The sequence below is a fragment of the Emticicia sp. C21 genome, from assembly GCF_003418935.1.
GTDB lineage: Bacteria > Bacteroidota > Bacteroidia > Cytophagales > Spirosomataceae > Emticicia.
The window spans coordinates 173,015-230,685 of the sequence record NZ_QVMT01000010.1 but is presented as its reverse complement, the minus strand read 5'-3'; the positions used below and the strand labels follow the sequence as shown (position 1 = coordinate 230,685).

46 protein-coding genes (2 of these 46 running past the window's edge) are annotated in these 57,671 nt (G+C 36.7%); 32 read left to right on the top strand and 14 right to left on the bottom strand.

What is annotated here, in order from left to right:
• The 7 genes from carB to D0T08_RS20860 all read left to right on the top strand — a co-directional run.
• Positions 1–1,145 carry the 3' portion of a carbamoyl-phosphate synthase large subunit gene (carB, locus tag D0T08_RS20890; protein ID WP_116984621.1) on the top strand. 1,699 nt of this gene lie to the left of the window's left edge, so only the last 1,145 of its 2,844 coding nucleotides appear in the window; its start codon lies off the left edge, out of view; it ends in the stop codon at positions 1,143–1,145.
• Positions 1,146–1,183: 38 nt separating this feature from the next.
• Positions 1,184–2,308 carry an aminopeptidase gene (locus D0T08_RS20885; RefSeq protein WP_229239013.1) on the top strand — a complete coding sequence of 375 codons (1,125 nt, stop codon included), beginning with the start codon at positions 1,184–1,186 and terminating at the stop codon, positions 2,306–2,308.
• A gap of 45 nt (positions 2,309–2,353) precedes the next feature.
• Positions 2,354–3,142 carry a DUF3108 domain-containing protein gene (locus D0T08_RS20880; RefSeq protein ID WP_116984619.1) on the top strand — a complete coding sequence of 263 codons (789 nt, stop codon included), beginning with the start codon at positions 2,354–2,356 and terminating at the stop codon, positions 3,140–3,142.
• Positions 3,143–3,239: 97 nt separating this feature from the next.
• Complete coding sequence (locus D0T08_RS20875; RefSeq protein ID WP_116984618.1) at positions 3,240–5,162, top strand: acetoacetate--CoA ligase; 1,923 nt, start codon at positions 3,240–3,242, stop codon at positions 5,160–5,162.
• Between the two features lie 397 nt (positions 5,163–5,559).
• Complete coding sequence (locus D0T08_RS20870; protein WP_116984617.1) at positions 5,560–6,123, top strand: thioredoxin family protein; 564 nt, start codon at positions 5,560–5,562, stop codon at positions 6,121–6,123.
• Positions 6,124–6,135: 12 nt separating this feature from the next.
• Positions 6,136–7,287 carry a DoxX family protein gene (locus D0T08_RS20865; protein ID WP_116984616.1) on the top strand — a complete coding sequence of 384 codons (1,152 nt, stop codon included), beginning with the start codon at positions 6,136–6,138 and terminating at the stop codon, positions 7,285–7,287.
• 64 nt (positions 7,288–7,351) lie between these two features.
• The gene (locus tag D0T08_RS20860; protein ID WP_116984615.1) at positions 7,352–9,136 is read left to right on the top strand and encodes an ABC transporter ATP-binding protein; all 1,785 of its coding nucleotides are present in this window, start codon (positions 7,352–7,354) and stop codon (positions 9,134–9,136) included.
• A 55-nt stretch (positions 9,137–9,191) separates the two neighbouring features.
• On the opposite strand, the gene D0T08_RS20855 is transcribed toward D0T08_RS20860, so the two are convergent.
• From D0T08_RS20855 to D0T08_RS20840, 4 genes are all read right to left on the bottom strand, one after another.
• A complete protein-coding gene (locus D0T08_RS20855; RefSeq protein ID WP_116984614.1) occupies positions 9,192–10,559 on the bottom strand; it encodes a Gfo/Idh/MocA family protein in 1,368 nt (455 codons plus the stop codon).
• A gap of 293 nt (positions 10,560–10,852) precedes the next feature.
• A complete protein-coding gene (locus D0T08_RS20850) occupies positions 10,853–12,229 on the bottom strand; it encodes an HmuY family protein (protein ID WP_116984613.1) in 1,377 nt (458 codons plus the stop codon).
• Positions 12,230–12,264: 35 nt separating this feature from the next.
• Entirely contained in the window at positions 12,265–14,547 is a 2,283-nt protein-coding gene (locus tag D0T08_RS20845) for a TonB-dependent receptor (protein ID WP_116984612.1), read from the bottom strand.
• 285 nt (positions 14,548–14,832) lie between these two features.
• Complete coding sequence (locus D0T08_RS20840) at positions 14,833–15,225, bottom strand: hypothetical protein (protein WP_229239012.1); 393 nt, start codon at positions 15,223–15,225, stop codon at positions 14,833–14,835.
• Positions 15,226–15,656: 431 nt separating this feature from the next.
• On the opposite strand from D0T08_RS20840, the gene D0T08_RS20835 reads away from it, so the two are divergent.
• From D0T08_RS20835 to D0T08_RS20825, 3 genes are read left to right on the top strand one after another with little or no spacing between them, the layout of a single operon-like run.
• Positions 15,657–16,286, top strand: a complete 630-nt coding sequence (locus D0T08_RS20835) for an ATP-binding cassette domain-containing protein (RefSeq protein ID WP_116984610.1) — start codon at positions 15,657–15,659, stop codon at positions 16,284–16,286.
• Positions 16,283–17,383, top strand: coding sequence for a hypothetical protein (locus D0T08_RS20830; protein ID WP_116984609.1), 1,101 nt, complete (start codon positions 16,283–16,285; stop codon positions 17,381–17,383). Before D0T08_RS20835 ends, D0T08_RS20830 begins: the two co-directional genes overlap by 4 nt.
• Before the next feature lie 4 nt (positions 17,384–17,387).
• The gene (locus D0T08_RS20825) at positions 17,388–18,782 is read left to right on the top strand and encodes a TlpA disulfide reductase family protein (protein WP_116984608.1); all 1,395 of its coding nucleotides are present in this window, start codon (positions 17,388–17,390) and stop codon (positions 18,780–18,782) included.
• A 2-nt stretch (positions 18,783–18,784) separates the two neighbouring features.
• Here the strand turns inward: D0T08_RS20825 and D0T08_RS20820 are convergent, their stop codons facing one another.
• Complete coding sequence (locus D0T08_RS20820; protein WP_116984607.1) at positions 18,785–19,534, bottom strand: LytTR family DNA-binding domain-containing protein; 750 nt, start codon at positions 19,532–19,534, stop codon at positions 18,785–18,787.
• A gap of 1 nt (position 19,535) precedes the next feature.
• On the bottom strand, positions 19,536–20,564 hold the full coding sequence (locus D0T08_RS20815; protein ID WP_116984606.1) for a sensor histidine kinase: 1,029 nt from the start codon (positions 20,562–20,564) through the stop codon (positions 19,536–19,538).
• Between the two features lie 239 nt (positions 20,565–20,803).
• Between D0T08_RS20815 and D0T08_RS20810 the strand changes: the two genes are divergently transcribed.
• The 6 genes from D0T08_RS20810 (at position 20,804) to D0T08_RS20785 (ending at position 26,148) form a co-directional block, all read left to right on the top strand.
• Entirely contained in the window at positions 20,804–21,904 is a 1,101-nt protein-coding gene (locus tag D0T08_RS20810; RefSeq protein WP_116984605.1) for a DUF5694 domain-containing protein, read from the top strand.
• A gap of 92 nt (positions 21,905–21,996) precedes the next feature.
• A complete protein-coding gene (locus tag D0T08_RS20805) occupies positions 21,997–22,866 on the top strand; it encodes a hypothetical protein (RefSeq protein ID WP_147322823.1) in 870 nt (289 codons plus the stop codon).
• Positions 22,867–22,877: 11 nt separating this feature from the next.
• The gene (locus D0T08_RS20800) at positions 22,878–23,273 is read left to right on the top strand and encodes a S41 family peptidase (protein WP_116984603.1); all 396 of its coding nucleotides are present in this window, start codon (positions 22,878–22,880) and stop codon (positions 23,271–23,273) included.
• A gap of 114 nt (positions 23,274–23,387) precedes the next feature.
• Positions 23,388–24,272 carry a YicC/YloC family endoribonuclease gene (locus D0T08_RS20795; RefSeq protein WP_116984602.1) on the top strand — a complete coding sequence of 295 codons (885 nt, stop codon included), beginning with the start codon at positions 23,388–23,390 and terminating at the stop codon, positions 24,270–24,272.
• A 99-nt stretch (positions 24,273–24,371) separates the two neighbouring features.
• On the top strand, positions 24,372–25,649 hold the full coding sequence (gene eno, locus D0T08_RS20790) for a phosphopyruvate hydratase (protein WP_116984601.1): 1,278 nt from the start codon (positions 24,372–24,374) through the stop codon (positions 25,647–25,649).
• A gap of 172 nt (positions 25,650–25,821) precedes the next feature.
• Positions 25,822–26,148, top strand: coding sequence for a septum formation initiator family protein (locus D0T08_RS20785; RefSeq protein ID WP_116984648.1), 327 nt, complete (start codon positions 25,822–25,824; stop codon positions 26,146–26,148).
• Positions 26,149–26,188: 40 nt separating this feature from the next.
• Here the strand turns inward: D0T08_RS20785 and D0T08_RS20780 are convergent, their stop codons facing one another.
• From D0T08_RS20780 to D0T08_RS20765, 4 genes are all read right to left on the bottom strand, one after another.
• Positions 26,189–27,292 (bottom strand): Mrp/NBP35 family ATP-binding protein, encoded by a 1,104-nt coding sequence (locus tag D0T08_RS20780; protein ID WP_116984600.1) that lies wholly within the window; start codon positions 27,290–27,292, stop codon positions 26,189–26,191.
• Positions 27,293–27,352: 60 nt separating this feature from the next.
• A complete protein-coding gene (locus tag D0T08_RS20775) occupies positions 27,353–28,087 on the bottom strand; it encodes a YqjF family protein (RefSeq protein ID WP_199538198.1) in 735 nt (244 codons plus the stop codon).
• 93 nt (positions 28,088–28,180) lie between these two features.
• Positions 28,181–29,161: a GSCFA domain-containing protein gene (locus D0T08_RS20770; RefSeq protein WP_116984599.1), complete on the bottom strand. Its 981-nt coding sequence runs from the start codon at positions 29,159–29,161 to the stop codon at positions 28,181–28,183.
• Between the two features lie 410 nt (positions 29,162–29,571).
• Positions 29,572–30,228, bottom strand: coding sequence for a DUF2490 domain-containing protein (locus tag D0T08_RS20765; RefSeq protein ID WP_116984598.1), 657 nt, complete (start codon positions 30,226–30,228; stop codon positions 29,572–29,574).
• A gap of 272 nt (positions 30,229–30,500) precedes the next feature.
• Between D0T08_RS20765 and D0T08_RS20760 the strand changes: the two genes are divergently transcribed.
• From D0T08_RS20760 to D0T08_RS20715, 10 genes are all read left to right on the top strand, one after another.
• Positions 30,501–31,670 carry a sensor histidine kinase gene (locus D0T08_RS20760; RefSeq protein ID WP_116984597.1) on the top strand — a complete coding sequence of 390 codons (1,170 nt, stop codon included), beginning with the start codon at positions 30,501–30,503 and terminating at the stop codon, positions 31,668–31,670.
• Entirely contained in the window at positions 31,651–32,385 is a 735-nt protein-coding gene (locus tag D0T08_RS20755; RefSeq protein WP_116984596.1) for a LytTR family DNA-binding domain-containing protein, read from the top strand. Before D0T08_RS20760 ends, D0T08_RS20755 begins: the two co-directional genes overlap by 20 nt.
• Positions 32,386–32,499: 114 nt before the next feature.
• Entirely contained in the window at positions 32,500–35,262 is a 2,763-nt protein-coding gene (locus D0T08_RS20750) for a TonB-dependent receptor domain-containing protein (protein ID WP_116984595.1), read from the top strand.
• Between the two features lie 13 nt (positions 35,263–35,275).
• Positions 35,276–36,127 (top strand): DUF4249 family protein, encoded by an 852-nt coding sequence (locus D0T08_RS20745; protein WP_116984594.1) that lies wholly within the window; start codon positions 35,276–35,278, stop codon positions 36,125–36,127.
• 217 nt (positions 36,128–36,344) lie between these two features.
• On the top strand, positions 36,345–37,187 hold the full coding sequence (locus tag D0T08_RS20740; protein ID WP_116984593.1) for an endonuclease/exonuclease/phosphatase family protein: 843 nt from the start codon (positions 36,345–36,347) through the stop codon (positions 37,185–37,187).
• 214 nt (positions 37,188–37,401) lie between these two features.
• A complete protein-coding gene (locus tag D0T08_RS20735) occupies positions 37,402–39,396 on the top strand; it encodes a DUF3857 domain-containing protein (RefSeq protein WP_116984592.1) in 1,995 nt (664 codons plus the stop codon).
• An 87-nt stretch (positions 39,397–39,483) separates the two neighbouring features.
• Complete coding sequence (locus D0T08_RS20730) at positions 39,484–41,457, top strand: transglutaminase family protein (protein ID WP_116984591.1); 1,974 nt, start codon at positions 39,484–39,486, stop codon at positions 41,455–41,457.
• Between the two features lie 7 nt (positions 41,458–41,464).
• Positions 41,465–43,360, top strand: coding sequence for a DUF3857 domain-containing protein (locus D0T08_RS20725; protein ID WP_116984590.1), 1,896 nt, complete (start codon positions 41,465–41,467; stop codon positions 43,358–43,360).
• Between the two features lie 50 nt (positions 43,361–43,410).
• The gene (locus tag D0T08_RS20720) at positions 43,411–44,703 is read left to right on the top strand and encodes a sorbosone dehydrogenase family protein (RefSeq protein ID WP_116984589.1); all 1,293 of its coding nucleotides are present in this window, start codon (positions 43,411–43,413) and stop codon (positions 44,701–44,703) included.
• A 64-nt stretch (positions 44,704–44,767) separates the two neighbouring features.
• A complete protein-coding gene (locus tag D0T08_RS20715) occupies positions 44,768–45,160 on the top strand; it encodes a cytochrome c (RefSeq protein ID WP_116984588.1) in 393 nt (130 codons plus the stop codon).
• A 39-nt stretch (positions 45,161–45,199) separates the two neighbouring features.
• Here D0T08_RS20715 and hpt read toward each other — a convergent pair whose 3' ends face one another.
• Positions 45,200–45,736 (bottom strand): hypoxanthine phosphoribosyltransferase, encoded by a 537-nt coding sequence (gene hpt, locus D0T08_RS20710; RefSeq protein ID WP_116984587.1) that lies wholly within the window; start codon positions 45,734–45,736, stop codon positions 45,200–45,202.
• Between the two features lie 141 nt (positions 45,737–45,877).
• Between hpt and D0T08_RS20705 the strand changes: the two genes are divergently transcribed.
• Both D0T08_RS20705 and D0T08_RS20700 read left to right on the top strand, forming a co-directional pair.
• The gene (locus tag D0T08_RS20705) at positions 45,878–47,092 is read left to right on the top strand and encodes a lipopolysaccharide assembly protein LapB (protein WP_116984586.1); all 1,215 of its coding nucleotides are present in this window, start codon (positions 45,878–45,880) and stop codon (positions 47,090–47,092) included.
• Positions 47,093–47,152: 60 nt separating this feature from the next.
• Positions 47,153–49,486, top strand: coding sequence for a metallophosphoesterase (locus tag D0T08_RS20700; RefSeq protein WP_116984585.1), 2,334 nt, complete (start codon positions 47,153–47,155; stop codon positions 49,484–49,486).
• A gap of 72 nt (positions 49,487–49,558) precedes the next feature.
• Here the strand turns inward: D0T08_RS20700 and D0T08_RS20695 are convergent, their stop codons facing one another.
• Positions 49,559–50,029, bottom strand: coding sequence for an Lrp/AsnC family transcriptional regulator (locus D0T08_RS20695; RefSeq protein WP_116984584.1), 471 nt, complete (start codon positions 50,027–50,029; stop codon positions 49,559–49,561).
• Between the two features lie 228 nt (positions 50,030–50,257).
• Between D0T08_RS20695 and D0T08_RS20685 the strand changes: the two genes are divergently transcribed.
• Positions 50,258–50,938: an NAD-dependent epimerase/dehydratase family protein gene (locus D0T08_RS20685; RefSeq protein ID WP_116984582.1), complete on the top strand. Its 681-nt coding sequence runs from the start codon at positions 50,258–50,260 to the stop codon at positions 50,936–50,938.
• A gap of 75 nt (positions 50,939–51,013) precedes the next feature.
• Here D0T08_RS20685 and D0T08_RS20680 read toward each other — a convergent pair whose 3' ends face one another.
• The gene (locus D0T08_RS20680; protein ID WP_116984581.1) at positions 51,014–51,631 is read right to left on the bottom strand and encodes a porin family protein; all 618 of its coding nucleotides are present in this window, start codon (positions 51,629–51,631) and stop codon (positions 51,014–51,016) included.
• Positions 51,632–51,877: 246 nt separating this feature from the next.
• Between D0T08_RS20680 and radA the strand changes: the two genes are divergently transcribed.
• Together radA and D0T08_RS20670 are read left to right on the top strand one after the other, a co-directional pair.
• Positions 51,878–53,257, top strand: a complete 1,380-nt coding sequence (gene radA / locus D0T08_RS20675) for a DNA repair protein RadA (RefSeq protein WP_116984580.1) — start codon at positions 51,878–51,880, stop codon at positions 53,255–53,257.
• Between the two features lie 63 nt (positions 53,258–53,320).
• Positions 53,321–54,448 (top strand): hypothetical protein, encoded by a 1,128-nt coding sequence (locus tag D0T08_RS20670; RefSeq protein WP_116984579.1) that lies wholly within the window; start codon positions 53,321–53,323, stop codon positions 54,446–54,448.
• Here D0T08_RS20670 and D0T08_RS20665 read toward each other — a convergent pair.
• Positions 54,434–55,465 carry a YafY family protein gene (locus tag D0T08_RS20665; protein ID WP_116984578.1) on the bottom strand — a complete coding sequence of 344 codons (1,032 nt, stop codon included), beginning with the start codon at positions 55,463–55,465 and terminating at the stop codon, positions 54,434–54,436. The genes D0T08_RS20670 and D0T08_RS20665 overlap by 15 nt on opposite strands.
• A gap of 272 nt (positions 55,466–55,737) precedes the next feature.
• Between D0T08_RS20665 and D0T08_RS20660 the strand changes: the two genes are divergently transcribed.
• Positions 55,738–57,671 carry the 5' portion of a hypothetical protein gene (locus D0T08_RS20660; protein ID WP_116984646.1) on the top strand. It continues 307 nt past the right edge of the window, so only the first 1,934 of its 2,241 coding nucleotides appear in the window; the start codon lies at positions 55,738–55,740; the stop codon falls past the right edge of the window.

Sequence of the window (57,671 nt, the reverse complement as noted above, 5' to 3'; positions counted from 1 at the left end):
AAGTATTGGTGTTGGGTTCTGGCCCGAATCGTATCGGACAAGGTATCGAGTTCGATTACTCTTGTGTGCATGGAGTATTAGCAGCTAAAGAATGTGGTTATGAAACCATCATGCTCAACTGTAATCCTGAGACGGTATCAACTGACCCGGATATTGCTGATAAACTATATTTCGAGCCAGTATTCTGGGAACACGTATATGATTTGATTCAACACGAAAAACCAGAGGGTGTAATTGTACAGTTAGGAGGACAAACGGCCCTGAAAATGGCAGAAAAACTTACCAAATATGGTATCAAAATCATAGGTACTTCTTATGATGCGCTTGATTTAGCAGAAGACAGAGGTAGATTCTCTGAGCGTCTGAGAGAGATGAACATCCCTTATCCTTTGTTTGATACAGTTCGCTCATCAGACCGTGCAGTAGAGGTATCCCGTGAGCTAGGCTTCCCGCTATTGGTTCGCCCAAGTTATGTACTGGGTGGACAAAGTATGAAGATTGTTATCAACGAGCAGGAATTAGAGCAGCATGTAGTAAAAATTCTGAACGATATTCCGGATAATAATATCCTGATTGATCACTTCCTGGAAAATGCCATTGAAGCCGAAGCAGATGCCATCTGCGATGGTGAAGATGTATATATCATCGGTATCATGGAGCATATTGAACCTGCGGGTATCCACTCTGGAGATTCATACGCGCTATTGCCAACATTTGATCTGAGCGAAAACGTAATTAAGCAGATAGAGGAATATACCAGAAAAATTGCGGTTGGCTTAAATACAGTGGGCTTAATCAACATACAGTTTGCTATCAAAGATGAGAAAGTATATGTGATCGAAGCCAATCCAAGAGCTTCCCGTACAGTACCATTCATCTGCAAAGCATATCGTGAGCCATATGTAAATTATGCAACCAAAGTAATGTTGGGAGAGAAAAAAGTGAAAGACTTTACTTTCAATCCTCATAAAGAAGGTTATGCCATTAAAATCCCGGTTTTCTCATTCAGCAAATTCCCGAATGTAAATAAAGAACTGGGTCCTGAAATGAAATCAACAGGAGAAGGCATCTATTTCATTGATGATTTAACAGATGATTTCTTCCTGCAGGTATATTCTGAAAGAAATCTATATCTGAGTAGATAATATTAAATACTGTTAAATACAAAGCCATTCTGAACAGAGTGGCTTTTATTTTTGTTTATTTAGCTGAGTATGGTTTTCTTTATAGGAAATTACAGATTAATATGTGGCTGGGTTTTAAAAAGTTTATTAAATACTTTTTTCTTGTATTCTTCATTCTCCTTGTAGGCTTTATAGCATTCAACTTCGATGCTGCTGTTTATGGCTTTCGTCAGGCTAAAGGACAACTGAAAGTTATTTTCAATACGCGTCCGGTTGAGGAAGTCATGGCAGATAAAACTTTCCCTGATTCATTAAAGAAACGTATTGAACTGATTCAGGAAATTAAAAAATTTGCTGTTGATTCTCTTGGCTTAAATCAATCAGAAAATTATACTACTTTTTACAACCAGCATGGCAAACCTATTTTGTGGGTAATGACGGCCTGCGAACCTTTCGAGCTTAAAGCAAAAAAATGGCATTTCCCCATTGTAGGGACATTTACTTATAAAGGGCATTTTGAAAAAGAACTGGCTGATAAAGAGATAGCTGAACTGAAAAAAGAGAGCTATGACACACAATTGAATGAAGTTTCAGCATGGAGCACTTTAGGATACCTGAAAGATCCGATCTTGAGTTCGATGCTTTATTATTCTGATGCCAGATTAGCCTCTTTGATTATTCATGAATTGACACATGGAACACTTTTTGTAAAAAATAATCTGGAATTTAATGAAAATTTGGCTGATTTTATAGGAGAGTATGGCGCTATCCGGTTTTTAGCTTATAAATATGGAAAGGATTCAGAAGAATTAAGGAAATATGAGCGCTCAAAGAAATTTAGTGATGCCTATACCAAACATTTGATAAGAGGAACAAAAAAGCTGGATAGCCTTTACCATAGTTTTAATAAAAACTTAACAATCAGCCAGAAAACTTCCCTTAAATTTGATTTAATTGGAAAAATAATAACTTCTACTGATACGTTGATGAATGGAGAAATACAATCACTTAGAAAGAGTCGCAGACGTACTTCTCAGGTAAATAATGCCTATTTTATCGGTTATCTGACCTATCAGAGCAAGCAAAATCAATTTGAAAAAGAGTTCAGAACAAAATTCAATCAGGATTTTAAAAAGTATATGGCTTACCTTAAAAAAGCTTATCCAAGTAGTATAGTTTTCTGATATTGGCATATTTTTTTGTTATACCTTTTGTTTAGCGTTGATTAGATGAAATATCTTGTAAAAATATTGACTGTTTGTTTTTTATTCATTGCCTCATCGTTTATGGTAGGTGATGCCTATCGCTTTATACCTAATACAAGCTTTAAAGCAGGAGAGTATTTTGAGTATAAAGTGAAATACGGGATACTACCAGTGGGTGAAGCGACAGTAGAGGTAAGCCCGCAAATATATTCTGTTAATAACCGGGCTTGTTTCCGGATCAATGTTTTTGGCCGTACAACAGGTTTGACAGACCTTTTCCATATCAGAAATACTTATCGCTCTTATCTGGATACTGCTGCTATTCTACCACAGAAATTCCTGATGAGTTTGCAGGAGAATAGTTATAAAAAAGACCAGGTTATTTTATTTGATCATGGAGGTAATTCAGCTTTAAGAGAGCAGAATAATGAAAAGAAATCTTTTAATCTGCCTAATAATATCCATGATGTAGTATCTGGTTATTATTTTCTTCGCACATTAGATTTTTCAAAAATGAGGGTGGGGGAAACGGTTTCATCGCCCATGTTTTTTGATGACCAGATATATAACATGAAAGTGAAGTATAATGGCAGGGGAGTAGTAAAGACAAAATTTGGTAAAATTGATGTAATTAAGCTAACGCCAATTTTGCCTCAGAACGAAATGTTTAAAGGTGAAGATGCGATCAGAATATGGGTATCTGATGATAGAAATCGTGTGCCTATCAGAATAGAGCTGGAGTTTCCGATTGGCAGTGCGAGTATGGAAATTAAGGGGTATAAGAATACCCGTTATAATTTTGAGTGGCGTTGACAATGCTAATCACAGCTAAATAGCAGATAAAATAATTGTTTTAACAACTAAAATATAAAAGTATCTTCCTAATATTGCCTTATAATCAGAAATAGGCATGAATCTACCGCTTTGGACACCCTCTTCCTCCTATATTGAGCAATCAAATTTAAAGAAATATGAATCCTGGCTAGAGATTCAGAAAAATCTGACTTTTAAAGATTATCAGGCGTTATGGCAATGGTCGGTTGATAATGTGGCAGAATTCTGGGAATCGGTCTATCAGTTTTTTCAAATCCAGAGTTCTACGCCTTATCAATCTGTGATAAGTCACACCAGCAATGAAATGATTGGTACTAAATGGTTTGAAGGAGCTACTTTAAGCTATGCCGAGCATATCTTTCGTCATAAAAATAATGAGAGACCTGCCATTTTATTTAAATCAGAAAACCAACCTTTAACCGAAGTTTCCTGGGAAACCTTAGAAAATAAAGTTGCAGCCATTCAAAAGTACCTTAAAGAAAAGGGTGTTGAGGAAGGAGATAGGGTGGTAGGTTACCTGCCAAACACACCTGACACAATTGCCATTTTCCTGGCGGTAAACTCCGCTGGAGCAATCTGGTCATGTTGCTCACCTGATTTTGGTTTGGAAAGCCTGACGGACCGCTTTCAGCAAGTAGAGCCCAAAATCCTTTTTGCTTGTGGAAACTATTATTACGGAGGAAAGGTTTTTGACAAATCAGGCATTGTAAAAGAATTAGCAGAACAATTACCTTCTTTGGTAGATACCGTTATTTTAGAAAGTCCCACCTGGGAAACAATTATATCTGCCACATCTAACCAAGAACTAACTTTTGCACCTGTTGAATTTAATGACCCTATCTGGATTCTGTATTCATCTGGCACAACCGGAAAGCCTAAAGCCATCACCCACAGTATAGGGGGAAATTTGATTGAGCATCTGAAGGCTCTTGCTTTTCATCAGGATGTACAAGTAGGAGAGCGTTATTTCTGGTATTCAACAACCGGATGGATGATGTGGAATTTTGCCCTCTCTTCAATGGCTTGTGGAGCAACATTATGTTTATATGATGGTTCACCTGCCTATCCTGATATTAATGTTTTATGGCAATTTGCCAAAGATGCTAAAGTTGACCACTTTGGAGGTGGGGCTGCTTTTTATATCAATTATATGAAGCAGGATACGCATTTTTTTAAAGAAAATCCATTAAAACTTAAAACATTGGGCTCAACAGGGTCACCTCTGCCGCCAAAGGCTTTTGACTGGATTTATGAAAATATTTCTCAAACCTTACACCTGATTTCCTTAAGTGGCGGAACAGATGTTTGTAGTGCTTTTATGGGAGGATGCCCTTATTTACCAGTTTATTCAGGTGAAATTCAATGCCGTATGTTAGGAGCAAATATTGAAGCCTGGAATGATGAGGGGAAACCTGTATATGACGAAGTAGGAGAATTAGTAATAAAAGATGTGATGCCATCAATGCCATTATATTTCTGGAAAGATGCCGACAATCAAAAATACAGAAGCAGCTATTTTGAAAAGTATGCCGATGTCTGGACGCATGGCGACTGGATAAAAATCACTAAAAATCTGGGAATTATTATCTATGGTAGGTCAGATGCTACTCTGAACCGGGATGGTGTAAGAATAGGCACAGCAGAAGTTTACAATGCAGTGGAATCCTTACCGGAAATAAAAGATAGCCTGATTATTTGTATTGAAAAGACTGATGGCAGTTTCTTTATGCCCTTATACGTCGTTTTACATTCAAACCAGATTTTGGATGATGATTTGAAAAACAAAATCAAGTCACAACTTAGGAAGCAATATAGTCCAAGGCATGTGCCTGATGCAATTTATGCAATTCCTGAAATACCTTATACCATTAGCGGTAAAAAAATGGAAATGCCCATCAAGAAAATCCTGATGGGCACTCCGGTTGAAAAAGCGGTTTCTCTTGACGCTATGCGAAACCCACAATCTATTGATTGGTTCGTAAACCAAAATGTCCATTAATATCTTCCACGATGACCGCGGTGACGACCATTGTCATGATGATGACGGTCGTAGCCACGTTTATAATGTCTATCATGTCTTGGAACTACAACAACTCTCGTTCTAGGCTGAACCCTGTAATAAGGACGATGAACAACCGCAGGCCTATCATAATAACGAACAGGTCGGGCGCTATACACACAACTCGAAAGCGACAAAGCAAGCAGCGCAAAAAGTCCTGCCAGAGTTAGCGTACGAAATTTTGATTGATTTTTCATAATTCAATAAACATTTTAATTCTTAGATTAATGAAAGCCAAAATGGTTTAATTAATATATCCCCTTGACAATTAAAACGATTATTACCCCCACCATCGTATTTAAATATTAACTATATTGCTTTTAAATCCCTATGAACTATGGCACGCACTGAATCAAATATGCTTCCCATTGGGACGTTGGCTCCCATTTTTATATTACCCGATACCATCTCCGGACAACTACTTTCGCTGAATGATTTACGCTCTGACAAGGCCATAGTAGTTATGTTTATCTGCAATCATTGTCCGTATGTACTGCATGTGAAAGATGAACTGGTAAAGCTGGCAAAAGATTATCAGCCCAAAGGTGTCTCATTTGTAGCTATCAGTTCTAACGACGTTGAGAATTATCCGCAGGATGGCCCTGAAGAAATGAAAGTATTTGCCAGAGAATCAGGCTTTAATTTCCCTTACTTATATGACGAAACCCAGGATGTTGCCCGATCCTTTGAGGCTGCTTGCACTCCGGACTTTTATGTATTTGATAGAGAATTAAGATTGCGGTACAGAGGCAGATTAGATGAATCAAGACCCAAAATGGAAAATCCTAAACCTGTAACCGGAAGTGATTTACGTGGAGCATTGAATGCCATGTTGGCCAATCAATTGGTGTCAGAGATACAATACCCAAGTATGGGCTGTAATATTAAATGGAAACAATAAAATTGTTATACAATGACCAAACCATACCGCCATTATGAAGGTTTGAGCCCGACGAATGTCAGCTTCTGGAATAATATTTCAGGCTTTACTGTGGCCGGAATGGCTATCAGTGTATTTTTTCAGGTCAATTATAATAGCGGTTGTGGAGATTTTCCACAGCATTATCAGGTAGTAGGTCAAGGCGCTATGATTGGTGGGACGGTTGGATTGTTCTTTAATTTATTACACGCCAAAATTCCTAATGCCTATCGAGTGCAACCAATATTAGTGTTTTTGCTACGCATGTATTTGGCATGGATCATCATGAGCTATGGAATGGCTAAGGTCTTCGCCTCACAGTTCCCCCAATTAATGGCAAATTTGGATGCCCGGATGGTTGAATTGTCGCCTATGCGGGTGGCCTGGGCATTTTTTGGTTATTCAAAAGGCTACCAGATGTTTTTGGGTTGGGGTGAAGTGATACCTGCACTATTGTTACTTTTCCGACGTACTGCATTGCTTGGGGCACTATTAATGGTAGTTGTCATGTTAAATGTATGGTTAGTCAATATATTTTTTGATGTTTGTGTAAAGCTTAATTCATTTACTTACCTGGCTGTTGCTACTTACATTTTTCTACAATACAGTAACCGACTATGGAAGTTCTTCTTTACTAAGCAGGAAGTCCCTGCGCCTTATTACCCGGATTTGGCTGATAGAAAGGCATTCAGGTGGGCTGGCATAATCATCAATATTCTCCTGGTTGGATACATTCTATCTGACCCAATCATGTATACCTACGATTATTTAGGTTCGGCAAACCAGTCAATGCCTAAAAACAAACTCTATGGTGCCTGGCAGGTGGAAAAGATAGAGAAATGGGAGAATGGAAACTGGATAGCCGCTACAGCAACAGATTCAAGTAATTTTAACAGATGTTTCTTCGAAGGTTATGCAGGTGTTTTACAAAGTTCCATGAAAAGACAAAGGTTCGTATATTTTATGGATTCAACAGATAAACAAGCGACACTCAGTTTTATTAATAATCAGAATACCCGGTATGAAACCCAAATATGGACACTTGAAAAGCCAATCGCTGACAGACTTTTATTGACAGGCCGGATAAGTAAAGATTCATTAAAAATGGAATGCACGCTGCGTAAGGATAAACTTACATTTAATTAAAGATTAATCTGATTTACAGAAAAAGTTTGCTTTTTGCTACTGCTATTTCCTACATCACAACACCATGAATATCTGGAGTATATTTAAGCGCTTACAGCCATTTGTTAAACCCTATCGGGGCTTAATTTATCTGGCCTTGCTGCTTACCTTATTGGGCTCTATCACTGCACAGGTAAACCCCTGGGTATTGCGCTATACGGTTGATACAATTCAGGGAATGCTTGATAAACACCTCACAATTCAGCAAGGTTATCCACTTTTATTAGAAATTACGCTGATTTTATGTAGTAAGGAAATAATTAACTCCTTCATTACTTTCGGACAAAAGTTTTACGGCGAAAAAATCAGAATCAATATTTCGAGTGATTTATCGCAGGAAGTAGTGAACAGGATTCTGAGCTATCAGATGGCCTATTATGCCGATAGTGAGAACCAGAAAGGCAAATTACAAACAAGGATTGATAGAGGTGTGGAAAGCCTCACTAAACTAGTACAGAACTTCTTTATTGATATACTGCCTCTTTTTGCCAATTCAATCATGGCTTTGATAGTGATGTATACGGCTAATGTATATGTAGGCCTGGTTGCTACCATGATTTTACCGATATACTTCTGGATAAGCTATGTGCAGGCAGATAAATTGCAGGGTGTAAGAAGAAAACTAAAATTCCAAAGAGAGAATAAGAGTAATGGTATCATCAATCTGATAGAGTCCATTGTAGTCATTAAATCTTTTGTCAGAGAAAAATATGAGGAGATTAAACAGTATGGTCTACAAATGAAATTGATGGATTTGCAATTGACTACCCGCAGAACCAACTTTTTATTTGATGCGATCAAGAGTTTTGTGGAGCAGATAGGCGTAGTACTAATCATCATCCTCACAGCCTATCTGGTTTTAGACAGGCAGATTTCTATAGGAGCTATCATGTTTCATATCATGCTCTTTAATAATGTTTCAGCGCCTATTCGTCAGTTACACCGTATTTATGATGAAATGAACGATGCCTTGACTTACTCTGAAGGCTTCTTTGACATTTTAGATAATAAGAAAGCCGTTGAAAAAAGTGGTACTTTCCAGCCTGCTCAAATCAAAGGAGATTATTTACTGAAGCATGTCGACTTTACCTATCCGAATGGCACTAAGGCATTGAATGATATATCAATAGAGATTGAAAACGGAAAAACAACGGCCTTAGTTGGTTTGTCTGGGGCAGGGAAGAGTACATTAATTAACCTTTTAGTTAAGTTTTACGCCCCTGATTCCGGACAAATTCTATTAGATGATATAGACTTAGCCAAATATGATACACAGCTACTCCGTGATGATATAGGAATGGTTTTGCAGAAAAATCATATTTTCAAGGGCAATATCGAAGAAAATATCCACTATGGGAATATGAATGCTTCAAAGGAGGAAATCATAGAAGCAGCTAAGCAAGCTTCTTTGCATGAGCAGATTATGGAATTGCCGGATAAATATGAGTCAGATGCACAACTCCTTTCTGGTGGTCAACAACAAAGAATTGCCATTGCCCGCTTATTCCTGAAAAACCCTCCGATTATTATTTTAGACGAACCAACTGCCAGCCTTGATGCCATTGCGACCGAGCAAATCAAAAATAGCCTCGATGCTATTAAAAAGGGCCGTACAGTGGTGATTATCTCACATAGTTTATCACAAATCATCGATTCAGATAAAATTATTGTGATGAAAAAAGGAAGAGTAGTAGAGCAGGGTATTCATCAGGAACTTTACGATAAAAACGGCGCTTATCGTGAAATCTTCAATGCTTCTGCCAGAAGCCTGAATCTTGAAAAAATAGCAAAGACATTCGATGTGGATTAATAAAAATAATAGGCAGACGAAAGTCTGCCTATTCAATATGAATCAGGAAATAATTCTAAACTTTCTTAGGGTCCGGATGTACATAAGGTTTACGATACGGACGAGCCAGAAGACCATTCGCCTCACGGTCACCAACAATCTCACGTTTTACAGGATCATACACAATCGGGCGACCCGTTTGCATAGAAATATTAGCTAATAAACAGCTGGCGGTTGAAATATGTCCTTGCTCAATATCAGCTACCGGTCTGCCTTTATTTTCAATCGCAGATAAGAAATCAAGCATGTGTAGGCGAGTAGCTGGTGCCGCATTCAGCTCGATTCTCTCTTCAGTTAAATCTTCAGGATATTTCTCTTTTTCATAAATTACATCTTTATGAATTTTCTCTCCTTTACCTTGTGGAATAAAGTCATAGGCCATGGTACTTGCCCATAGTGTGCCTTTTTCACCATATAATGTAAACGACCAAGGGTAATCAGGATTATTTGGTGTTCCCCAGGTACGGTGCTGCCATACACAATTCAGTTCAGGGTACTCAAAAATCGCTGATTGTGTATCTTCAATATTCGATTTTCCTTCTTTTTGTACATAGATGCCTCCTGTAGAAGATATTTTGGTAGGCCAGCCTAATTTCAACATCCAACGTACAGTATCAAACATATGGATACACATATCACCCATAATACCGTTACCATACTCTTTAAACGTACGCCACCAACGGATGTGCGGTAAGCCATCATAAGGGCGCATAGGAGCGGGGCCTGTCCACATTTCATAATCTAGAAAATCAGGAACAGCTTGCACAGGTGGGTTACCATTGTTTCTCATATGGAAATAGCAACACATTTCTACATGAGATATTTTACCCAATAAGCCTGCATCAACAATATTCTTTTTGGCTTCAATCAAGTGCGGCGTACTTTTACGTTGCGTACCTACCTGCACTACTTTATTATATTTACGGGCAGCCGCAACCATCGCTTCTCCCTCCATTACATCAACACTGATGGGCTTTTGTACATACACATGAGCACCTGCTTTCACGGCATCAATCATGTTCAGAGCATGCCAATGGTCTGGTGTGCCAATTAAAACAATGTCTAATTGGTTATCGGCCAATAGTTTTTTGTAGTCAGTATACAATTTAGGTACTTTGCCTGATTTCTGGCGTTGGCTTACTAGTTTCCCTGCGGCATCAAGCATATTTTTGTCAACATCGCAAAGGGCTATTACCTCAACAGGTGCTACCTGAATCAGGCGGAATAAGTCACTCTTGCCATACCAGCCTGTGCCAATTAATGCTACACGATAAGGATTTGGTGGATTGATAATATCCATGCCTCTTGCGCCAAAAGTAGATAAAGCCAAAGAAGCAGACGCGCCTTGTATGAAGCTGCGTCGGTTAATATTAAAGTTATTCATTAGAAATTGAGGGGGTTGACTTTGCTATTTTTAAAATCTACCAAGTTTAAGAATTTTTCTTAATACTTTCATGAATTTCAGCAGATACTTACAAAAAATAATACCCAAATATAAGCCTGAACCTAAGAGTATTCAATCTTACTGTTTTCAGCAGATAGATCAATATAGACTACTGCACGCTATTGTACGACCAAAGCTTCAATTACATCTAGTAAGTAATGTTAAAAGCAACAAAAAAGGTCATAGAAACCCTATGACCTTTTCAGAACTTTTATTTATTTCTAACTCTACTTCTATTTTTTCTTTACCAATTTGTATTCAATTACTGGCTTGCCACGCTCGCCACCGTCAGCACCAAGGCCCATACTTACAAATTTCACTTTGTATATATTACCCAAAGGGTCTTTCACTACGTAGAAACGATCTTTTTTGATACCTGTAGTACCACCAGGGGCAGTTGAACGCCATTTACTACCGATAGCATCTCTGGTTTTAAGGAATGTAGTGGTAGCAATATTTGCCTCAGCATAGTTGGCATAAGTTACGGCGCTTTCAAGAACTTCGGCTGCTTCTGCTCCGGCGGCGTAGTTCAACAATACAAAATCCTGGAACCAATAAGGTGTTGGAGGAACTGTACCTGCATTTGAAGTACTATATCCCCAGGCAATATCCCAATTTACTTTACGTGGTTCTACAGCCACAGTTTTGCCGGTTTCTAACGATAAGAAACTAAAGTTTACATCCGTGTTTTTAGGAATATCAATAGTCTGGATAGTTGTTTCGCCAATTTTTGCGAATTGTACTTTGTAGCCTTCACCATTACGGTTTACTTTTACTTTATACCATTTACTTTTGGCTTTACTTCCTTCAAAACTCACTAAATACACTTTATTCTGAGTTTCTGTGGCCGATACTTCTGCAAAAACTGTTTTAGTAAGGTCACCGTCCCATGAATCCGCTAAAGCTAAAGTACCTTCACCACCCGGAGCAAAGTCCAGATTAGGTACTGAAGTAGTATCAGCTAAAGTTACTGTAGTAATATCTGTTTTAGCAGTTGGAGCAGCAGAAGATTGATAGCCAGGATTTAGTATTACTCTGAACTGTCCGCCTTGATAAAATCCTAAGTTCCAGCTTTTTCTATTGATAGGAGTGGCGGTATTAGCACTTAAGTCAGCGTAAACTGTATTGGCATAATTAGACTCTGCAGTTTTGCCTTCCAAAGTCAAAGTACTTCCCGTTGAAGTAATGGCTGCGAAACTTAATTTTAATTCGGTATTGTTTCCTGTTAATACAGGGCTACCCACTGAAGTCATTTTCAATGTAAGCGTTTCATCACCATTCAAAAATACATTGGCTTTTTTCTTTACTTTGAAAGATACCTCTGATTGTCCTGACGGAATGGTAACATTAATTACGTTGTTAACGGCTGCAGGCTCAGTTACAAACTCTTTATCGTAAGTAACTAATTTTGGAGTCAATTGGATGCTTATCGGAATTGCTACATCAGTAGCGCGGCTCAATGAGATTTTAACAGTGGCTTCTTCACCATCAATACCTTGTGCTGCAGTGGTAAATCCGGCTAAATTGTCAGGCAATGCTACCTCTTCTTTACATGCACCCAGCGCCACTATGCCACATACAATCAGAAATTTGTTGAATAATTTATTCATTGGGTTTAAACTTTGGTTTGTATTAGAGAAAATTATTAATGCTTTGATAATTGTGCGGTTAATCCAAGAAAATATGAGCGTCCATAAGACATAGGAACTGCTCCACCACCAGAACTATGGGTTCCTCCTGTATCTGTAGCGGTATTGTTTACACGCGTGACATTGAACAGGTTTTTTACACCTGCCATAAGAGAGAAATTTTTATAGAAAACTTTGTTGAAAGTCAGGTCAGAAGTATGAAAACTGGAAGTTTCCGCTAAACGTGTTAGTATACCCGATTCGGTATTAACAGATTGATAACTTGGTTGCTTACCTGTATACTTGTAGAAGAAACTAATACTTGCCGCAATCTTAGGGAATGTATAACGAATATTAGTATTTACTTCACTTGACCAGATAAACTCAGGTAGACTTTCAGATTCTGACAGGCGATTGTAACGGCCAATGTATGAGTAACCCAAACTAGCTTGCAGGTTTTCCCAGTATAAAGTGTTGTTCCAGGTTGTACCCGTAGTTTTATACATATCCACGTTGATATAAGTAGATACTTTGGTATCGTTCGGATCAACACCTATCGAAATAAGGTTATTAAATACATTGTAGAAACCACCCAATGTAGAGTTCAGTCGAACTTTAGGCTTTTCAATAATCTGGTAAGAAAAGAAAGCATTGAAACTATTAGAGTTTTCAGCTTTCAGATTAGTATTTCCTCTGATAGAGTGATTACTATCAAAGAAAGTAAAGTATAATTCGCGCAAGGCTGGCGAACGGAACCCACGTGCATAGGCCATTCTTAGATCTAAGCCTTTCGCTAAAGTAAATTTGGTATTAATAGATGGGATTACTGGTGGGGCATCGTAAACAGAGTTTTTGATAAATCGTAATCCCGGACGAATATTAATATTTGAGTTCAGCTTCAATTCAGAGGAAGCAAAATAAGCAAACTCGCTGATAGTTGGCGTACCCTGGATTCTAGCTCCCGCACTCGAATTAATATTAGCATCTAAACCATGTTGCAAGGAAACTTTCGGAGAAAACTTATGCTGACCCGTTACACGAACAAAAGTGGTCTGAAAAATAGCTTTATCCTGCGAGCCATCAATTAATGACAAGGTTCTTCTGTTTCTTACTAAATCAATATCAGTAGTCTGGGTTTTTCGACTATAATCAGTATAAGAAGCTGCCAGAGTCAGACTATTTTTTTGATTGAATTGGTATTCTCCCTGCACCTGATGGAACAAACGGTTGGTAATATAATACTGGTCAGTAGCAGCCAGATTATTGGTTTGGGTATTGGTATAGGTATTCCCTAAACTTTTTAAGGTTTCGTTGGTGCCATTGAATCGATACCAACCGTTAAATTTTGAGGTGCGGTAAGAAATTCCGGCAGTAGTAAGATACTGTTCTTTAGGCATCCATTCTTTAGCTCTTCCTGTTGAAAGCCCTTGCCATCCACCAAAGAAATTTCGTGTGAAATTACCAGTTAACTGTAGACCTCTCTTCTGCCAGGCCAAGCCTAGAAACTCATTGTGTGTGCCTTCACCCTGAAATGTTTCATACTCGTCGCCAGCAGTTTCTTCTTGTACACGTGCGGTAAGTGTCCAGTTGGTATTATCTTCACCTTTTTTAGTAATAATATTAATTACTCCGGCCAGCGCATCAGAACCATAAGTTACTGACATTGGACCTTCTACGATCTCTATTCTATCGATGATATTTACATCAATCTGTCCTATACTCTCACGGGTCGAGCCTCTGTCAACTAATGGCACACCATCCAACAATACTTTTACATTCTGTCCCGACATTCCCATTAATTGAACATCTGTAGTTCCCAAAGTCAAATCATTAGAAAATCGCATACCTAATTCAGTACTCAATACTGTCTGAATATTAGTAGCACCGCGCAATTTGATTTGTTCGTTGGTAATAGTACGTACCTGATACACAGAGTTTCGGACCGATTGTGGGCCAAATTGCCCGGTAACTACTACATCCTGTAGGTCATTAGATTTTTCACTTAGGGTTATCGTACCGATAGTAAGAGTTGCGTCACTTTTGACCTCAATTTCTTTTTCAAAGACCTGGTAACCAATAAATTGTATCACCAACGTTTGTTTTCCTGCAGGAGCGTTAAGCGAAAAACTGCCATTTGACTGTGTCAACTGACCTAAACGTGTATTTTTAAGTAGTACCGAAGCACCTGCAACAGCCCCGTTGTTATCAATAACTTTCCCTTCAACTTTTCCTAATCGTTCTTGTGAGTGAGCAGTAATAGCAATGGAATATATCAATAAGAATAGATAAAGAAATCTCATTCTGTAAGTGATTTTTATTTAGACTTAATATAAATAATATGCAAATGTAATAGTTTATTTAGACTAAGTCCAAATAAAAATTGAAATATTATTTTCTTGCTAATTCTTTAAAAATCAGAAATGTACTGTATGAATAGGAGAGGTAATTGTTTGGTAATCACAGGGTTAGATTCTGTAAAATACGTATAAAAAACAACACCGCTCCTGAAAGAAGCGGTGCCATTGTTACAAAGGTTTTGTGGGGACTATAAATTTCTGGTTGTTTGACTGCAATTCATAATACTATTAACGGTTCTGTGCTAAAGTTGCACCACGATTGATTTCTGTACGGATAACAAAGTTTTGAGTTACTTTTTCTGTTGAAGTTTGAACTATGAAAGTATACTCACCGTCAGCCAGATTATTAAGGTTAAATGCTTTTGCATATTGAGCATCACCCGAAGCATATTCATTGTAGTAAACTGATGAACGATCGTTGTCTACTAAAAATATCTGTGCTTTTTGTTTTGTCGGATTTTCGAATGATAGTTTGAAACGTAAACCACCTAAGTTTTGTACTGTCAGGTTAGTTACATTTGCCGATGCACTTACTTTACCGTTTGAAGTGCCTTTAGTTGTTTGAGCGAAGCTTGTGCTTGCTGATGCGATGATTGCGATTGCTAATACTAGTGCTTTCATAATTTTCTTTGAATTTTTGTTTTCTATTGGAGTAAATACTTAAAAGATTAAACTAAAAAAAGTTATACCATTTATTGCCTCCTCTGAAAACCTTTGTTGATGCAAATTTACGTAACTATTTGAATACGAGTCAATTAAGAAATTGTAAATTCTTGAAAGTTGTTTTAATAGTATACGTCATTATTGAAATAGTGCAACGTTTTAAGGAAAATTGCAAGAGAAAGTTTAAATAATCCTATCAAATAAGTAGAGTATTTTTTGTGTCAGAATTTTATTCGGGTTAGAATGATTAAACGGTATCTACAAATAATACAAAAAGATAAAAAACAGCTAAAAACGACTTTTTTAAGGCTTCTAAGTAAATAAATATTTTATCGGGAATAATTCATAAAATTTTATTTCTTTCGCATATAAATTTAGCAGTCAAAATTATGCTTAGTATTAAGAATTTCCTGAAAAGTTATAATAACCATAAAATTTTAGAAGTTCAGGACCTGCAAATCCCTGAGGGCATTCATTGGTTTAAAGGAATTAATGGCTCCGGAAAGTCAACACTATTCAGGTCTATTGCCGGAATATTACCTTATCAGGGACAGATATTATTCAATAATTTAGATTGTCGGAAGGATGTGGTAGCTTATAGATTATTAGTTAATCTTAGCGAAGCAGAACCATTGTACCCGGATTATCTAAGCGCCTATGATTTATTAAAATTCATAACTGAAGCTAAAAAAGCTCCGGTTGATCAATTAAATACATTAGCTGAAAGCCTGGGAGTAAACAAATATTGGAAGTCACCCATCGGCACTTATTCAAGTGGTATGCAAAAGAAAATCTCTTTGCTCTCAGCTTTTTTGGGTACTCCAAAATTGATTATGCTTGATGAACCTCTGATAACGATAGATGACCGAAGTGTGCAGATAGTTTATGAATTGGTAAAAGACTATTACGAAAACCGTGGTGTAAGCTTTCTATTATCTTCACATCAGGACTTCCGTTTCGAGAAATTAGCGATTAAAAATATGTATCTGGTACAAAATCAGGCAGTAACGCAGCAATGAAAAATTTATTTAGGATTTTCAACCTTGCCATCATAAAAGAATATTACCGCCAGAATGCAGTCTTTATCTTTGCTGTTATGATGTTTGCCTTTGGCTTCCTGAGAGCCATTGAGCATATTACTTTTATAAAAAACGCACTTAAATTACCCTCATTATTGAGTTTTGTTTTCCTTGCATGGGCATTGCATGGTTTAAAAGTTACTTTATTTACTTTGCGTTTACTTGAATCAAAGCAGAATGAATTTTTATATCATGCCAGATTATTCTCTCCAATCAAAAGATTCCTGGCATTTTGTCTTTTACAATTAAGCCTGATTCAATTGACTTTTTTGTATTCGCTTGCTATGATAAAGTTTGGGATTGAAGAAAAGCGATGGTTAGAAGTAGGGTATATTATTACTATTAATATAGTGCTGATAGTAGCAGGCGCTTTCATTTATGAGTACAGAATACAAAGACCTAATGCAGAGCAGGTGAGGAGTAGGCCTATGCAAAAATTATTTGCACGTTTTCTTACCCCTCCCTATCTCTTTTTTGTCAGATATTTATTTTCCAAACAACCAGTACTTTTATTACTTACAAAATTATTCTGTTGTCTGGTATTGATGGGTATTTGTAATTTATATCCAACAGATGATTATGACGAGCGACTATTGGCCTTAGGTGGCTTATTTGTATCAGCAGGGCATACTGTATTTTGCCAGCAATATTTCTATTTTGAGAATAGGTTTTTGTTGATTGCCAAAAATCTCCCGTTAAGTCATATGCAACGGCTTTTGAATTATCTTTTAGCTTATTCTATCCTTTTAATACCCGAGATAATTGTTCTAGCCAGAAACCTTCCGGATAATGTATCTTATATATTTATGGTGCTGCTGATATTATTTATTTTATCCATGATATTCCTGAACCATCACGTGCATTATATCAATAATGTTTCAAATGATGCTTTTATGCAACGACTGTTTTTTGCAGGGATTCTGTTTTTATTATTGATAATGTTTAAGATTCCTGTAATTTTGATGGCTCTTGTCAATTTTTCAATCGCTGCATTCGTTTTTAGGAAGCATTATTATTTATCCGAATTCAATCCATAAGCTTATGATTCGCATACTTACTTTATTTTTTATCACAACTACAACCTTTGCGCAAGGCCCATTCAGAATATCGGCCGAAGTACAAGACCCCACTGAAAAAAGAGCCATTCTTATATTACACCGTGATTGGGTAGGTCAGGAAGAGGAGTATGAATTAACCTTAAATAGCGATAATAGATTTAGTTTTGTTACGACTATTAAAGACCTTGCTTACATAGATTTTTATTATGGAGATCAAAGTCTGCATTTCTGGATTGTTGAACCCAATGATGAAATAACACTTAAGTTTAATCCTAAAAACTTCTGGAAAACCTTGCAGATTAGTGGGCAAGGTGCGGAGAAAGGCCAATACTATACCGAGCATCAAAGCAAATTTGAAATAGCCAACGACTGGGAACTGCAGGTTGAAAAATGGAGAAAATTACCTTTGAAAGCCTATTTTGAGAAACTGGACGAAGAACAAGCGAAGCAAATTGATTTTCTGGAAAACTACCAGAATCTTTCACAGAATTTTAAGGACACCCGTAGGGCAGATATTATTGGTGTTATTCAGAACTACAAAGTTGAAGCTCTATCAAGTGACAAATACGCTTCTTGGCCGCAGGATAGCATCAGAAATAATTTAAAAATGGGAGAGGTGCCGCCAGTAGCACAAGCAGCTTCATTAGAGTATGGTAATACCTATTTGAATCTGATAGATTTATTTATTGCTAAAGAGGCCGTGCGCAAGAAAAAGGAATTGACTGAAGCCGACGAATATAATTTTATAAAATCACTCTACACTAAAAAGCAGATATCACAGGAATTAGCTGAACGTATGCTAGGCTTTAAATTACAAAATGCTATTGAGGCCAATGGTGCCAGCTCAAAGATTATACCATCTGCCTACGATTATTTAGCCTTTGTGCAGAATAAAGCTTATAAAAATTATATCAATCAACTTATTAATGTACAAAGAACATTGGCCAAGGGTTCTCCCGCTAAAGAATTTACCTTAAAAGATATAGAAGGGAAAGAAATAGCTCTGAAAGATTATAAAGGCAAAGTTGTCTATCTTGATTTCTGGGCTAGTTGGTGCGGGCCTTGTATTTATGATATGAAGTTTGCCGAGAAGGTAAAAGAGCATTTCAAGAACAAAGATGTAGTATTCATACAGATTTCGATTGATAATGAAACAGAATGGAGGGAAGCCGTAAAGATGTATGATTTAAAGGGCATCAATGTCCGCACAGATGATAATAGCCCAGTGGTAAAGAATTATGCACTTTTAGGCGTACCCTCGTACTTTCTGATAGACAAAAGTGGCAATTTTGCAGTCTCAAAAGTGGTTGACCCAAGTGATGAAGATGGTAAAACGCTAATATCACAAATAGAAGAAGTATTAGCCAGAAACGAATAGTGTTACTGGCTACCAATTAATCGGATAAAGTCTTTGTAATAACTCTCGCCAATAGGTATGGTTGCTCGACTAATAAAAATGCGTTGTCGCTCAATGGAATTAATTTTCTCCAGGGAAACAATATAGGATTTATGCACTCTGACAAAACGATTAGAAGGTAATAATTCTTCCGTTTTCTTCATAGTCTGCAAAGTCAGAATCCTTTCCTCATTTGTGTAGATAGAAACATAATCTTTAAGCCCTTCTATATAAAGGATAGAAGAAAGGCTCAGTTTTATGATTTTATATTCGGTTTTAACAAATATAAAATCTAATTGCGGCTCAGCAGTAGAAGTTTTACTTTCAATAGTTTTAGAAGTCTCAGGTACAGAATTGTTAACAACGGGATTATTTTGAAACCTGCTACTTGCTTTTTGCACTGATTTCAAGAACCTCTCAAACGAAATGGGCTTTAGTAAATAATCAATCACATCTAATTCATATCCCTCCATCGCATATTCAGAATAAGCCGTTGTCAGAATAGCTCTGCATTTGCCATTCACAACTCTCAAAAACTGAATACCTGTCAGGCTCGGCATCTGAATATCTACAAAAACCAGATCAACTTTTCCTTGTTGTATCAGGCTGAGCGCTTCCAAAGCATCCGTGCATGTACCTACTAAAGTTAGTGAAGGGAGTTGATTAATATATTTTGCCAGAATGTCTAATGCCAAAGGCTCATCATCTACTGCCAGGCAGCGTATTTTTTCCATATTATAATATCAGATTTAGTTCAGATGAGTAGCTCTCTGCATCGTTTTGTATTTCCAGATGATAGCTTTTCGGATAAATCAGATTCAACCTTTTTTTAATATTTTCTAAACCAACTCCACCATATTTATCTTTATTCTGATTTGCCAATTGATTCTTTACTGTGAAACTCAGATTATTCTGATTGGCCAATAATTGAATCGAAAGCGGGTGATTCACATCTTGCACGATGCCATGCTTAAAGGCATTCTCAACAAAAGGAATCAGCATCAGAGGAGCTATCCGCTGCGAAGATACATCACCTATAACCTGAAAATCAACATAAGTTTGTCCTGAATATCTTATCTTCTGTAATTCTATAAAATTATTCAGATAAGTTAACTCTGTCTCCAGACTCACTTTCTCCTGATTAGATTCATACAACATATAACGCATCAGTTCAGATAATTTCATAACTGCCTCTGGTGTCTTAGGCGATTGATTGAGCGCCAATGAATAAATATTATTAAGCGTATTGAACAAAAAATGGGGGTTCAACTGATTTTTCAGAAAAGCATTTTCAGCATTTAGTTTTTCAGTAACAAGAGCTGTTTTTTCTTTTTCGTTGGCAAAGAAATCCTCAATCATTTTCAAAAAGAAAGCATTAAACGAAAAGGTGATTACATTATAAATATTGTCGGTGATATAGTAGAGAACGCGCCTGGATTCATCTGAATAATTATGATAGCCAATTATCCGCCAGATAATTACTTCTTCAATCAGGTAGCGGAAAGAAATATAAATAGCACAAACTGCCACAAAACCCAAGGCTAGTTTCAGGTATTGCTTGGTAGAAAAGTAGCGATTGAGAATGTATAATATTAAATAAGAAATAATTACAGTAAAAATGATAGTTGACCACACAAATGGACTTTGATACCGGGTCCACTCGAATTGGTAGTTCCTATTTCCTATCAGGTTCAATATGTCTCCCTTGAAATAGAATAACAACCAGAAGACTATGTGCAGGATAATGCGCTGACGCTTATTCATAAATATACTTGTTGAAATTGCAGATGAAAGTACCTCTTCTGTTCAACTTCTCAAACAGATACCGACAAACGCCAAAAAAATACCGTCGAACGATTTTCTGAAACGACAAAGCCGTGGAAGGCCATTGGTCGAATTATTAAAGGGTTAGACGGTAAAAAAAGCATCTGCGACGATTTGATACAATGGTTTATTATAACTGATTCTAATTTTGAGCATCATAATCAAAATCAAAAGTATATATGAAAGAGCTATTATTTATTCTATTCATTAACCTAACAGGCTTAGCGCTTTTCGCTCAAAGACCTACACAAGATTTAGAAGTATTAATGATTGGCGCTTCACATCAATATAATCCTGAGCCAAAACAGGATATGAGTGCCGTGCATGCCAAAATCAGGGCTTTCAAACCTAATGCTGTTTTTGGAGAGTGGCTATCACCTGAAGATGAAAAAGTTATTAAAACCTATTGGAATAAAGCAGGTGTAATAAAGCGCTTAGACCGCCTGAAACAAAAGAATAATATCGCCGACAAGGATTTACCTGCCATAATTGCCCGTTATGAAAAAGCTGCAGACAAAAATCCAAGTGATATGAAAAACAGGATTGATTTGGCAGTTGCCTATTATTTGAGCCAAGATGCAGGCAATGGTTATTACCAGATGTGGAATGTTGCCAGGCATTTACAGAAAAACCCTAAAGATACAGGGGTATTTAATTATGCCCGTAAGAAATTCTTTGCCGACTCGGTCGATTCTCTGCATGAAGCTATTAATCCTTATATAGATGATGAGTATGATTATGTGGCGCACCCGATGATGGTTGAGCTGGGCATGAGGAAAATCTATCCGATGGATTCACAACGTTGGGATAATGAATGGAGTGACGCCTGGGGCAAAGCCGATTCAGTCTTCTATGCCCGATTGAATCAACTGAAAAAAGACTCCTTGTCAGCTGAAGGAAAAAGAGCCAGAGAAATTTCTAAGATTGTAAAAGAGCGAATGGATTATTTAAAAAAGGATGCTATACAAACCTATGGTATGACTCACCATACCGAAGGCATGAACGGCCCTGAAATGACAGAATGGCTTTTCAGAATCAATTTCTATTCCAGCGAATATCAGGAACTCTCTATTTTTCCCGCTGATTTATATGGATGGATGCTTCACTGGTGGTGGCACAGAAACAACGACATGTGCAATAATACTATCGAACGTGCAAAAGCCAATGGTTTCAAAAAAGTAATGATTGTAGTAGGGGCAAACCATGCAGCTATTATGAGCAGGATATTTAAAGAGAGAGGTGTGAAAGTTGTGAACATACTTGATGCGCCGCTTAAATAATTAATTTGTATAGAGCTAAATTCAAAGTTTATAAGAATTTAGCTCTCATAGTTTAGAGACCATCAACTCACCAAATTAAACCTCTTAAAGATATGCGGCTCTTCCTCACTTTTCTTTATTTTCCCCTTTGGTCTTTAACTCCATTGTATAGCCAAACCAAAGAACAGTATCAGCATGATTTATCGGCTCTTCATACATTGCTTAAGAAAACCCCATCTTACAAAGACCAGATAACTGGAGTGAGTCTTGAAAAATATACGACACTTTATGAAAGCTTAATGAAAGATACTACAAGCTTAACTTCATATCATTATTTTATTAACCTTGCTAAGTTGGTGATGCCAATTCATGATGGACACCTAAGTTCAGCCCAAATGCGAGACTTTGCTAACTTTAAAGATAGAGTCTCCATAGAGAAATATGTAGCAAGCCAGGAATTTAAAGATTTTCCTTCATATTCTATCAATATTGATTCTTTGAAGACAGTGCTGAAAGAGAAATCGGCCGATTCAGTAGAAGGCATTTATTATTATGATAAATATTATCAGATAGGCATTGTTAGGATTACTCCGAATGAATATATAGGAGTAATTGTAGATAAACACGAAGAAATGAATCTTTGGGAGAAAGGACAGATAGCTTTGCATTTATATGAGTATGAGCCACACTATTTTAAGGCCGTTTATGCTCATCCGCTTACCAAAAATTTTATTCTGTATAATAATGAGAGACTTGAAAATCAAAGCTTCATCAACTCATACTTCTATCTTTCTTATACCGAAACCATCTATAGAAAGAATCTACCAGTAATCGATTATACGAATCTCCCTAAAGAAGCGCCCATGTTTCAATTAAAAAACCTCACCAAAAATACCCAATATCTGCTTATTAAGAACTTCTCTGCAAATTCTTTCATAGTAAAACAATCAAATGCTTTTATGATAGCATCCGAACCAGATTAAGTGCTCCATCGATGATAGTAGATTTGCGAAACAATGAGGGTGGAGCAGATAAAGTCGCAAGGAAGTTTATGAAACTTATCAGAAGCTATGCAGGTAATCATAAAATCTATGTATTGGTAAATAATGCCACTATAAGCCAAGGTGAAATATTTGCCTTACGGTTAAAAAAACTGAAAAATGTGAAAATTTTAGGTCAGACAACCAAAGGCATGATTAGTTATGGCTCAAATTATGGAATCTGGGAAAAACTCCCAAGCAATAAGTTCGAAGTATACATGACCGATATGAAAGACTCAAATAAATTCTTATTAAAATATGAGAACAAAGGAATAATACCTGATATCGAACTAAATAACGAATCTGATTGGATAGAGCAGGCCTTACAAAATATCAAAAAAGACTTTTGAAGCTATCTAATATTAATACTTAGGTATTTTTAATAAGAATTTTAGTTTTAAACCATCAATTACTGCCTTTTTTTAACGTTCTTTGCAGCTATATATAGATGTAAAACTTTTTGTATGCTACACTCAATGACCGGTTTTGGCTCGGCAACCCTCGAGAATACCAAAATCTCTGTTACCGTCGAAATAAAATCGCTTAACTCAAAATTTTTTGATATTTACTGCCGTATCCCCAAAGGTTATTCAGAACGTGAAGTTGAAATAAGAAATATACTTACTCAGGAGTTAGAAAGAGGTAAAGTAGAATTTATGATGTCTATCACTCCTAAAGACGAGAGTGCTGCCTCAACGGCTGTTAATCGTGCGTTGGTGAAAGCATATTTTAAAGATTTGAAGCAAACTGCCCTTGAATTAGGCTTTGAGCCTAGCCCTACCGAATTATTAAGAATGGCAACCATGATGCCTAATGCCTTTAATACTGATAGTTTAAGTGAGGCAGATGCGAAGGAAGAATGGGATCTGATAAAAGGAGCGGTCACTCTGGCTATCTCAAAATGCAAGGAGTTCCGTTTGCAGGAGGGTAAAAACACCGAAGCGAAATTCAGAGAGTATATCGAAAGCATTGGAAGTCTTTTAGCGCAGGTTGAAGAGCAAGCGCCTAAACGTATTCCGATGGTACGTGAGCGTATTGAAAAGGCAATCTCTGAATGGATACAAAACGAGAGTTTTGACCAAAACCGTTTCGAGCAGGAATTAATCTATTATGTAGAAAAATTTGATATTTCAGAAGAAAAAGTACGTTTAAAAAACCATTTAGAATACTTTGTTAAAGAACTGAAAACAGCCTCTAATGGCAAGCGTCTGAACTTTATCGCACAGGAAATTGGCCGTGAGGTAAATACCATTGGTTCTAAAGCCAACGACTCGGTTATTCAGCGATTGGTGGTTCAGATGAAAGATGAATTGGAAAAGATAAAAGAACAAACAATGAATATTGTTTAAAATTCTCTTTACTTTTGTGCCAAATTCTTAAGAAACCATTGCTATTATTTGATTTTTTATATTTTATTACCAATAACTCTAAATTTTAATTTTTGAATTATGAGCCAAATTGTTAGAGTACACGCCAGACAAATTCTTGATTCAAGAGGAAATCCTACTGTAGAGGTAGATATTCTAACCGACAACGGTTATTTGGGACGTGCCGCTGTACCTTCAGGTGCCTCAACAGGTGTACATGAAGCAGTTGAATTAAGAGATGATGATCCTAAAACCTACGTAGGTAAAGGTGTATTGAAAGCCGTTGCTAACGTAAATAATACAATAGCGCCTGAAATCTTAGGAGCAAATGTTTTCGAACAAGGATTGATTGACAAAATCATGATAGACCTTGATGGTACCTCAAACAAAGGTAACTTAGGAGCAAATGCTATTCTAGGTGTTTCATTAGCAGTAGCTAAAGCCGCTGCTTTCGAAGCGGGTTTGTCTTTATTCCGCTACTTGGGTGGCGTAAATGCAAATACTTTGCCTGTACCCATGATGAACATCCTGAACGGTGGTTCACATGCTGATAACTCAATCGATTTCCAGGAGTTCATGGTAATGCCTGCTAAAGCTGAGTCATTCTCGCAAGCGCTTCAAATGGGTACTGAGATTTTCCATAATTTGAAAAAGGTATTGAAATCGAAAGGTTATTCAACTAACGTAGGTGACGAAGGTGGTTTTGCACCAAACATCAAATCGAACGAAGAGGCTATCGAAATCGTATTGCAATCAATTGAGAAAGCAGGCTTCAAACCAGGTGAAGATGTATTCATCGCTATGGATGCTGCTGCTTCTGAATTCTACAATGCAGAAACAGGATTGTATACTTTCAAAAAATCTGACGGCAAACAATTGACGTCTCATGAAATGGCTGCCTATTGGGAAACCTGGGTAAATAAATATCCGATTATCTCAATTGAAGACGGTATGGCAGAAGACGATTGGGGTGGCTGGGCAGAACAAACCAGATTAATTGGTAGCAAATGTCAGTTAGTAGGTGATGACCTTTTCGTAACCAACGTAAACCGTTTACAAGAAGGAATTGACAAAGGTATTGCTAACGCTATACTGGTTAAAGTAAACCAAATTGGTTCATTAACTGAGACAATCAACGCGGTTAACCTTGCACATAGAAACAAATATAAGAGCATCATGTCTCACCGTTCAGGCGAAACTGAGGACTCTACTATTGCTGACCTGGCAGTAGCTTTAAACACAGGCCAAATCAAAACTGGTTCGGCTTCTCGTTCAGACCGTATGGCTAAATACAACCAATTACTTCGTATAGAAGAAGAATTAGGTGAAATGGCCTACTTCCCTGGTTTGAAGTTCTAATACCTGAAATATTACAGGCAAAAAGCACCAGACAAGAAAATTGTTTCGGTGCTTTTTGTTTTTTTGCTTTGAATTTATACATTTGAATCAAAATCGTGCTTTAACAATTCCTAATTCAAATCTTTGGACTAAACTTTTACGTTTATTCAAAGACGCCAAGCTTTATAAGTCTATGAAAATTTACGTTCCTGCTTTTTTGCACAAGTATCGCTTTTATGTGCTTACTACCTTTGTTCTATTAATCTGGATAGCTTTCTTTGATGGCAGTAATCTCATTTCTCAGTTCCAACTATGGCAAAAATACCGGGAAATTGAAGATGAGAAACAATACTATGTTGATGCCCTTAAAAAAGTGAAAGAAGAAGAAAAAGAGGTAATGGGTAATGCTGATGCGATGGAGAAATTTGCCCGTGAGAAATATCTCATGAAAAAGACCGGAGAAACCGTTTTTGTAATTGTTGACGAAAACAATCAATCGGTTGAGAAAGACGAAGAGTAATTAAAAAGCCTTCAAGCGTAAACTTGAAGGCTTTCATTTTTTATCTGATCTCTACCCGAGCTGTCTTTTGACCTGAGGCATTTCTTATAGCAACTTGCTGTGCTAACGCTTCTGCTGTAGCTTTAAATGCCTCGCTGGTAATAGGTTCTTCATCCATCATAACCGGACGCCCTTCATCACCACCTTCCCGTATGCTCTGTACAATAGGGATTTGACCTAATAAAGGTACATTATATTTATCTGCCATTTCTTTCCCACCATCTTTCCCAAATAAGAAGTACTTATTATCAGGTAATTCGGCAGGAGTGAAGTAGGCCATGTTTTCTACTATACCCAGAATTGGTACATTGATTTGCGGTTGACGAAACATCGAAATCCCCTTGTTTACATCAGCTAATGCCACTTTCTGCGGAGTTGTTACTACCACAGCACCAGTAAGCGGAACTGTCTGAACTAATGTCAAGTGAATATCACTTGTTCCCGGAGGTAAATCTATCAGAATATAATCTAATTCACCCCAATCAACATCCCCAAAAAACTGACGTAATGCCTGGCTGGCCATTGGCCCACGCCATACTACGGCACTATCCGGTGGAGTTAAGAAACCAATGGATATCATCTTTATGCCATATTGCATAATAGGAGAAATCATGTTTTTGCCATTTTTCTGAGAAATCAAAGGCTGCATGGTTTCAGCTCCAAACATCAAGGGGATAGATGGTCCTGAAATATCAGCATCAATAATACCCACTCTAGCGCCTGATTTCTTCAATGCCATGGCTAAATTGACAGTAACCGTCGATTTACCAACACCACCTTTACCCGATGAAATGGCAATGATATTTTTTACACCTTCCAGCATTGGCGCATTACTTCTGATTGAAGTAACATCTGCCGTCATATTGATAGTTACCTGTATATCTTTGCTAAGCAGATTATGAATGGCCTCTACACAGCTTTTTCTGATAAGTTCTTTTAATGGGCAGGCAGGGGTAGTCAGGACAACTGTAAAAGTAACCTGATTGACTCCGACAACAATGTCGCGAATCATATTCAACGTAACCAGGTCTTTTTTTAAATCCGGCTCTTCAACCGTACTTAGTGCTTGAAGTATCTTTTCTTTGGTGATAGTAAATTCTCCCATGGAGTGCAAATTAGTTCGTAAATACTTTTGTCGTACTTCTCCGATTCAGCAAGGAAAGCATTATTTTATTGTTTTCCCTTTTAATACTGAGATTTCAGAGCCCTCAGCTAATAGAACAGAAGTAGGTTTAGTGTCTTTTAGAAAAGCGAAATCAGGGCCATAAAGTTCACTGAAATTGCATTGTATTTGATAATCCTTAACCGGATAAACATTCCAGCGAGGATGGGTCACTTCATATTCATTGGTTTTTTTTTCAGAATATCTGGCATAACCCCAATAATGTTCTGTAATAAACTCTTCTTCACTATCAGGCAGTATGGCATGAGATTGATTATTGGCAGTAGCTTGCAGATGATTCCAACCGCTTTTTGATTTCAATGAATATTTCACAAATAATTCCGAATTGCTTTCAGTGATTTCATGCTTACAGGCATGTGTAGCATAATTCTCGTTATAAACAGTATTCGCTACCAATGTAATCATAAATTTAGGCACAATTTCCTTAATGAATACCACCCCTCGTTTCCAGGTGCCATTATCATTATAACGCACATAAAAACGAAGATTTACTTCTTCGAAATTGGTATGAAAAGGAAATTTAATACCCAGTACCTTTGTCTCTACAAACAGAAACCCAACCAGACTCACATAGCAGCGATTATTCCACAGGTCTAGTTCTGTTCTGTAGGGTAGATACTTTTGTAAGGTTTCTGGTGAAACCTCATAATTAGCCATGAGCAATTTACGCCATTGGGCGTCCAAAAAAGTAATTTTTCCGGAAGATTTCTCTTGCATGGCGAAGACTGAAGATAGGTTAATACAAAAACTGACACAATTGCTTACAAAGGTAAGCAAGCTTATGTCAGTTATGCTAAAATTTTATGGAAATTACGCAGCTACTAACTGCGAAAGTACTTTCTCCTTCTCGCTCGATACGTCAAATTTATCGCTATAACCATCTAATTTAGCCAATAAATCAGCAAGGAATTTTTGATGAGCAGGTGTATCAGTCTGAATAGGGCGATGGTCTAATGACATTTTTACCTTATGCCATTCTTTCATGAAACTATTCAGGTCTGCAGTGAAATATGTTTCAGAGAATTTCTCGAAAATATACTTTTCCGCTTGCTCATTCGGATGAATCATGTCTGCTTTATAGAAGCGGTAATCCCGCAGATCATCCATCATGATTTCATAGCTCGGGAAATAATGTACATCATTAAAGTCCTGCTCAATATGGTAGCAAGCAGTACGAAGAATGCTTTTACTAACCGAATTCAACTGCAAGGTTTCACGGGTATGTCTTACAGGGCTTACAGTCAGCAAAATCTTGATTTTATTATTATGCATTTTCAGCAGCTCATACATTGAGCGGAAACGCATGGTAATATCTTTTATACTTAGCATCTCTTTCTTGAAATTAGATGCAGGAGCTTTATGACAATTGGCTACTGGCAAACCATTTTCTTTCAACTGATGAACGATAGATGTGCCCAGTGTAACAATCAGGAAATTAGCTTTTCTTAAAAATTGTTGCGCTTTTTTGTTGGTCTGGTTTAGCAAATCTTCTAATTCTTCTCTAGAATTAGCATAGAATTTTGAATGGTAATCATAATGCTGCCAGATGCCTGAGCTTTCAACCATCAGGTGTTTATAGATCGGTTGACTTTGCAGACTATTACTGACCAACTTAAAAATAGAAGAAGGATTAAAAACAGTCCCGTAGGGATTACATAAGCATTGTATCTTATTATCGGCTAATTGACTTCCAATGACCTCGGAGAAACAAGAACCAACGGTCATTATCTTGGAGTCTGTGCCGATATGGAAGCGAGAAGGGCTCACTTCAATTTCAGTACGGAATTCCATTTTATTTATACTTTATTAGGGGTTAGTTTTAGGGACAGATAATTGATTGATAATCAACTGATTGCGAAAGTAGATTTTTAGAACGACACTCGCAAACTTTTCGATAAAAAAAGATTAAAATTAACATTCAGGAGAAGATTCCTTAAACTATTATATATATACTAAGAAATAATTGCACTATTTATGTGATAATCTTATCCTAACGCCGCTTAATCAATTTTCCAATACCTCTGTACCAAACCACCCACTTTATTAATAATCACTTTTTTTAATAGCGAATTTTCATTACCCTTTATTGTATCACATTAATAATTCTTGATTAACTCAATAAAAATCTGAGATTAATTATATAATAATAAAGCCATAGAAATGCTCCGTAGCTTTGGATAAACTTAAGATTGATGTATGTATTATAATTTTAATTTATAAGTAAGTTGAAGCGTAAAATCATCTAATGCCGTATCATCAAATTCATGCGAGATGAAGCCTCCCAAAGTAATTGTATTCTTTTTATTGATTTTATAATCCACATCTACTTTATAGCGCACTTCATCAAATTTCTCGCCCATTCGATAAAACAAATCAGCCGATAGGGCAGGTGTAAATTTGCTTTTGTTAGGGTAGGCGAGTTCTAACCTATTCCTTAAATAACTCTTATCATTTTCTAGTGTGCCATTATCATCTTTAAACTGGTTCTGATAGCGCAAGCGGTAGGTGAGTTTTAGAAGGGCAATTTTATGATCATAAGTAAGATTGGCATAAAAACGATGATATGGTTTAAATACATACATTTCGTCTCCCTTATCATACTTTCTGCGACTGATAAAACGGTAAAATGCACTAACTTCCCAATGCTTATTAAATTTATACCCTGCTCCTAATTCTCCTATATACGAACCCGTTGTTGTCAGATTATTAGTCACCCGCCATTGGGCATCTGCCTCTAATGATATTTTCTTGGTAATACTTTTAGTCACACTAATGCCAGTCCAGAGATTAATATTCCTTTCCTGGGCTAATCCAGCCAGAGGTAATAGAGTAATTAAGAGAAAAAAGTGTTTTTTCATATTGTGATTTTGTCTGGTTAGGTATAATGAGTACAAATTTTACAGCAATAATAAGATTTACTCTTATCCGCATTGGATAGCAGAAGCAAATAATTCTTTTATATTGGTGTTTCAATAGTTCTCTACTCACATAGACGAGAAGTCTCTCGAATTGGTAACAAAGTGTAGAAAATTTACGGAATTGTGCCAATATACCCAACAAAAACCTGAAATCTTTTATTACTTACACTTATCTACACAATTAACTCAATCATATACAGATTGGTACTTTTATGCTTTTGCTTGTATCAATCGGCATTAGTTTACGGTTTGATGTATATGACCCTAATCCCGTATTGATGAAATTCCTGAAACGCTACTCCATTTGGCTACATATTATTGGTTGGATAGTTTTTATTATCATGCCCTTTCTGACAACCCCTAATGGAAATTTCAACGCCTTTCGCCAGGCCAATTTCTCGTCATTTGTCATTTCTCAGCTTATCAATGATGTAGTGCTGATTGTTATTTTTTATTTCAATCTAAGTTTTCTTACGCCTAATTTATTTATCAAAAAGAATATTGCAGCTTTTGTTATTTATCTCATTGCCATATTCATTTTGATGCTATTATTGAATAAGTTTACCTTCGACACTTTCGTAAAACCTTATTTTGAGAAATTTCCCCGACCAGATATACCTGGATTCAGGCGCAGAGAGTCTCTATTATTCTTATTCATCCCTTTGCCTTTTCTTTTCAGAACAACCTTGTCATTTTCTTTGGTCATATTAGCCAGTTCACTATTAGCTCTGATAAAAGAACACGCCATTCATAAAGAAGAAAAGCAACAGATAGCTTTAGAGAAAACTGCTGCTGAATTAGCGGTGTTAAAACTACAAATCAGTCCCCATTTTTTGTTCAATACCCTTAATAATATCCGCTGGCTGGCCCGGCAGAAATCAGATAAGACTGAAGATTCAGTCGTAAAATTATCGCAATTATTGCGATATATGATTTATCAGGCTAAGCACGATAAAGTATCTCTTGAGCAGGAACTTAACTACCTGCAGAACTATATCGAGCTGCAGAAAATGAGATTAACCGAAAAAAATGAGGTAATATTTACTTATGCAGGAGACATTAAACGATGGAATATTGAGCCATTACTATTTATTCCCTTTGTTGAAAACGCCTTTAAATACGGTTTACATAGCCAGAATGAAAGCCAGATAGAAATAAGGTTAAAGATTGACGGAGACAAACTCAACCTCTTTGTCAAAAATCCCGTCTTTGCTAATAACTTCCTTCCAAACGGTGAAGATTCAGGTATCGGTATACAGAATGTTGAAAAGCGTTTAATGCTGCATTATCCCGGTAGACATGAGTTGAACATCGTGAACATTGGAAGATATTTTAGTATAGATTTAACCATAATGCTCGCTGATGCTGAAACAAACAACTAAAGAGAAAATCAGGTGTATAGCCATTGACGATGAACCCTTTGCTTTGCAGATAATAGCAGATGATATTCTGAAAATACCCTTTCTTGAACTAATAAAGGTGTTCTCCAATGCCTTAGAGGCTGAACAGTTTCTGAAAGAAAATACAGTTGATCTGATGTTTCTAGATATTCAAATGCAAACTCTCACAGGAACACAGTTCTTAAGACGCCTTACATATCCTCTGATGGTGGTTTTTACCACGGCTTATGATCAATATGCCATTGAAGGATATGATTTAAGCATCGTCGATTATTTACTTAAACCTGTTCCTTTCGAGCGTTTTCTAAAAGCAGTTAACAGGGCTTTTGAATTGCATTTATTGCGGGCAAAAGATGAGATACCATTAGTAGTCGAAGAACGTTTATTCTTCTTTATTCACTCGGAATACAAACAGATAAAGCTTTTTTATGACAATATACTATATATTGAAGGATTGAAGGATTATGTGAAAATATTCATTAGAGACACGCCCAAACCCATCTTAACCCGCATGAATCTGAAGACAATTGAGAGTAAACTGGTTCACAGCCAGTTTTGCAGGGTACATCAATCTTACATTGTTTCGTTAGATAAAATCATTTCTTTTCAAAAGACTAAATTGTTGGTAGACAAACAGGAAATTCCGATTGGCAGAAGATTTCTGGAAGATTTTCAATTAAAATACAAACAAGACTAGACAAATGAGTTTCTAAATCTACACAAATCTTTCAACTCTCTACACTTCACAAAAGACAGGCATCTGAAATTAGTAAGTCTACGTCCTTGACGATGAACTAATTTAAATGCCCCTATGAGAAAAAGACTATCCTACTTTTCATTGATTTTTTTGTGGATTTGCCTGACTGGCGGGTCTTACGCCCAAAACTCTAAAAAACCTACGGTGAACAACCCGCTGATAAAAGACGAATTCTTCAATAATATTCCATTGGCCAATGTATTGGCCGATATGGAAAAGAAGTATCCTATCAAATTAGTTTATGATAAAGCAGAGCTAAAACCTTATAATATTACCTATTGGTTTGCCAATGAAACTTTTCAGGATGGACTCAAAGCCATTTTTAAGAAAATACCCTTAAAGTTTTATGTCGATGAAAGCGATATAATACATGTAGTAGGGAAAAATAAAAAGATAGAAACAATAGCAGATGTGAAATTTGAAGGTAAACCAACTAAAAGCGATTTCACACTGACAGGTAGGGTAATAGATGCAACTAATGGAGAGAATCTTCCTTTTGCTACTGTAACAATCAAAAACACCAAAACGGGTAGTCAGACCAATGTTGACGGGTATTTTACGCTACTAAAAGTACCATCAGATACCGTTACGCTTGAAGTGAGTTATGTAGGTTTTCTTACCCGTCTGTTTCACTTGAATCCCAAAGTAAATCTGGAGGATTTAAAAATTGAAATAGACCCGGCCACTGGGGTATTAGAAGAAGTAACGGTAACTGAAAAGAAAACCGAAGTATTAAAAGCCAATGAGGTAGTGGGTATGATTAAAATGACTCCTCGTAATATCTCCAGGCTACCCAATGTGGGAGAAAGAGACCCTTTCAGAGCTTTTCAGTTAATGCCCGGGGTAAGTGCTTCTAACGAATCATCTTCTGGTTTATATGTGCGCGGAGGTACTCCTGACCAGACGCTGGTTCTTTATGATGGTTTCACAGTTTATCATGTAGACCACCTTTTTGGCTTCTTTTCTGCTTTTAATTACAATGCCATCAAAGATATCCAGCTTTACAAAGGTGGTTTTGATGCTAAATTCGGCGGAAGGATTTCAGCAGTAGCAGAGATAACCGGTAAAGAAGGAAATAAAAAGGAATTTAATGCCGGAGCCGATGTAAGTTTATTGAGCATCAACGGGTATATTGAAACACCTATTAAGGATAAATGGACCTTTCTGGTAGCTGCACGTCGCTCATGGAAAGGACCTCTCTACAAAAAATTATTTGAAAGATTTACTACCGAAAATACCACTCAGAATACACAGACGGGCAACCTGCCTGGTGGATCAGGCCGCAATCCGTTCAGCTCGTTCGGACAAGAGCAGGTGGCCAGTTCATATTTCTATGATTTAAACTCAAAACTGACCTTCCGGCCAACCAAAAGAGATATATTCTCCCTGAGCCTTTATAACGGCACGGATAATATGGATAATTCGAGTAGTTCGAGTTTGACAGGTTTTGGCCCTCCAGGTGGAGGGGGTGGTGGTGGTTTCGGAGGTAGAGGTTTTAATACGGCCACTAATGATATTTCTAACTGGGGGAACCTGGGAGGAAGTCTGAAATGGTCGAGACAATGGAATGAGAAATTCTATAGCAATGCTCTCATAAGCTATTCAAACTACTACAGTAATAGAGATAACAGCCGTCAGATGACTATTACAAGGGATAGCGTAGACAGAGATGTGAGAATAGGCCAGATAGAAGATAATAATTTATCTGATGTTACAGCTAAAGTAGATTTTGAATGGAAACCTATTCCTGACAATCAGTTTGACTTTGGCTTGCAGGCGACCAGAAACAATATCAAATATACTTATAGCCAGAATGATACAATCAAGGTATTAGACAGAGACGATACCGGAAGCCTGTACACTGCCTATATCCAGGACCAGATCAGGTTATTTGATACCAGACTGCATATCAATCCGGGTATCAGGATGAACTACTTTGACGTAACCCAAAAAAGCTATTTTGAGCCTAGAATCTCAGCCAATTTTAATGTTACTCCTAAACTCAAACTCAAGGGAGCTGCAGGTATTTATTACCAGTTTGTAAAACAGATTAACCGCGAAGACATCTCTCAAGGGAATCGCAATTTCTGGGTTTTATCTAATTCAACCACACTTCCAGTAACCAAATCAAAACATTTGATTCTAGGAGGAAGCTACGAAACATCTGACTATCTGATAGATGTAGAATTTTATCAGAAAAAGAGTACTGATATCACCGAATATACCTTGCGCTTTGTACCTCAACTCAACCGGATGTTAACAGCCAGCGAAACATTCTTTAATGGAGATGAAACTATCAATGGGGTAGATATCTTGATACAAAAGAAATTCGGTGATTTTAATGGTTGGATAGGCTATACTTTGGCAGAAGCCAAACGCAGTATTGCAGCGTTTTCTGACAAACCTTATTATTCAGATCAGGACGTAAGGCATCAGTTTAAAATCATTGGCTCATATAAATACAAGAAATGGGATTTTGCCGCTACCTGGATTTATTCCAGCGGTCGACCTTACACTTCTATTCTGGGCGCTTATCAGGTGACACTATTAGACGGAACCGTCAGAAACTTTACCAATCCATCTGATAAAAATGCCAATCGTTTTCCAGCTTATCATCGTTTGGATATCTCGGCTACTTATAATTTCAGCCCAAAATTCAATGTAGGTTTCTCGGTTTTCAACCTATATAATCGTACCAATGTCTGGTATAAAAGATTCCAGGTAATTACAGATGATGATTTGACAGTCTTACAGACGACTAACGTCAACTACCTTGGTTTTACGCCGAATGTTACACTATCATGGAAACTAAAATAATATTAGAAAGACAATGAAAAAGATATATAGTATCCTGCAAACTCTATTCACCTTCACCTGCATTATCAGTTGTACAGATGTCAATGATGTGGTAAACCCCAGAGAAAAGCCCATTATAGAGGCCTATCTGGCACCAGGCCAACCCGTCAGTATGAAAGTGTATACAGAAATACCTTATGCCGAAACATCAGAAGGCGTATCAGAACCCATTGATGGCCTTAGCATTAAAATTATAAGCAGTTCTGGCAAAGTATTTATCCTGAAATCAGTAGGCAGTGGAGTATATATCTCTGACAGCAACGAACTAATAGAGAAAGCACCTACAAAATACAAAATGGAGTTTGAATACCAAGACAGGGTAGTAAGTGGAGAAACTGAGATTCCTGAAAAACCTCTAGGTTTTACCATCAGTACTCATCAAATTTATCGTACTCAGGTAAATTTATCAAGTGGAGGATTCCTAGGCGGGCCGGGTGGTTTAGGCGGGAATGATAATACACCAGTAGAATTGTCGTGGAGTAACCCTGAAAATGTATATCATTTTATTGCGGTAGAAAATACAGAGGCTGAGCCTCAGCAAATTATTATTCCACCAACTGGCTCTGAATTCCCTACTTTCAGGTTCAGATTTACTAATGAGCCACTTTTAGGGACACATAACAATATTCAGCCCCAAAGCCTTGAATATTTCGGGAATTATGATGTGATATTGTACCGCATTAACCCTGATTATTCGGCACTTTATCAGTCAAGTGGTACAACTACACAGAACCTGAGCACGCCACCATCAAGTATTATCAATGGCCTGGGAATTTTTACTGGTATCAGTGCAGATACAGTAAAATTGAATGTCGGCAAAAATTAGTCTTTTTATTTATAGGTATACAGTTTAGTCAGATATGGGGTTGGCATATAGCGTGGCCAGCCCTTTTATCTTTATGAAATTATTAAGAAGCAGCAAGGAAATTAATCGTAGTTTTTTATAGGAATTGATAATCTATGCTTTACTTTGTGCCTGATATAAGGGTCACACATTTATATCATGATTCAATTTTCAACCAACAAAACCTACACCATTTACTATGAAATTACCTTTCATTTTTCTGCTTTGTGGTCTTCTGCTCTCCTCTGTCGGATTCTCACAAAAAAACGCACCCATTAATGTAGCATCTTACAATTTGAGGTATAATACTGCCAATGATGGAGTAAATGCCTGGCCAAATCGGAAAGAAATGGTTAAAGCGCTTATCAGCTTTCACGAATTTGACATTTTCGGTATTCAAGAGGGCTTACGTGGTCAATTAGAAGACATCGCCGAACTAAAGAATTTTGCATTTTTAGGAAGCGGTCGCGATGATGGCAAGCAAGCGGGCGAGCATTCCGCCATTTTTTACAGAACAGATAGATTCAAAGTATTGAAATCGGGCGATTTCTGGTTGAGCGAGACACCAGATAAACCGGGCAAAGGATGGGATGCAACGTGTTGTAATAGAATATGCTCATGGGCAAAGTTCAAAGACTTAAAGACCAAAAAAGATTTCTATTTCTTCAGCGTGCATTTCGACCACCAGGGAGTTGAAGCCCGCCGCCAATCAGGTAAACTGATGGTAAAAAAGATTCAGGAAATAGCTAAAGATGCACCTGTTATATGTGTAGGAGATTTAAACTCTACGCCTGAAACCGAGCAAGTGAAAGAAATTCAAACTATTCTGAATGATTCGCACAATGTTAGTGCGATGCCTCCGTATGGCCCTGAGGGTACATTCAATGCCTTCAAATTTGATGCACCTATGAAAAACAGAATTGATTATATTTTTACAGATAAACGTATCAGTGTTTTGAAATATGGAGTATTGACAGATGCAAAAGAGCAACGCTACCCATCAGATCACCAACCGGTGGTAATTAAAGCAGTTATTAACTAATTGTCTTATAAATTTTAGAATAAGGGCATTTTTCTTAAATAGAAAAATGCCCTTATTTTTTTGTGTACTTATGCCAAATTGGCGCTATTTTTGCCTATAATTATACGTACTTGTAAAGAAAGGTTAAAAAATCATACCTATTGTTTTGAAGTGATAAAATAATTATTTGATATTTGTTCTTTGCTATTGACTATCTAAACGTTAACTACCTTTTATGAAGAAAATTGCAGTTTTGCTATTGTTGACTACCTATTCCCATTTCATTTCTGCACAGCTCATTCCGGAACCTAAAGTCAAATTCGGAGAATATAATATGGAAGATGTAACGATGAAATCTTACGCAAAAGATTCATCTGTTGACGCCGTAGTATTATACGATTATGGAAGCTATGAATATGACTTTAATTCAGGTCTAACAGTTAATTATATCTTTCATCAGAGAATAAAAATTCTTAGAAAGTCAGGATTAAGATGGGCAAGTATAAATATCCCATTTTTCTGGGACTCTAATCCTGATAAGCAGGAAATCGTAAAAGATATTAAAGGTTTCACTTATAACCTTGAAGATGGGGGTGTTGTGGTTACAGAACTTAAAAAGACCTCTGTTTTTGAAGAGAAATCGTCAAGCAAATACAGAGATATAAAGATTGCCTTTCCACAAGTTAAAGAAGGTTCAGTGATTGAGCTAACCTATAAAATACAATCTCCTCTTTGGTATTATTTACGTACATGGAAATTCCAGAAGTCAATACCTGTGGTATGGAGTGCTATTAAAGCCATTATTCCAGGATATTTTGATTTCAAACTTACTTATTTTGGCTTTCAACCTTTTGCTATAAAAGAGGTTAAAGATGGAAAAAGCGTATTTTGGTCAAGGTCCGATGAACGTGGGCGTTTAATAGAAGATCCTTATCTTTCTTATCACTTTGCCATGCAGGATGTGCCTGCCATAAGAGAAGATGATTATATGACTACTGTGGAAGATTACAGAAGTTCTATTCACTTTGAATTGGCTAAAACAATTTTCCCTACCTCTGGTGAGCGTAATTACTCTATAACCTATAATGATGTAACCAAGACGCTTTTGGAATATCCTGACTTTGGTGTAGCATTAAGGAAATTCGGTAAAACAGCCAGAAAAATCAGTGCAGATATATTAGCGCAATCAAATACCAAGGATACCCTTACGCTTGTAAGTGCAGCGTATGAACATATCAGAAATACAATCACTTGGAATGGAGAAAACCGATTAATGGCTACCGAAAAGCTGGAAGATGTTTATGAAAAGAAATCGGGCAATTCGGCAGAAATCAATTTGATATTGGTAGGTGTTTTACAGGAATTAGGCTTTGATGCTAATCCGGTAGTTTTAAGTACCCGCGCCAACGGGAAATTAATTCCTGATATAGCATTGCTTGACCGGTTCAATTATAGCATTGCTCAGCTTGTAGTTAATGGGAAAGATTTTCTTCTGGATGCCACGGATAGGTATGTTAAAATGAATATGTTGCCCAAACGATGCCTGAACGAGCGTGGCTGGCTTATCTCGAAAAAACCAAGATGGGTGTCGTTAACGCCGACAAACAAAAAACAGACTACTACTTTCCTGACTTTTTCGATAGAAGAAGAGCAACAATTAAAAGGACAATTTTTCGAGTCTTATTTAGGCTATGCTAGTACCGAAAAAAAGGCTGAGATTGAGCGAGTAGGTCAGGATAAGTATATGGAGAGTCTCAAAAACATATATCCATCATTTGAAGACCCTATATTTACTTATAAAGAAAATGAAGCGAAGGAAGCCCGGATAGAGTGTGAAACAAAAGTAAATGAAGCTTATACTATTGCAGGAGAAAGAATCTTTATTCAGCCTTTGCTATGGAAAACTCAACAGGTAAACCCTTTTACCAAAGCTGATAGACAATATCCTGTTGATTTAGGCTATAATATTCAGGAGTTGGTGATTGCAAAATATACTCTTCCTGTCAATTATTCAGTGGAAAGTATGCCTGCCTCTATTTCCGTAACACTACCTGAGAATAAAGGCAGATATCAATACACGATAAAAGCAGAAAATGGGAAAGTAGAAGTAATGAGCCAATTCACGCTTGTCAGACCAATATTTTCAGCGGATGACTATATTACGCTAAGAGAGTTATATACCAGAATGATTGCCAAACAAAACGAACAAATTGTACTGAAGAAAAACTAATCCTATTATTTGCCTCTATAGTCTATAATCTTTTTCGTGACTAAAATGATGTCTGTAGAAGCTCTTGTAAAATTACGCTAAACACTAATGAAAAAAACTGCGCTCCTGCTATGGCTTGTATGCTGTGCTAACCTATTGTATGCTCAAAAAGTAGACTTACCAAGTATATATTTCGGGGAGGTTAATTTCTCTGACGTTGAGATGAAATACTACGACAAAGATTCTACTGCTGATGCAGTTGTATTGTACGATTATGGCAATACAAGTTTTGAACTGAAATCGGGAATGATTTATATCCATTTTGTTTACTATGGAAGAATAAAAATCCTGAAGAAATCTGCATTAAGTTTAGGTACTATTTCCAGAGTGCTGGTAAGTGGAGGTTACGGGAGAGAACAAATAATGTCAAAAATTGATGGGTTTACTTATAATATTGAAAATGGAGAAGTTAAAAAAGAAAAACTTACCAAAGAATCCATCTTTATAGAGAAGCGGGTTGGAGATTATCAAAATGTAAAAATAACCATGCCTAAAGTAAAGGAAGGCTCTGTTATTGATTACACCTATACGATTGATACACCATTCTCAATATCAGGGAATCCTGCCACATGGACTTTTCAGGCAGAGCGCCCGGTTCTTTGGAGCATCTACGAAATCTCCATTCCATCTTATTTTACCTATAGAATTTTAATGTCAGGTTATTTAGATTTGATAGCCAATGAATCTAAAGACGTCAGCCTTTCAATTGGCGCATTTAATACTACTGGCACTTATCAAAAATTTGTAATGAAAGATGCACCTGCATTCAGAAGTGAACCTTTCACTGCAAATATCGGAGACTATCTTTCTAAAATAGATTTTGAACTGACAAGCGTTGTCTGGCCAACAATGTTTAGCAGGATATATGCTTTAGATTATTCATCACTAAATCGTAATATGCTAGACAAAGAAATCTTTGGAGGACAGATTGAAAAGACAGGTTTTTTGAAAAGTATAGCTAAGGAAATTAAAGCCAAATATACCGATTCAACGGATCGTCTTAAAGCAGCTTGCGAATACATTCAGAAAAATGTAAAATGGGACGAAAACTTTAGCCTTTACTCTAATAATCTGAAAAAAGTATTAGAATCACATAAAGGAGATGCCGGCGACATTAATTTATTATTAATCGCATTGTTAAGAGAAATGGGTTTTGACGCAAACCCGGTCATTCTAAGTACAAGGGGACATGGCAAAATTCATGAACAATATGCGCTAATGAAAAAGTTTAATTATGTAGTAGCACATATTGAAAAAAATGGAAAAGATTTTCTCATGGATGCGACAGACGAATATCTGAAATTAGGTATGCTCCCTATTAATTGTCTGAATGGAAAAGGTTGGTTGGTTCATCCCACTAATGCAAGGTTTGTCACAATTACTACCCCTGAGCGAGATCTTAGGTTTGTAAAGGCAAACATGGTGATAGATGAAGATAGTGAACTAAAAGGAGATTTTTCTAAGTCTTATGGCGGTTATGGTGGTTGGAGTGCAAAAAAGGAATTTAAAAATAAAGGACAAGAAAAATATCTGGAAGATGTTAAGAAAGAAAATGCCACATGGGTGATTGAAAAAGCAGACTACATCAATGCCTCAGATTTAGAGGCTCCTATGGAAGCGCAGTATCAAGTAGTTTTAAATGAATATCTAACAAGAGCTGGTAATATATTGTACCTGAAACCCATGTTGTCTGAAGCCCATAAGGAGAATTTATTTAAAACGAAAGAACGCCTGTATCCAATTGATTTTGCTTTCGTTAAAGATGAAACATTTATTGCTAATTATGAACTCCCGAAAGACTATTCAATTGCAGAGATGCCTAAAAATGTTTCTATAAGTCTGCCAGAAAATGGCGGAAAATTTACTTACCTGATTGCTGTAAAAGGTAATATTCTGACTGTAAATAGTCGTATTCAGTTACGTAAACCACTTTACTATGTGGAAGATTATCCATCTCTGCGAGAGTTTTTTGACAAAATTGTAGAAAAGCATAACGAACAGATTGTATTAAAGAAAAACTGATTTTAGAATGAAATATTTGATTTTGTTATTGATAGGTTTTCAAAGCATTGCACAGGATTTTTCTGCTGCAAATATCCCGGCAGAACTGAAAGAAAAAGCCCACGCCGTGGTAAGAAATCATGAGACTGAGTTTTATGTCAAAGACATTGGTGAAGCAGTGATGAAAATCAAAGGAACAATTACCATTTTAGACGAAAAAGGAAATGATCATGCCAATCTTGTAGTCGGATATGATAAGTTCACTAAGGTTAGCAATATCGAGGCCCGTATTTATGATGCGAATGGTAAACAAATTAAGAAACTCAAAAAAGGCGACATTGAGAGTTTCAGTACCTCGTCCGGACAAAATTCAATTGAAGATAATTATGTAAAAGTAGCTTCATTGACCCAGTCAACCTATCCATATACGATTGATTATTCTTATGAATACTCTTATAAAAACATGATGTTTTATCCTGTATGGGAGGCTATTCTTGATAATGCTGAATTTACGGCTGTTGAGAAGGCTTTACTTAAAGTCTCATTGCCCGACGGTCTTCAATTCAGATATAAAGAGCAGAATATGCCTACAAAAGTAGTGATGACAAAGGAAGATGATCGATTGAATTATAGTTGGATTGTAACGAATTTAAAGGCTATAGAAAAAGAACCCAATAGCCCTCACTATTCCTTAATTATGCCAACCGTCTATACGGCCCCAACTGATTTTAAAATAGATGATTATACAGGCAATATCAATTCATGGAATGATATAGGAAAGTTTTATGGTGCCTTGAATTCCAATAGAGACCAGTTACCCGCTGAATTATCAGCTAAAATAAAAGACTTAGTGAAAAATGAAACTGATGTAACGAATAAAGTAAGGAAGGTGTATGAATACCTCCAGGCCAATACACGCTATGTAAGCATTCAGTTAGGCATAGGAGGCTGGCAATCAATGAAAGCAACAGAGGTAGCTACTAAAGGATACGGAGATTGTAAAGCCCTTACTAATTTTACCAAGGCAATGTTAAAAGATCTGAGTATTCCATCTTATATAGCATTAGTAAGAGCTGGAGAAGATAGAGCCGAAATTCAAGCAGATTTTCCGTCATTTCAATTCAATCATGTGATTTTATGCGTACCCATGTTTAAAGATACGTTGTGGTTAGAATGCACTAGCCAGAATAATCCTTATGGTTATTTAGGAAGTTTTACAGGTGACAGAAACGTTGTTCTGGTAACAGAGAACGGAGGGAAATTAATAAAAACGCCTACATATAAACATACTGATAATCAGCTTTTAAGAAATGCTACTATCGAAATAAAGGATAATGGAGAAGCTGTAGCAGATATTAAAACTGAGTATACAGGGTTACAACAAGAGATTTATGCAGAGGTAGCGCATTCATTAAGCAACGATGACCAGAAAAAATGGTTGTATAAAAACCTGAGTCTGCCAAGTGTTGAAATTATCAATTTTTCGTTGAATGAGAAAAAAGAAAGACTGCCAATAGTAGAGGAAAAACTTAATCTGCATTTAAGAAATATAGCCAATAAAAGCGGCTCACGTCTATTTATCACACCAAATATCCTGAATCAACAACGCAGGTTACCTATAGTAAATGCTAATAGGAAAACAGAGTTGGAATTAGACGGAAACTATCTGGATATTGATAATATAGCCTTCAAAATTCCTAAAGGGTATGCCGCAGAGTATCTACCGGAGCCTACAAAAATTGAGACTAAATTTGGTAAATATACCTCAAAGGTAGAAATGAAAGATGATGTAATTATATATAATAGAGAGGTAAGTATGTTTAAAGGACGCCATGCAGCGGCTACGTATAATGAATGGGTAGACTTTAAAAAGAAAATGGTTAAAGCGGATAAAAATCAGGTGGTTTTGGTAGCTAAGCCATAACAAATTTCTATTTTTACATGTTATTACTTAGCCATTCAATTATTCAACTTATGAAGAAAACAGTCTATTCCCTAAGCGTAGGATTTGGAATAATTCTCCTTACAAGTGCCTTTTTTGAAAAGCCTTTCAATGATGATCCAAAAACTAGCAAAATCAAACCCGACGATAATAATGGAGGTATAAAATTAGCTTCAGGGTTTGGAGCTACTGTGGTTTCTGAAGCTACCGGCAAAGCACGTCATATCAAAGTATTGCCAAACGGCACTATTTATATCAAAAATAGCAATGCCAAAGATGATAAAGGTATTACTGTATTAAAGGATACTAACGGCGATGGCAAGGCTGATGAAACCGAATATTTTGGTAATTATGGGGGCACTGGTATAGACATACATAATGGCTATTTATACGCTTCCTCCAATTCAGAAGTATTCCGTTATAAACTGGATGTCAATGGAAACGTGATTGATAAGAAAAATCCTGAAACAGTTATTACTGGTTTGCCTGATTTAAAACAACATGAATCTAAGCCATTTACATTTGATGAAAGTGGGAACATTTATGTAACTATCGGAGCACCATCGAATGTTTGTCAGGAAAAAGACCGTCAGAAAGGTTCGCCGGGTATGAATCCTTGTCCGTTATTAGAGAAAAACGGAGGTATCTGGCAGTTTAAAGCTGATAAACTAAATCAGAAGCAGGAAAACGGTGTGCGTTTTGCCACAGGTATTCGCAATGCAGTTGCCTTGGATTGGGATTCAAATACTAAGACTTTATATGCTTTGCAACATGGCCGTGATATGTTGTTTCAACACTTTCCTGAAATGTTTTCTGCAGAGAAAGGTGCAGAACTCCCTTCTGAAGAATTTCTATCAGTAAAAAAGGGGGATGATTTTGGTTGGCCGTATAGCTATTATGACCTGGATAAAAAACAAATGATGTTGTGTCCTGAATATGGTGGTGATGGTAAGAAGACATACACTAAAGCCAAAAAACCTATTATGGGTTTTCCGGGTCACTGGGCGCCTAATGATGTTTTATTCTATCACAGCAATCAGTTTCCTGCTAAATATAAAAATGGTGCGTTTATCTGTTTCCACGGTTCATGGAATCGTGCTCCATTAAATCAGGCCGGCTATTTTGTTGCATTTGTTCCATTTAAAAATGGGGTACCATCCGGTCCTTATGAAGTATTCGCAGAAGACTTTGCGGGTGGCCCTGAAATTAAGAGCCCTGGTGATGCTAAATCTCGTCCAATGGGATTAGCAGAGGGCCCTGACGGATCGTTGTATATAACCGATTCTGTCAAAGGAAAGGTTTGGAGAGTAATGTATAACAAATAATAATCTTAACTGAAGCAAAACCTTACAGGTCCTGGCTTGTAAGGTTTTGTTGTTTTGTCAATTCATGAAAAAAGTAGTAGTAATTTTTTTGGTTTTAAGTACTTATTGTGCCGTTGCTCAAACACCAAAAGTGCTCGATGGCAAAGGAGTTTACACACAATATTGCCTGCCTTGCCATCAGGAAGATGGTACAGGTGTACCAAACCTTAATCCACCCTTAAGAAAATCAGATTGGGTAAATGGTGACAGAAATCGTTTGATAAAAGTGATTTTAGAGGGACTGGATGAAGAAATTGAAGTAAATGGCGAAACCTATAATCGTGTGATGGCCGCTCATAGTTTTCTTACAGATAAACAAGTGGCCGATGTGCTGACTTATATCAGGTCTAATTTTGGGAATACTTCTGATGCCATCAAGGAAGAGGAAGTAAAAGCATTAAGAAAGAAAAAGCCTTAGTTCATAGACTAAGACTTCTCTATGTTCAAACTAAATCATCTAACTTTGCTCTGCTACCACATAAATGGCATCTAAATTTCTTCCCATGCCATCGTAATCAAGACCATAACCTATGACAAACTTGTTTTCAATTTCAAAACCTGAATAATCTACTTTTAGAGGCACTTTCAATGCCTCGGGCTTGTACAATAGGGTCATGATTTTAATAGAGGCGGGCTTTTGTGAGGCTAATTGTCCAAGTACTTCCTGCATGGTCATACCCGTATCTACTATATCTTCTACTATTATTACGTGTCTGTTTTTAATATCCTCTTTTAATCCAAGAATCTGTTTTACCTGTCCTGTTGATTCAGTACTCTGGTAAGAAGATACCCTGATAAATGTTATTTCGCACTCAATTTCAATAGATTTAAACAGGTCTCCTATAAACATAAAAGAGCCATTTAAAACACCAATTAATAAGGGATTTTTTCCGTTATAATCTTTGTTTAATTGTTGACCGAGTTCTTTGATACGAGCTTGCAATGCTTGTGATTCAATGAAAGGAACAAAGCTTTTGTCTTTGATTTGTTTCATATTTAATTATTTGGCAAACAAAAGTTTGCCTGTATATCGCCCGCAATTTAGTAATTTTGCAGAATAAAAATAATTTTAAGAAAATTTTAAGTTTTGCAATTTTATTTTTGTTCTATACGTTAATCAGAAAAATTGATAGAAATGAAATTAAAATATAGCTGGTTGATTTTAGTGATGGTGGCCCAGGTAGCACAAGCACAATTTTCGTGGTTTGGTGGCAGTACTAAGAAAAAACATCATGAGGTTTTGCTGGCCAATCGTGCCATCCAGATAGAAACCACGCAGGCCATCAATAATATGTATAATTCTAATTTTGATGCTGCTGAGCGTGATTTTAAGTGGCTAACAGTAAAGTATCCTGAGCACCCGATCGGATATTTCTTAATCGGGCTTAATGAATGGTGGAAGATACTGCCTGATAGTAAAGTTGAGAAATATGATGATGCTTGCTTTTATAATATGGATAAAGCCATTGATATGGCCGATGATATGCTGGACGATGATAGTGAAGATAAAGAAGCGGCATTTTTTATGGCAGCAGCCTATGCGGTAAAAGGCCGTTTGCATTCTGAAAGAGAAAACTGGATTAAAGCAGCCTGGGCAAGTAAACAAGCCATGAAATATTTGGAAAAATGCAGAGGCTTTGGCGATTTCAACCCGGAGTTAGCTATTGGAGACGGGTTATATAACTATTACTCTAAATGGATTCCTGAAAATTACCCTTCTTTAAAACCTATGTTGGTATTTTTCAGAAAAGGTGAGAAAAAAGATGGTATTAAGCAATTAGAGTATGTAGCACAAAATGCTTTTTATACCCGGATGGAAGCTAAGTACTTCTTGATGCAGATTTATTCGATGGAAAATCAGCATCAAAAAGCCTATTACACAGCTTCACAAATGCACAGCATGTATCCTAATAACTCTTTTTTCCATCGTTATGCGGCCCGCACAGCCTTTGTTTTAGGGAAGACAGACGAAGCAGAAGTTTTAGCGCAGGAATTACTCAATAATGTAAATTCTGGTAAGCAAGGCTATGAAGCAACGGCCGGACGCTATGCAGCTTATATTTTAGGGTATCTTAATATGAATTATAGAAACAATATACCTAAAGCCAAAGAATATTATCAGCAAACCATTGATTTTGCTGTGCAAAGCAAGGCTAAAGATTCGGGCTATTTTTTAGGAGCTAATCTGGCACTAGGTAAAATGGCTGTTAGCGAAAAAGACTATCCAAAGGCGATTGAGTATTTTACTATCGTAGCCAATAATGCTGAAAAAAAATCAGATACTTACAAAGAAGCCAAAAGGCAAATAGATGAGACTAAGAAGTTAATGAAATCTGCCAGAAAGAAATAAATCTTGAAAAGGAGAGATGTTTAAAGTGTTGGGTGTATTTTTGAAAAAAAATAGATTGTTTTGAAAAGAACCCAAAAGTACTTAGTAACGTTTCTCCTTTTTTTATTAATTGTCCCGACGCTTCTAGCGCAAACCATCACTAGAGGACCTTATCTTCAACAACTTAGTAACAACGGTGTAATTATCCGTTGGCGGACAAATACTCCAACTGAAAGTGTTGTTAAACTCTACCAGGACAACCCTGCCCAGACCTCCAACATTTCTGATGCCTCACTTACGACTGAGCATATTGTTCAGTTAAGAGACCTGAAAGCAGATACCCGCTATAATTACTCAGTGGGCACCAATGCAGCCACATTAGCATCAGGCAAAGATTTTTATTTTGTAACTGGCCCACCTAAAGGTAGTACACGTCCCATTCATATATGGGCAATGGGAGATTTCGGTGATGAATCGACCAAGATTTATATGGAAACTCAACAGGGCATTAGGAGTAGCTACCTAAAAAATCGCCCAGCATTTAATGATTTATGGTTATGGTTAGGCGATAATGCGTATTGCTGTGGTACAGATGCAGAATACCAGAAGCAGGTATTTGATTTTTACGGGCCAGGTATTTTTGGTAATACCCCTTTCTCTCCATCTCCCGGTAACCATGAATACTTTGCCAGTCCTACCGGTAGAGTAGACAGGAAAATCCCTTACTACGATATTATCAGCGTACCTGGCAAGGGCGAAATGGGCGGTGTACCATCTAATCAGAAAGCATATTATTCATACGATTATGGCAACATTCATGTTATTTCCCTTGATTCTGATGGGTTTGATAATGGCAAGAGAGTCTACGACCCACAAAGCCCGCAATACCAATGGCTGAAACAGGATTTAGCCGCCAATAAGGCCATGTGGACAATAGTCATGTTTCATCATCCACCTTATACGAAACGTTCACATGATTCAGATGCTGAGCCCGAATTGCAATTCATGAGAGAAAATCTAGTGCTACTTTTCGATCAATACAAAGTTGATTTAGTACTTGCAGGGCATAGCCATATTTATGAGCGTTCGTATCTGATGAAAAATCATACAGGGCATTCCATGTCATTTAACTATGATGAGCACGTAGTTCAAAAAGTAAATGGTCGTTATGATGCCAATCCGGATTCAAAGCCATTTATAAATAAAGACGAAGGGACAATTTATTGTACTGTAGGTTCTGCAGGTCGGTTGGATTGGAATGGTTCTCACGATGTTCATCCATCCTCTATTTATTCAAATATTTCAATTGGAGGTTCATTATTACTGACTGTCAACGGCAACCGGATAGATGGCCGATGGATATGTGCTGATAATGTAGAGCGAGACCATTTTACTGTTTTCAAGAATGTCAATAAAAGGGAGGATTTACATGTAGAATATGGCTCAAAAATTCACCTGAACTCTTCATGGAGGGGTAGTCACATCTGGTCGACCGGAAATAAAAAAGATAAAGAAATAGATTACCAGGCTCTTAAATCTGAGACGGTAATAGTAAAGGATTCACTAGGGTTTTTAGAAGATGATTTTATAATTACTGTTACTCCACAACCTATTATCAATACCGATTTTAGTACAACATTAGTTTGTCCGGGTCGGGCTTTAAGCGTGGCTTTTGATGTTCAGCATACAGATATTAAAAAATGGAATTATTCTTTAGAGCTATCAGATGCTAATGGTTCATTTAAAAAACCATTAGTATTAGCCAAATCTGCAACAAGCCCAATTCAAATTACATTGACAGATAGTTTAAAAGAGGGGAACAATTATAAATTTAGAGTTAGACCAAACGTTGATTATTTCGACGAGCGCTCTAGCCAGACTTTTACAATAAGCAAACCGGCGTCAGGAGGTTTTATCGGTGAAAAGACTATTCCGTTTGATACACTTGTCAACTTAACACTTCGCTTTTCAGGCACACCTCCTTATACTTACAAAGTGAGTCAATTGTCTGAGACTACAACGCAAAGTAATGAGGTAAATATAAAAGTAAAGCCTATTCAAGCCACAGCTTATACGCTGGAAAGTTTAAAAAATGTTTGTGGAAACGGACAAATCATTGCCAATGATGCCAACGTTTCGATATTGGCTCCACTTTCAATTGATAATGAAAACTCGAGGATATTTTCAATTTTTCCAAATCCTACCTTCGGCGATTTAATCATTGAGAATGAAACAGACAAGCCAGTCAAAACTCAAATTCACCTGGTTGATTTAAATGGTAAAAGGATATTGAATAAAACTCTTGTGATTGATAAAAGAGAAATTATTTCTCTGCAGGATATTCCATCGGGCAATTATGTACTTAATTTAAAAACTTCATCGCTAAAGGTAAGTAGAAAAATTACTAAATTGTAATTGCGCTTTATTAATCAAAAAAGCCTTTTTCTGTGGAAGAAAAAGGCTTTTTTTTTATGCTTTTGATTATTTTCAAGGTACTGGTAATACCTGACTATCTTTGAAACTCGAAAGAATCACCATCGTTTGTGTGTTGGCTACTTCTTCAATTTCATTGATGGTTTCCATAATCAATTTCTGATATGAATTTATATCTTTAGCAATTACTTTCAACAAGAAATCGCAAGAACCTGTTACGTGATGACACTCAATTATTTCAGGAACCCGTAAAATTTTCTCAACAAAAGCATCGGTAATCGATTTTCTATGGCCTGACAAAGAAACCTGAACAAAGGTCATAACACCTAAGCCAACTTTTTCTCTATCTATTTGGGCATGATAACTCTTGATGATACCAGATAATTCTAATTTTTTTACGCGTTCAAGCGTGGGTGCAGGAGATAAACCAATTTCTTTTGAAAGCTGTGCGTTTGTAATCTTGCCATTACTCTGGAGTATTTCCAGCAATTTATGGTCGATTGGATCGAGTTTATTAATACTCATTGTGTATTGTTATTTTGAAGTGCAAAATATTATTTGGCGCAAAGCTATAGGTTTTTTCTTTAAAAGCATAATAAAATACGGAATATTTGCCAAAAAAGAAAATTTTTTTTTAGTAAAATCCAAAAAACCAATAATTGGTACTATCGGATTTAAAAGATTATTTGGTATGGAATGTAATCTTTCTTTTCGGTGTTAATAGAACTGTTATACCCATTAATCAGATACTCTATGAGCAAGCAATTAGCTACAAAAGTAAAAGCCATCATCACGGGAGCAACAGGAATGGTAGGAGAGGGTGTGTTGTTGGAATGCTTATCAAACAATAATATAGAAGAGGTTTTGATAATTAACAGAAAACCCTCTGGTTTTCAACATCCAAAACTCAAAGAGATTATCCATAAAGATTTTCAGGATTTTTCATCGATTGAATCTCAATTGAAAGGTTATAATGCATGCTTCTTTTGCCTGGGAGTCTCTTCAGTTGGTATGAAAGAGGTTGAGTATTATAAACTCACCTATACCTTAACCTTGCATGTCGCGAATACACTAGTAAAGTATAATCAGGATATGACTTTCTGTTATGTGTCTGGTGCAAGTACCGATAGTACAGAACAAGGAAGAATGATGTGGGCCAGAGTAAAAGGCAAAACAGAAAATGATTTGACGAAATTGCCTTTTAAACAAGTTTACAATTTCCGTCCTGGGGCAATTGAGGCTACAAAAGGCCAAAAGAATGTTTTGTCTTATTATAAATATTTTAGCTGGCTTTTTCCGATTATCAAGCTTTTTGCCCCTAATGCAGTTGTGAAGTTGAAAGAAATAGGCGTAGCTATGATTAATACAGTAACCAAAGGTTACGAGAAGCAGATATTAGAAGTAAGTGATATAAAAACTCTGGCAGCCCGATAAAAAGAAAAGCCTCTCCAAAAAGAAGAAGCTTTCTCGGGTTAACCAACAGTTACATTTCTGTAATATTTTAATAACTTAAATAATCTTCAAAGCCAGTGTGATTTGCCATCCGCTGGCTTTCTGACTAAATTGTGAATTACCTTGCAGATTTAGTTGAGAGATTTCAGATAAACTTCCTTCTTTTCTTAAATCTATATCAAAGCCTAATATTTTCACACCAACACCCACCTGATAGCCAAATGTGGCTTTTTTCATGGCATCATCAAAACTACCTGAAGTATAACCTTTGATTGATTCGCCCAATTTCTTGTCTTCGTCCAGTTTGAAAGTCGCTACAGGTCCTCCCATAATACGGATGAATTTAAGCACTCTGAAACCCACTAACACAGGCACATCAATATTACTGTATTTGAATTTTACCTTGCCATATTGAGTAGTTTCAACAACGCCACCTCTTTGGGCAAAAAGCACTTCGGGTTGTAAATACACTTTATTACCAATTCTTCCAAAAGCACCTAAAACAAAGCCTGTTTGTGTATCTAAGCTTTCTTTAATATTATTGTTCAATGAACCGGCATCTGTATACACCTTATTAAAATTAATGCCTCCTTTAATACCAAAACCAGATTGAGCAAAAGAAGTGGAGAGAGAGCAGAACAACGCAAATAGACTAAGAATTGTGATTTTTTTCATGATGTTTTTTGTTAAATGATTAGTAACGATTTGCAAAAGGTACACGTCAATTCATAGTCCTGTTACTTGCTTGTTGGATTTATTGGATTAACGTATATCAACCTCACAATCGTATTTGGTTAACGAAACATTAACAGTTTTTTCCTGTTGATTGTTATCATTTTATTCGTTATCTTTATAAGTATCTAAAACATATATCTTACTAATGTATCCGCATAAACTTTTTTAATCTTTAAAACTTATTGAATGGCAAAAGTCAAAACAGCTTATTTCTGTCAGAATTGTGGATATAATTCACCCAAATGGTTAGGACGCTGCCCCTCTTGCGGCGAATGGAGTACAATGGTAGAGGAGGTCGTTACCAAAGATGAACCGGAAAAAGGAAACTGGAAATTTACTTCCTCAGGTACCCCTAAGACAGCCAACAAACCGAAAACCCTCACCGAGATTACCAAACATGAAAGGTATCGGATTATTACAGACGATGGAGAGCTGAATCGTGTACTAGGAAGTGGAATCGTACCAGGCTCATTAGTACTAATAGGAGGAGAGCCTGGCATAGGTAAATCTACCCTGATGTTGCAAATTGCATTAAGTTTAAAAGACTATACAGTTTTATACGTATCAGGCGAGGAGAGCGAACAACAGATAAAGATGCGTGCTGAACGCATGAATTTTACAAACGAACGCTGTTATATTTTGAATGAAACGGCTACAGATAATATCTTCCGTCAGATAGAATTGATGGAACCCGATATTGTGATTATCGACTCTATTCAGACCTTGGTTTCTCCCTTGATTGAATCAGGTGCCGGAAGTGTATCTCAAGTAAAAGAATGTACGGCAGAGTTGATGAAATTTTCAAAGGAATCAGATACTCCGGTGATTATGATCGGGCATATTACCAAAGATGGTTCCTTAGCCGGGCCAAAAGTACTGGAGCATATGGTAGATACTGTCCTGCAATTTGAGGGCGACCGTCATATGACTTACCGGATACTACGCACAACCAAAAACCGCTTCGGAAGTACTTCTGAATTAGGCATATACGAAATGCAAAGTGATGGACTTCGACAGGTAAGCAATCCGTCAGAAATTCTGATTTCACAAAGAGAGGAAGACTTAAGCGGAATTACCATTGCAGCAATGCTAGAGGGTAACAGACCACTGCTGATTGAAATCCAATCTTTGGTAAGCACTGCTACCTATGGTACTCCCCAACGTACAAGCAATGGTTTTGATAGTCGACGCATGCAAATGCTTTTAGCAGTGCTTGAAAAACGTGGCGGATTCAGAATAGGCACTCAGGATGTCTTCTTAAATATCGCCGGAGGCTTAAAAGTAGAAGACCCTGCTATTGATTTAGCTATATGTACTTCTATTGTCTCTTCATTCGAAGATATAAGTATCCCACACCTCTATTGTTTTGCTGCAGAAGTAGGTTTGGGGGGTGAAGTGAGAGCTGTAAACCGAATTGAAAACCGTATTTCTGAGGCTGAAAAATTAGGTTTTAAGAAGATATTCATTTCAAAGTATAATCAGAAAGGACTGGACACCAGAAATTATAAAATTGAAATTTTTGCGGCCAGTAAGTTAGAAGAAGTATTCAGTGAATTATTTGGATAACGTTTAATTGAAAATTAAACGTTTCAGGTTTAAAAAGCATCTTAATGATATAATCTTTGTATTATGAAAAAGCTTTTAACACTTCTTGCATTTTTGTTAGTCCTGGTTGCCTGTTCTTCAAAAAACTGGCACTCAAATTCCTTTAGAGATGTCTATAGTTATGCCAGAAAATTGGAACGTAAACCCACAAAAGATAAATTTACTCAACGGCTACAATTAGCATATCTAGAACAAAAAGATAAATTATTGCTTGAAATAGAAAGCTTGCACCAAGCAAAAAGGCCATTTTATTGGGAGAAAATTCATGATAAATACAAGCTCCTCAACGAAATGGCATGGAAGATTCAGAACTGTACTTCTTGCCTAAACGAGGTTGCGCCAGTTTTCTATGAATCAGAGCAATTGGCTTCATTAAAAAACGCTACAGACGAAAGGGTAGAGGATGGGCTATTGGCATTAGGCTTAAATACTAAGCTTAATGCACAAAAAGCTTATTATAGCTTTGTGACTGCGAAAAAATTATCACCTGAAAGAACAGATATTGATTCATTAATTAACGAATCTTTAGAAATAGGAACAGTTAGAATAGTATTAGAAGGAGATTATAGATACGATAAAAGTTATGTGCAGGATATTGAAAAAGATTTATTCAGAGTCTTGCCAAGATCGCAGGAGGCAAAACCATTTTTTCAATTTTTTAGCCCTGAGGAAGCCTCTGAAAACCATGTTAAGCCAGACTATGTAGTTAGTTTCGGTTATGATTATCTTAGTGTAGGCTTCGAGCATAGAAACTGCTCAGAAGAAAGCTTTTCTAAGGATATTAAAATTGGAGAAAGAAAGATTGATAGTGTAAAAGTTGAACCCATCTACGAAAAAGTGTCGGGCAAGATTACTAAGTGCGGAAAGAGTGTTAAGGCGGAGGGTAAAGTATGGTTTAAGGTAATTGACTTCCAGCAGGATAGAGTCATTTTAACGGATACTTTTTATGACGATGACAATTGGGTAAACGAATGGGTAACTGTTTCAGGAGATTCAAGAGCCTTACCTGCAGGGGCAGCTAATTCCGGTATGGAATTGATTGCCCCTTCCCGATGGACACAATTTGATAATATTACCGATGCTCTCAGCAGTTCTGTCTCCTGGAAAATACGGCAGTTTATCAGAAGGCAGAATGCTTTAGCTTTGAACTAGTTGAATTCTTTCATAGTTCTGCGTTCCTTTGTGAAGACGAGCGTAAATCCTCTTTTTTAATGCTTCCGGGGAAATCACCTGCATTCTATCAGCAGATCCCAGAATCTCTCTTTCTAATTCAAAGTTTATCTGTACTTTAATCTGTAAAATTATACCTTCCTCATTTCTTTCTAAAATTCTTTGCGTGTGATGCAGGGGCTTGGTTTCCATATAAGGCGCTTCTTCTTTTGTTACGAATAAAGTAATTTCTTCTGCCTGCAAGCCTGAAGATACTGTTACTCCAATTATATCTCTATAATAACTTTCAGAGTCATATACCTCATTTTCGACATAATCCATTGTTTCATCGAGACTTAAATCCTGAATCCGGTCTAAAGCTAGATTGTTAACAATTTTTTGCCCACCTCTGACACCTACTGCAAACCATCGGTTTTTAAACTCTTTCAACCACCATACATGGAAAGTAAATGTATTCGCTTCATGAGCCTTAAATGATTGATAGGTCATTTTAACCGCTTTCTTTTGTATGATAGAATGATACAGTAAATCCAGATAGGATAAACCTTTCAGATTTTCATTTTTTTCGAAATTAATAACCGTATGTTGCTTATGGGCAGTAGCATATACATGGTCTTCCAGTTTCTGTACCACCTCATTTAACTGATTGAAATGCGAAAAGCCTTTGAATTGTTTCAATAATTCAACTGCTTCATTCATTCTTCCTAAGTCAGCATTGGAAATAGGAATATTAGTAATACTGTATTTAGGATCTTCGTAGGTATAGTATTTTTTATCAATCACAATGATTGGCGCAAAGTAGCCCAGTTTATCACTTCGCATCATCTGGATGTCTGCCTGAATGGTTCGCACACTAATTCCTTTATCAATACCTTCGTATTCATAAAGCGTATCAGAGACTTTTTCGACCAGGTCTTCCAGAGTCCATTTTCGTTTTCTGTTTCTTAAACAGGCATCAATTGTTTTATAGCGCACAAGGGCGTTTCTATTTGCAGGCATAGTGTTTAGAAAAATATTTTACAAAAAAATGAAAATATTTTTATCTGCGCAAATAGACTGCGTAATAGCCCGCTTATTTTGTTTCATCAATTCGCTTAGAAGCAGATTTGATATTTGAAAAGGTCAAGTAAAAGTTACTTCAATAACCTTCCAAGTTCATTATCACTTTTACAATTATCTTTTTGAAATTTTAGCTTTTAAAAATTTAAGGTCAAGTGTTTCTTACTTCAATCCTTTTCCAGACTTCAGAAACACAATTATCTTTTAAAAAAATGAAACAGGATTTACTAAAAATCAGCTTAAGACAAAATGCTATTTATGTACCTAACGAGGCAATTGTTAAAGAAAACGAGTTATTAACAGGTGCAACATTTACATTTGTAGAAAATGTTGCTAAAAACGGGTTTAGTTTTTCTGAACCTTTGTTAAAAGCCCTTAATAATGCCAGTTATCGATACAAAATTGAGATTCTCAAAACTTTGGATAGTGTATTGGGAAGTACTAATAACTGGACTCCATTAGTTAGAAACTGGTCAATACCAACAGGTGAAACCAGATTTGACCATTTGGTTACCTGGCTTGCCAATATTAAGGTTCTTAGAAACGACCCAGTAAAGACTTTACAATGTGGACATATTATACCTGAAAATACTTTCCCTTTGGAGAGATACAATGGTTGCCCTTTCTGTGGGAAACCCTTTGTATTTGGTAATATTGAGCGCTATGGACAAACTTCCAAATTGAAAGTATTGGAATTATGGACTGATGAGGACCTTACTCAATATTTTTTATCGCTTTTACAGGCTAAAACTGCTCTTGATGCTACTCAGATTGATAGTTTAAAAATGCTATTAAAATATCTTCCTTTGCCAAAAACAACCATCAGTATGAAGGAAACACTGGTAGTTGTAATAGATACTTTAATTGAACAAAATCAGTCTGATAAAGCACAATTGTATTTATCATCGCCTACTGATATTCTTAGATATTTATGGTACAAGAAAACAGGCTTCTTACAAATTATTGAGCCTAAGAACTTTGTTAAAAAGGTAGTTCCGCCGAGCAACAAATTTATTTTCCTGAATGGAGGAGGTACGACAATTTTAGAAGCGAAACTTCAAATCAAACTGAAGTATACAAGAGCAGAATGTCTGATGGTTGCGACCTGGCTTAATAATTTAGAACTCGATATTGAAAAGATATGCGAGATGATGCACCCTAAAAGAGGTATGTGGGTGAGATTTATCAGAGCACTTCGTTTGCCAGAGTATAGCAAGAAAAAAGGATTTGAGAAATTGGCAGAACTGCTGGATGTTTTTTATAATCAATTGTATAATGTTTGGCAAGGAAATGTTAACAATTATAGATTAAAATGTGATACCGAAAAGACCTTTGGACTGTTGAAGCAAAGACCTGGTTTATTTGCCCGTTCATTATTTGCCAACATGCTTTGGTTTGGACCTGAGCAGGCAGTAGCAGAATTTTCGCAGGTTATAGATAAAGTACCGGCTCGCCTGGTATTTACATTGAATATGTATGCAAAAAATTATTTTGAAACAAATATTCAAAGAAGTGTAAGACCATTGGGCGGAATCAATAAAAGAATAGCTCCAAACCCTTTATTGAAAATATACAGTAAGACACAATTGGAGAGCATGCAAAACAATATTGAAGAACTTTGTTTGTTAGCTGTGAAAAAGAGATTTACAGCTGTTCTAAATAATAATAAAACAATATTTATTGACGAACAGCTTTTTAATATGCCAGTTGCTATAGGAGATAGAAGTCAGACCATTCAGGATTTACCTGTGGCATTAATGGGAACCAGATTTCCGGTTGAAGGGAATAGTATAAGACTATTCATGCAGTGGGGAAAAGATATGCCTGCACAACACCTGGATATGGATTTAAGCTGTAATATTGCTTATGCTTCAAAAACAGAGTATTGTTCATATAGCAACTTAGTGGCTACCGGATGTATGCATAGCGGAGATATACAATCTATTCCGGATCAGATAGGTGCAGCCGAGTATATTGAAATAGACTTGGATGCCCTATCAAAGGCAAAAGCAAAATATGTAAGTTTTACATGTAATGCTTATACCTATGGAAATATTAGTCCTAACTTAGTAGTAGGTTGGATGGATAGTAAATATCCGATGCATATATCAGAAACGACAGGAGTTGCCTATGATCCTTCCTGCGT

What these genes read in the sequence shown, in the direction of transcription:
- D0T08_RS20880 (WP_116984619.1), top strand. Translation starts at nt 2,354, where the DNA reads ATGAAATATCTTGTAAAAATATTGACTGTTTGTTTTTTATTCATTGCC.
- D0T08_RS20875 (WP_116984618.1), top strand. Translation starts at nt 3,240, where the DNA reads ATGAATCTACCGCTTTGGACACCCTCTTCCTCCTATATTGAGCAATCA.
- D0T08_RS20870 (WP_116984617.1), top strand. Translation starts at nt 5,560, where the DNA reads ATGGCACGCACTGAATCAAATATGCTTCCCATTGGGACGTTGGCTCCC.
- D0T08_RS20865 (WP_116984616.1), top strand. Translation starts at nt 6,136, where the DNA reads ATGACCAAACCATACCGCCATTATGAAGGTTTGAGCCCGACGAATGTC.
- D0T08_RS20860 (WP_116984615.1), top strand. Translation starts at nt 7,352, where the DNA reads ATGAATATCTGGAGTATATTTAAGCGCTTACAGCCATTTGTTAAACCC.
- D0T08_RS20855 (WP_116984614.1), bottom strand. Translation starts at nt 10,559, where the DNA reads ATGAATAACTTTAATATTAACCGACGCAGCTTCATACAAGGCGCGTCT.
- D0T08_RS20850 (WP_116984613.1), bottom strand. Translation starts at nt 12,229, where the DNA reads ATGAATAAATTATTCAACAAATTTCTGATTGTATGTGGCATAGTGGCG.
- D0T08_RS20845 (WP_116984612.1), bottom strand. Translation starts at nt 14,547, where the DNA reads ATGAGATTTCTTTATCTATTCTTATTGATATATTCCATTGCTATTACT.
- D0T08_RS20840 (WP_229239012.1), bottom strand. Translation starts at nt 15,225, where the DNA reads ATGAAAGCACTAGTATTAGCAATCGCAATCATCGCATCAGCAAGCACA.
- D0T08_RS20835 (WP_116984610.1), top strand. Translation starts at nt 15,657, where the DNA reads ATGCTTAGTATTAAGAATTTCCTGAAAAGTTATAATAACCATAAAATT.
- D0T08_RS20830 (WP_116984609.1), top strand. Translation starts at nt 16,283, where the DNA reads ATGAAAAATTTATTTAGGATTTTCAACCTTGCCATCATAAAAGAATAT.
- D0T08_RS20825 (WP_116984608.1), top strand. Translation starts at nt 17,388, where the DNA reads ATGATTCGCATACTTACTTTATTTTTTATCACAACTACAACCTTTGCG.
- D0T08_RS20820 (WP_116984607.1), bottom strand. Translation starts at nt 19,534, where the DNA reads ATGGAAAAAATACGCTGCCTGGCAGTAGATGATGAGCCTTTGGCATTA.
- D0T08_RS20815 (WP_116984606.1), bottom strand. Translation starts at nt 20,564, where the DNA reads ATGAATAAGCGTCAGCGCATTATCCTGCACATAGTCTTCTGGTTGTTA.
- D0T08_RS20810 (WP_116984605.1), top strand. Translation starts at nt 20,804, where the DNA reads ATGAAAGAGCTATTATTTATTCTATTCATTAACCTAACAGGCTTAGCG.
- D0T08_RS20805 (WP_147322823.1), top strand. Translation starts at nt 21,997, where the DNA reads ATGCGGCTCTTCCTCACTTTTCTTTATTTTCCCCTTTGGTCTTTAACT.
- D0T08_RS20800 (WP_116984603.1), top strand. Translation starts at nt 22,878, where the DNA reads ATGATAGTAGATTTGCGAAACAATGAGGGTGGAGCAGATAAAGTCGCA.
- D0T08_RS20795 (WP_116984602.1), top strand. Translation starts at nt 23,388, where the DNA reads ATGCTACACTCAATGACCGGTTTTGGCTCGGCAACCCTCGAGAATACC.
- eno (WP_116984601.1), top strand. Translation starts at nt 24,372, where the DNA reads ATGAGCCAAATTGTTAGAGTACACGCCAGACAAATTCTTGATTCAAGA.
- D0T08_RS20785 (WP_116984648.1), top strand. Translation starts at nt 25,822, where the DNA reads ATGAAAATTTACGTTCCTGCTTTTTTGCACAAGTATCGCTTTTATGTG.
- D0T08_RS20780 (WP_116984600.1), bottom strand. Translation starts at nt 27,292, where the DNA reads ATGGGAGAATTTACTATCACCAAAGAAAAGATACTTCAAGCACTAAGT.
- D0T08_RS20775 (WP_199538198.1), bottom strand. Translation starts at nt 28,087, where the DNA reads ATGCAAGAGAAATCTTCCGGAAAAATTACTTTTTTGGACGCCCAATGG.
- D0T08_RS20770 (WP_116984599.1), bottom strand. Translation starts at nt 29,161, where the DNA reads ATGGAATTCCGTACTGAAATTGAAGTGAGCCCTTCTCGCTTCCATATC.
- D0T08_RS20765 (WP_116984598.1), bottom strand. Translation starts at nt 30,228, where the DNA reads ATGAAAAAACACTTTTTTCTCTTAATTACTCTATTACCTCTGGCTGGA.
- D0T08_RS20760 (WP_116984597.1), top strand. Translation starts at nt 30,501, where the DNA reads ATGCTTTTGCTTGTATCAATCGGCATTAGTTTACGGTTTGATGTATAT.
- D0T08_RS20755 (WP_116984596.1), top strand. Translation starts at nt 31,651, where the DNA reads ATGCTGAAACAAACAACTAAAGAGAAAATCAGGTGTATAGCCATTGAC.
- D0T08_RS20750 (WP_116984595.1), top strand. Translation starts at nt 32,500, where the DNA reads ATGAGAAAAAGACTATCCTACTTTTCATTGATTTTTTTGTGGATTTGC.
- D0T08_RS20745 (WP_116984594.1), top strand. Translation starts at nt 35,276, where the DNA reads ATGAAAAAGATATATAGTATCCTGCAAACTCTATTCACCTTCACCTGC.
- D0T08_RS20740 (WP_116984593.1), top strand. Translation starts at nt 36,345, where the DNA reads ATGAAATTACCTTTCATTTTTCTGCTTTGTGGTCTTCTGCTCTCCTCT.
- D0T08_RS20735 (WP_116984592.1), top strand. Translation starts at nt 37,402, where the DNA reads ATGAAGAAAATTGCAGTTTTGCTATTGTTGACTACCTATTCCCATTTC.
- D0T08_RS20730 (WP_116984591.1), top strand. Translation starts at nt 39,484, where the DNA reads ATGAAAAAAACTGCGCTCCTGCTATGGCTTGTATGCTGTGCTAACCTA.
- D0T08_RS20725 (WP_116984590.1), top strand. Translation starts at nt 41,465, where the DNA reads ATGAAATATTTGATTTTGTTATTGATAGGTTTTCAAAGCATTGCACAG.
- D0T08_RS20720 (WP_116984589.1), top strand. Translation starts at nt 43,411, where the DNA reads ATGAAGAAAACAGTCTATTCCCTAAGCGTAGGATTTGGAATAATTCTC.
- D0T08_RS20715 (WP_116984588.1), top strand. Translation starts at nt 44,768, where the DNA reads ATGAAAAAAGTAGTAGTAATTTTTTTGGTTTTAAGTACTTATTGTGCC.
- hpt (WP_116984587.1), bottom strand. Translation starts at nt 45,736, where the DNA reads ATGAAACAAATCAAAGACAAAAGCTTTGTTCCTTTCATTGAATCACAA.
- D0T08_RS20705 (WP_116984586.1), top strand. Translation starts at nt 45,878, where the DNA reads ATGAAATTAAAATATAGCTGGTTGATTTTAGTGATGGTGGCCCAGGTA.
- D0T08_RS20695 (WP_116984584.1), bottom strand. Translation starts at nt 50,029, where the DNA reads ATGAGTATTAATAAACTCGATCCAATCGACCATAAATTGCTGGAAATA.
- D0T08_RS20685 (WP_116984582.1), top strand. Translation starts at nt 50,258, where the DNA reads ATGAGCAAGCAATTAGCTACAAAAGTAAAAGCCATCATCACGGGAGCA.
- D0T08_RS20680 (WP_116984581.1), bottom strand. Translation starts at nt 51,631, where the DNA reads ATGAAAAAAATCACAATTCTTAGTCTATTTGCGTTGTTCTGCTCTCTC.
- radA (WP_116984580.1), top strand. Translation starts at nt 51,878, where the DNA reads ATGGCAAAAGTCAAAACAGCTTATTTCTGTCAGAATTGTGGATATAAT.
- D0T08_RS20670 (WP_116984579.1), top strand. Translation starts at nt 53,321, where the DNA reads ATGAAAAAGCTTTTAACACTTCTTGCATTTTTGTTAGTCCTGGTTGCC.
- D0T08_RS20665 (WP_116984578.1), bottom strand. Translation starts at nt 55,465, where the DNA reads ATGCCTGCAAATAGAAACGCCCTTGTGCGCTATAAAACAATTGATGCC.